Source organism: Brevundimonas sp. (assembly GCF_013823285.1).
Lineage (GTDB): Bacteria > Pseudomonadota > Alphaproteobacteria > Caulobacterales > Caulobacteraceae > Brevundimonas.
The window spans coordinates 1-56018 of the sequence record NZ_PNLV01000003.1 but is presented as its reverse complement, the minus strand read 5'-3'; the positions used below and the strand labels follow the sequence as shown (position 1 = coordinate 56018).

52 protein-coding genes and 2 tRNA genes (1 of these 54 running past the window's edge) are annotated in these 56018 nt (G+C 66.3%); 20 read left to right on the top strand and 34 right to left on the bottom strand.

The window, feature by feature from the left end; translation table 11 throughout:
- The 11 genes from nuoH to C0461_RS01105 all read right to left on the bottom strand — a co-directional run.
- A protein-coding gene (nuoH, locus tag C0461_RS01155) for an NADH-quinone oxidoreductase subunit NuoH (RefSeq protein WP_292103220.1) crosses the window boundary here: on the bottom strand, positions 1–888 show its 5' portion. It extends 192 nt beyond the left edge of the window; the window shows 888 of its 1080 coding nt (coding positions 1–888); its start codon is at positions 886–888; its stop codon lies beyond the left edge, outside the window.
- A gap of 3 nt (positions 889–891) precedes the next feature.
- On the bottom strand, positions 892–2937 hold the full coding sequence (gene nuoG / locus C0461_RS01150; protein WP_292103216.1) for an NADH-quinone oxidoreductase subunit NuoG: 2046 nt from the start codon (positions 2935–2937) through the stop codon (positions 892–894).
- Positions 2924–3280 carry a hypothetical protein gene (locus C0461_RS01145; RefSeq protein WP_292103214.1) on the bottom strand — a complete coding sequence of 119 codons (357 nt, stop codon included), beginning with the start codon at positions 3278–3280 and terminating at the stop codon, positions 2924–2926. The genes nuoG and C0461_RS01145 overlap by 14 nt, the downstream gene beginning before the upstream one ends.
- Complete coding sequence (locus C0461_RS01140) at positions 3280–3774, bottom strand: hypothetical protein (RefSeq protein ID WP_292103212.1); 495 nt, start codon at positions 3772–3774, stop codon at positions 3280–3282. Before C0461_RS01140 ends, C0461_RS01145 begins: the two co-directional genes overlap by 1 nt.
- Positions 3775–3777: 3 nt before the next feature.
- Entirely contained in the window at positions 3778–5091 is a 1314-nt protein-coding gene (gene nuoF, locus C0461_RS01135; protein WP_292103210.1) for an NADH-quinone oxidoreductase subunit NuoF, read from the bottom strand.
- 3 nt (positions 5092–5094) lie between these two features.
- Complete coding sequence (locus C0461_RS01130; RefSeq protein ID WP_292103207.1) at positions 5095–5364, bottom strand: hypothetical protein; 270 nt, start codon at positions 5362–5364, stop codon at positions 5095–5097.
- Positions 5365–5518: 154 nt separating this feature from the next.
- A complete protein-coding gene (gene nuoE / locus C0461_RS01125) occupies positions 5519–6187 on the bottom strand; it encodes an NADH-quinone oxidoreductase subunit NuoE (RefSeq protein WP_292103205.1) in 669 nt (222 codons plus the stop codon).
- A 343-nt stretch (positions 6188–6530) separates the two neighbouring features.
- Positions 6531–7706 (bottom strand): NADH-quinone oxidoreductase subunit D, encoded by a 1176-nt coding sequence (locus tag C0461_RS01120; protein ID WP_196838978.1) that lies wholly within the window; start codon positions 7704–7706, stop codon positions 6531–6533.
- A gap of 98 nt (positions 7707–7804) precedes the next feature.
- Positions 7805–8461 (bottom strand): NADH-quinone oxidoreductase subunit C, encoded by a 657-nt coding sequence (locus tag C0461_RS01115; RefSeq protein ID WP_292103203.1) that lies wholly within the window; start codon positions 8459–8461, stop codon positions 7805–7807.
- Complete coding sequence (locus C0461_RS01110; protein WP_292103201.1) at positions 8458–9069, bottom strand: NADH-quinone oxidoreductase subunit B; 612 nt, start codon at positions 9067–9069, stop codon at positions 8458–8460. The genes C0461_RS01115 and C0461_RS01110 overlap by 4 nt, the downstream gene beginning before the upstream one ends.
- Complete coding sequence (locus C0461_RS01105) at positions 9039–9416, bottom strand: NADH-quinone oxidoreductase subunit A (RefSeq protein ID WP_292103200.1); 378 nt, start codon at positions 9414–9416, stop codon at positions 9039–9041. The genes C0461_RS01110 and C0461_RS01105 overlap by 31 nt, the downstream gene beginning before the upstream one ends.
- Before the next feature lie 198 nt (positions 9417–9614).
- On the opposite strand from C0461_RS01105, the gene C0461_RS01100 reads away from it, so the two are divergent.
- Positions 9615–11207, top strand: a complete 1593-nt coding sequence (locus C0461_RS01100; protein WP_292103197.1) for an AbgT family transporter — start codon at positions 9615–9617, stop codon at positions 11205–11207.
- A gap of 89 nt (positions 11208–11296) precedes the next feature.
- Positions 11297–11373 (top strand) — tRNA-Asp (locus C0461_RS01095).
- 236 nt (positions 11374–11609) lie between these two features.
- On the opposite strand, the gene C0461_RS01090 is transcribed toward C0461_RS01095, so the two are convergent.
- The gene (locus C0461_RS01090; RefSeq protein WP_363377304.1) at positions 11610–12737 is read right to left on the bottom strand and encodes a glycosyltransferase; all 1128 of its coding nucleotides are present in this window, start codon (positions 12735–12737) and stop codon (positions 11610–11612) included.
- 357 nt (positions 12738–13094) lie between these two features.
- On the opposite strand from C0461_RS01090, the gene C0461_RS01085 reads away from it, so the two are divergent.
- Positions 13095–16277: an autotransporter domain-containing protein gene (locus tag C0461_RS01085; RefSeq protein ID WP_292103194.1), complete on the top strand. Its 3183-nt coding sequence runs from the start codon at positions 13095–13097 to the stop codon at positions 16275–16277.
- Here C0461_RS01085 and C0461_RS01080 read toward each other — a convergent pair.
- From C0461_RS01080 to C0461_RS01055, 6 genes are all read right to left on the bottom strand, one after another.
- Entirely contained in the window at positions 16254–16487 is a 234-nt protein-coding gene (locus C0461_RS01080) for a hypothetical protein (RefSeq protein ID WP_292103193.1), read from the bottom strand. The genes C0461_RS01085 and C0461_RS01080 overlap by 24 nt on opposite strands.
- Before the next feature lie 507 nt (positions 16488–16994).
- On the bottom strand, positions 16995–17297 hold the full coding sequence (locus tag C0461_RS01075; protein WP_292103191.1) for a hypothetical protein: 303 nt from the start codon (positions 17295–17297) through the stop codon (positions 16995–16997).
- Positions 17239–17712, bottom strand: coding sequence for a hypothetical protein (locus C0461_RS01070; RefSeq protein WP_292103190.1), 474 nt, complete (start codon positions 17710–17712; stop codon positions 17239–17241). Before C0461_RS01070 ends, C0461_RS01075 begins: the two co-directional genes overlap by 59 nt.
- Positions 17713–17722: 10 nt before the next feature.
- Positions 17723–18076 carry a hypothetical protein gene (locus C0461_RS01065; protein WP_292103189.1) on the bottom strand — a complete coding sequence of 118 codons (354 nt, stop codon included), beginning with the start codon at positions 18074–18076 and terminating at the stop codon, positions 17723–17725.
- Positions 18051–18587: a helix-turn-helix transcriptional regulator gene (locus tag C0461_RS01060; protein ID WP_292103187.1), complete on the bottom strand. Its 537-nt coding sequence runs from the start codon at positions 18585–18587 to the stop codon at positions 18051–18053. Before C0461_RS01060 ends, C0461_RS01065 begins: the two co-directional genes overlap by 26 nt.
- A 70-nt stretch (positions 18588–18657) precedes the next feature.
- Positions 18658–19035 carry a helix-turn-helix transcriptional regulator gene (locus C0461_RS01055; RefSeq protein WP_292103177.1) on the bottom strand — a complete coding sequence of 126 codons (378 nt, stop codon included), beginning with the start codon at positions 19033–19035 and terminating at the stop codon, positions 18658–18660.
- A 624-nt stretch (positions 19036–19659) separates the two neighbouring features.
- Between C0461_RS01055 and C0461_RS01050 the strand changes: the two genes are divergently transcribed.
- The 5 genes from C0461_RS01050 to C0461_RS01030 are packed head-to-tail and all read left to right on the top strand — an operon-like array spanning position 19660 to position 25227.
- Entirely contained in the window at positions 19660–20079 is a 420-nt protein-coding gene (locus C0461_RS01050; protein ID WP_292103173.1) for a hypothetical protein, read from the top strand.
- Position 20080: 1 nt separating this feature from the next.
- The gene (locus C0461_RS01045; RefSeq protein WP_292103168.1) at positions 20081–21547 is read left to right on the top strand and encodes a radical SAM family RiPP maturation amino acid epimerase; all 1467 of its coding nucleotides are present in this window, start codon (positions 20081–20083) and stop codon (positions 21545–21547) included.
- Entirely contained in the window at positions 21547–21783 is a 237-nt protein-coding gene (locus C0461_RS01040) for a hypothetical protein (protein ID WP_292103163.1), read from the top strand. Before C0461_RS01045 ends, C0461_RS01040 begins: the two co-directional genes overlap by 1 nt.
- Before the next feature lie 43 nt (positions 21784–21826).
- Positions 21827–23068, top strand: coding sequence for an HlyD family efflux transporter periplasmic adaptor subunit (locus tag C0461_RS01035; RefSeq protein WP_292103162.1), 1242 nt, complete (start codon positions 21827–21829; stop codon positions 23066–23068).
- Positions 23065–25227, top strand: coding sequence for a peptidase domain-containing ABC transporter (locus C0461_RS01030; protein WP_292103161.1), 2163 nt, complete (start codon positions 23065–23067; stop codon positions 25225–25227). The genes C0461_RS01035 and C0461_RS01030 overlap by 4 nt, the downstream gene beginning before the upstream one ends.
- A 61-nt stretch (positions 25228–25288) precedes the next feature.
- Here the strand turns inward: C0461_RS01030 and C0461_RS01025 are convergent, their stop codons facing one another.
- On the bottom strand, positions 25289–26389 hold the full coding sequence (locus C0461_RS01025; protein WP_292103159.1) for a hypothetical protein: 1101 nt from the start codon (positions 26387–26389) through the stop codon (positions 25289–25291).
- Between the two features lie 374 nt (positions 26390–26763).
- Here C0461_RS01025 and C0461_RS01020 point away from each other — a divergent pair, with 374 nt between their 5' ends.
- The 6 genes from C0461_RS01020 (at position 26764) to C0461_RS14440 (ending at position 33588) form a co-directional block, all read left to right on the top strand.
- Entirely contained in the window at positions 26764–27303 is a 540-nt protein-coding gene (locus tag C0461_RS01020; RefSeq protein WP_292103157.1) for a hypothetical protein, read from the top strand.
- A complete protein-coding gene (locus C0461_RS01015; protein ID WP_292103155.1) occupies positions 27303–28697 on the top strand; it encodes a radical SAM protein in 1395 nt (464 codons plus the stop codon). The genes C0461_RS01020 and C0461_RS01015 overlap by 1 nt, the downstream gene beginning before the upstream one ends.
- Positions 28697–29764 carry a radical SAM protein gene (locus C0461_RS01010; protein WP_292103154.1) on the top strand — a complete coding sequence of 356 codons (1068 nt, stop codon included), beginning with the start codon at positions 28697–28699 and terminating at the stop codon, positions 29762–29764. The genes C0461_RS01015 and C0461_RS01010 overlap by 1 nt, the downstream gene beginning before the upstream one ends.
- Before the next feature lie 94 nt (positions 29765–29858).
- Positions 29859–31031, top strand: a complete 1173-nt coding sequence (locus tag C0461_RS01005; protein WP_292103152.1) for an HlyD family efflux transporter periplasmic adaptor subunit — start codon at positions 29859–29861, stop codon at positions 31029–31031.
- A gap of 32 nt (positions 31032–31063) precedes the next feature.
- Positions 31064–33076, top strand: a complete 2013-nt coding sequence (locus C0461_RS01000) for an ABC transporter transmembrane domain-containing protein (RefSeq protein WP_292103149.1) — start codon at positions 31064–31066, stop codon at positions 33074–33076.
- Positions 33077–33339: 263 nt separating this feature from the next.
- On the top strand, positions 33340–33588 hold the full coding sequence (locus C0461_RS14440) for a pyridoxamine 5'-phosphate oxidase family protein (RefSeq protein WP_363377314.1): 249 nt from the start codon (positions 33340–33342) through the stop codon (positions 33586–33588).
- A gap of 141 nt (positions 33589–33729) precedes the next feature.
- On the opposite strand, the gene C0461_RS00995 is transcribed toward C0461_RS14440, so the two are convergent.
- From C0461_RS00995 to fabG, 12 genes are all read right to left on the bottom strand, one after another.
- Positions 33730–35253, bottom strand: coding sequence for a HAMP domain-containing sensor histidine kinase (locus C0461_RS00995; protein ID WP_292103147.1), 1524 nt, complete (start codon positions 35251–35253; stop codon positions 33730–33732).
- Between the two features lie 71 nt (positions 35254–35324).
- Positions 35325–36035, bottom strand: coding sequence for a response regulator transcription factor (locus C0461_RS00990; protein WP_292103145.1), 711 nt, complete (start codon positions 36033–36035; stop codon positions 35325–35327).
- Between the two features lie 2 nt (positions 36036–36037).
- Positions 36038–37507 carry a DUF4173 domain-containing protein gene (locus C0461_RS00985; protein ID WP_292103143.1) on the bottom strand — a complete coding sequence of 490 codons (1470 nt, stop codon included), beginning with the start codon at positions 37505–37507 and terminating at the stop codon, positions 36038–36040.
- Positions 37508–38565: 1058 nt separating this feature from the next.
- Positions 38566–38641, bottom strand: a tRNA-Val gene (locus C0461_RS00980).
- A gap of 59 nt (positions 38642–38700) precedes the next feature.
- Positions 38701–38976 carry an HU family DNA-binding protein gene (locus tag C0461_RS00975; RefSeq protein ID WP_021697832.1) on the bottom strand — a complete coding sequence of 92 codons (276 nt, stop codon included), beginning with the start codon at positions 38974–38976 and terminating at the stop codon, positions 38701–38703.
- Positions 38977–39145: 169 nt separating this feature from the next.
- Positions 39146–41542, bottom strand: a complete 2397-nt coding sequence (lon, locus tag C0461_RS00970; RefSeq protein ID WP_292103142.1) for an endopeptidase La — start codon at positions 41540–41542, stop codon at positions 39146–39148.
- Between the two features lie 212 nt (positions 41543–41754).
- Positions 41755–42396, bottom strand: a complete 642-nt coding sequence (gmk, locus tag C0461_RS00965) for a guanylate kinase (protein WP_292103140.1) — start codon at positions 42394–42396, stop codon at positions 41755–41757.
- Complete coding sequence (locus tag C0461_RS00960) at positions 42386–43309, bottom strand: YicC/YloC family endoribonuclease (RefSeq protein WP_292103139.1); 924 nt, start codon at positions 43307–43309, stop codon at positions 42386–42388. Before C0461_RS00960 ends, gmk begins: the two co-directional genes overlap by 11 nt.
- Positions 43309–44406, bottom strand: a complete 1098-nt coding sequence (mltG, locus tag C0461_RS00955; protein ID WP_292103256.1) for an endolytic transglycosylase MltG — start codon at positions 44404–44406, stop codon at positions 43309–43311. The genes C0461_RS00960 and mltG overlap by 1 nt, the downstream gene beginning before the upstream one ends.
- A gap of 7 nt (positions 44407–44413) precedes the next feature.
- Entirely contained in the window at positions 44414–45694 is a 1281-nt protein-coding gene (gene fabF / locus C0461_RS00950; protein WP_292103137.1) for a beta-ketoacyl-ACP synthase II, read from the bottom strand.
- Between the two features lie 105 nt (positions 45695–45799).
- Positions 45800–46039, bottom strand: a complete 240-nt coding sequence (locus C0461_RS00945) for an acyl carrier protein (protein ID WP_021697838.1) — start codon at positions 46037–46039, stop codon at positions 45800–45802.
- 191 nt (positions 46040–46230) lie between these two features.
- Positions 46231–46971: a 3-oxoacyl-[acyl-carrier-protein] reductase gene (gene fabG, locus C0461_RS00940; RefSeq protein WP_292103132.1), complete on the bottom strand. Its 741-nt coding sequence runs from the start codon at positions 46969–46971 to the stop codon at positions 46231–46233.
- Between the two features lie 106 nt (positions 46972–47077).
- Here fabG and C0461_RS00935 point away from each other — a divergent pair, with 106 nt between their 5' ends.
- On the top strand, positions 47078–48343 hold the full coding sequence (locus C0461_RS00935) for a serine hydrolase domain-containing protein (RefSeq protein WP_292103131.1): 1266 nt from the start codon (positions 47078–47080) through the stop codon (positions 48341–48343).
- 131 nt (positions 48344–48474) lie between these two features.
- Here the strand turns inward: C0461_RS00935 and thiS are convergent, their stop codons facing one another.
- Positions 48475–48672 (bottom strand): sulfur carrier protein ThiS, encoded by a 198-nt coding sequence (gene thiS / locus C0461_RS00930; RefSeq protein ID WP_292103130.1) that lies wholly within the window; start codon positions 48670–48672, stop codon positions 48475–48477.
- Positions 48673–48761: 89 nt separating this feature from the next.
- Here thiS and aroQ point away from each other — a divergent pair, with 89 nt between their 5' ends.
- From aroQ to aat, 4 genes are read left to right on the top strand one after another with little or no spacing between them, the layout of a single operon-like run.
- A complete protein-coding gene (aroQ, locus tag C0461_RS00925; RefSeq protein ID WP_021697843.1) occupies positions 48762–49226 on the top strand; it encodes a type II 3-dehydroquinate dehydratase in 465 nt (154 codons plus the stop codon).
- 27 nt (positions 49227–49253) lie between these two features.
- A complete protein-coding gene (gene accB / locus C0461_RS00920; protein ID WP_292103126.1) occupies positions 49254–49769 on the top strand; it encodes an acetyl-CoA carboxylase biotin carboxyl carrier protein in 516 nt (171 codons plus the stop codon).
- A 3-nt stretch (positions 49770–49772) separates the two neighbouring features.
- Positions 49773–51125: an acetyl-CoA carboxylase biotin carboxylase subunit gene (gene accC / locus C0461_RS00915; RefSeq protein ID WP_292103124.1), complete on the top strand. Its 1353-nt coding sequence runs from the start codon at positions 49773–49775 to the stop codon at positions 51123–51125.
- Positions 51126–51133: 8 nt separating this feature from the next.
- The gene (gene aat, locus C0461_RS00910; RefSeq protein WP_292103121.1) at positions 51134–51796 is read left to right on the top strand and encodes a leucyl/phenylalanyl-tRNA--protein transferase; all 663 of its coding nucleotides are present in this window, start codon (positions 51134–51136) and stop codon (positions 51794–51796) included.
- Here the strand turns inward: aat and C0461_RS00905 are convergent.
- Both C0461_RS00905 and C0461_RS00900 read right to left on the bottom strand, forming a co-directional pair.
- A complete protein-coding gene (locus C0461_RS00905; protein ID WP_292103119.1) occupies positions 51763–52470 on the bottom strand; it encodes a DUF2155 domain-containing protein in 708 nt (235 codons plus the stop codon). The genes aat and C0461_RS00905 overlap by 34 nt on opposite strands.
- Positions 52467–52862 (bottom strand): NADH:ubiquinone oxidoreductase subunit NDUFA12, encoded by a 396-nt coding sequence (locus C0461_RS00900; RefSeq protein WP_292103254.1) that lies wholly within the window; start codon positions 52860–52862, stop codon positions 52467–52469. The genes C0461_RS00905 and C0461_RS00900 overlap by 4 nt, the downstream gene beginning before the upstream one ends.
- Positions 52863–53075: 213 nt before the next feature.
- Between C0461_RS00900 and C0461_RS00895 the strand changes: the two genes are divergently transcribed.
- Positions 53076–55859, top strand: a complete 2784-nt coding sequence (locus C0461_RS00895) for a TSCPD domain-containing protein (protein ID WP_292103118.1) — start codon at positions 53076–53078, stop codon at positions 55857–55859.
- Positions 55860–56018: the final 159 nt, after the last annotated feature.

Sequence of the window (56018 nt, the reverse complement as noted above, 5' to 3'; positions counted from 1 at the left end):
GGCCAGGAACACCGGCCAGGTGTCCATGAATCCGGTCGGGAAGCCCGGGTTCCAGCCGCCCCAGAACAGCAGGGTCAGCAGCACGCACATCAGCACGATGTTGGCGTACTCGCCGATCATGAACAGCAGGTACGGGGTGGAGGAGTATTCCACCTGATACCCGGCCACCAGTTCGGACTCCGCCTCGGGCAGGTCGAACGGCGGGCGGTTCGTCTCGGCCAGGGCCGAGACGAAGAACACGATCATCATCGGGAACATGACCACCAGCAGCGGCCAGTTCTGAAGCCCGCCGCCGAAGGTGTGCCAGTTCCAGAACCAGCCGGCCTGGTTCTGCACGATGGCGGTCAGGTTCATGCTGCCCGCCAGCAGGATCACCGTGACGATGATCAGGCCCAGCGACACCTCGTAGCTGACCATCTGGGCCGCCGAGCGCAGCGAGCCCAGGAACGGATACTTCGAATTGGAGGCCCAGCCGCCCATGATGATGCCGTAGACGCCCAGCGACGACACGGCGAACAGGTACAGCACGCCCACGTTCAGGTCCGACACCACCCAGCCCGGCGCGAACGGCACCACGGCCCAGGCGATGAACGCCAGGATGAAGGTCAGCAGCGGCGCCAGCAGGAACACGATCTTGTCCGCGCCCGCCGGGACCACGATCTCCTTCAGGACGAATTTGAAGAAGTCCGCGAACGACTGCAGCAGACCGAACGGCCCCACCACATTGGGACCCTTGCGCAACTGCACGCCCGCCCAGATCTTGCGGTCGGCCAACAGCAGGAACGCAAGCGAGATCAGGATCCCGACGGTGACCAGCAGGATTCCGCCGGCAGTCATCAGGGTCCAGCCCAGCGGCGTGCTCCAGAATGAGGTCGTGGTCGCTTCCATCACTTACTCCGCCGCCATCAGCCGGGGCGCCGAACGCTGGGCCGACAGTTCGGCCATGGTCTCGGACGCGCGCGCGATCGGGTTGGTCAGATACGGGTCCTTCAGGGCCGGGGCGAACGTGACGTCGCCCAGCTCGCCCTTGCCGCCCAGCTTGTCGACGGCGAACACCCGCGCCGGAGCCAGATAGTCCACCCGGCCGAAGGTCGGATGATCGGCCATCAGCACAGCCCGCAGCTGGTTGAGGCTGTCGTACGGCAGGGTCTGACCCACGCGCTCGGACAGGGCCCGCAGGATGGCCCAGTCTTCCCTGGCCTCGCCCTTGGGGAACACCACCCGCTCGGTCATCTGCACCCGGCCCTCGGTGTTCACATACAGGCCCGACTTCTCGGTATAGGCCGCGCCCGGCAGGATCACGTCCGCCCCGTGGGCGCCCGCGTCGCCGTGGCTGCCCAGATAGATCTTGAAGGCCTTCGACTTCGAGGCGTCGATCTCGTCCGCGCCCAGCAGGAACAGCACGTCCAGCGCGCCCTTCTGAACCATCTCCACCGCCGACAGGCCGCCTTCGCCGGGCGTGAATCCCATATCCAGACCGCCGACCCGCGCCGCCGCATTGTGCAGCACGTTGAAGCCGTTCCAGCCGTCCACAACCACGCCGACCTTGGCCGCCAGCTTGCCCAGCGCGCCCAGGACCGCGGGACCGGTCTCGCCGGTCAGGGCGGCGGAGCCCACGATGATCGCCGGACGCTCGGCCCTGGTCAGCAGGTCCATGGCCGCCTTGGGCAGCTTGCCGACGGTCTTGGTCCCGGCGCCCAGATACTGATAGCCGTAGGTCAGATCGGCCTGCTCGCCGATCACCATCACCTCGGTGCGGCCCGACAGCCAGCCCTTGCGGATGCGGGCGTTCAGCAGGGGCGCCTCGACGCGCGGATTGACGCCCACCATCAGGATGGCGTCCGCGTTCTCGATGCCCGCCAGACCGCTGTTGAACAGCCAGCCCTCGCGCTCGGCCCCGCCCAGCGCCGCGCCGTCCTGACGGCAGTCGGTGTTGGCCGACCCCAGCGCCCGGAACAGGTCCAGCGTCGCCTTCATGGACTCCGCGTCCTGCAGGTCGCCGGCGATGGCGCCGATCTTCTCCGGCTTGGCCGCCTTCAGCTTGCCGGCCACGACGCCCAGCGCCTCGTCCCACGTGGCGGGGCGCAGCTTGCCGCCCTCGCGCACCCACGGGCGGTCCAGTCGGCGCTTGGTCAGCCCGTCCACCACATAGCGGCTGCGGTCCGACAGCCATTCCTCGTTGATGCCCTCGTGAACCCGCGGCAGCACGCGCATGACCTCGGCGCCCCGGCTGTCGGCGCGGATGTTGGAGCCCAGGGCGTCCATCACGTCGATGGTCTCGGTCTTCTTCAGCTCCCACGGGCGGTAGTGGTACTGCCATGGCCGGTGCGTCAGGGCGCCCACCGGGCACAGGTCGTTGACGTTGCCCGACAGCTCGGAGTCCACCGACTTTTCCAGATAGGTGGTGATCTCGGCGCTCTCGCCGCGCGAAATCATGCCGATCTCCGGCACGCCCGCCACCTCGGTGATGAACCGCACACAGCGCGTGCACTGGATGCACCGCGTCATGAAGGTCTTGATGGTCGGACCCATGTGCTTTTCTTCGACCGCGCGCTTGTTCTCGGCATAGCGCGAGGCGTCACGGCCATAGGCCATGGCCTGATCCTGAAGATCGCATTCCCCGCCCTGGTCGCAGATCGGGCAATCCAGCGGGTGATTGATCAGCAGGAACTCCATCACCCCTTTGCGGGCCTTCTCGACCATGGGGGTGTTGGTGAAGATCTCCTGCCCGTCAGCGGCCGGCAGGGCGCACGAGGCCTGCGGCTTGGGCGGCCCCGGCTTCACTTCCACCAGACACATGCGGCAGTTGCCGGCGATGGACAGCCGCTCGTGATAGCAGAAACGCGGAATCTCCTGCCCCGCCTTCTCGGCGACCTGGAGCACGGTCATGCCGGGCTCGAACTCGATCTCTACGCCGTTGACCTTAGCGACGGGCATGAGCAGCAGCTCCAAGAACAGACTTAAACGCCACCATGGCCGTTCCCTTTAGGATCAGGCCCACGACGATCGCGGGCCACGCAAGGGCCACGCAAACGACCAGCAGGTCATAAATCGCATTGGGCGCGGATAGATGACCCCACGACCCTATGGTCATGGCGCCTAGCAGATAGGCAACGATCGGCAACAGGGCTCCGGCCACCAGCACGACACCGCGCGAAAGCGACTTCACACGAACCGCGTAAAGCACCGAAACAGCCGCAGCCACCACATAAACCCACCACAGCGTAGCCAGGAAGGTTGCGGGGCCGATCCAGTAATTGCTGAGCGTCAGCCCCCCCATCAGCGGGCCTCTTCCTCAGTATTCGCAGACACTTGCGTCTGCGAGCTCGTTCCGTCCGGGAACGTCTGGATAATGGTGATCTGGCCGTTCTCGCGAACATAGCGGACGATGGGGTCGGCCAGTCCGGTGCGCCACACCTGGGCCTCGGGGTCCGGCAGGCCGGTCAGGCGCCACACCACCACGTCGCCTTCGACGCGGCACTGGGCCTGGGCGCGGCCCCCGTCCACCGGCGCGCGCCAGGACAGGTTCACCGCCTCGCCTTCGTCCAGCGTCTCGACCCCGTCCACATCGATCAGGGCCACCGGCAGTTCGTTCACTGTGGCGATGGCCGCGCGGCAGACGTCGCGCAGCCCGGCCTGATCCAGCGCCTCGGGCGAGGCCTGGGTCACGACGGCGGGCTCAGCGGCCGTCTCCGGCGCCGAGGCCGGCTCATCCGCCTGACCGCAGGCGGTCAGCAGGGCGGTCAGGGCGATGATGGAAAAGGCGTTGCGCATCCCCTACTCCGCCGCGATCGCGTGGCCGGCGAAGGCGCCGCGGGCGTTGCGATAGCTGGTGATGCGGTCCTCGATCTCGTGGCGGAAGTGCCGGATCAGGCCCTGCACCGGCCACGCCGCCGCGTCGCCGAGAGCGCAGATGGTGTGCCCTTCCACCTGACCGGCCACATCCAGCAGCAGGTCGATTTCCGACGGATCCGCATCGCCCACGGCCATGCGCTCCAGCACCCGCCACATCCAGCCCGTGCCCTCGCGGCACGGGGTGCACTGGCCGCAGCTCTCGTGCTTGTAGAAATAGCTGATGCGGGCGATGGCGCGGACCAGGTCGGTCGACTGGTCCATCACGATCACCGCCGCCGTGCCCAGGCCCGACTTCATGTCGCGCAGGCTGTCGAAATCCATCAGCGCGGCTTCGGACATCTCGCGGGTGATCAACGGAACCGACGATCCGCCGGGGATGATGGCCTTCAGATTGTCCCAGCCGCCCCGCACACCGCCGCAGTGATCCTCGATCAGCTGGCGCAGCGGAATGGACATGGCCTCTTCCACATTGCACGGGCGGTTCACGTGGCCCGAGATCGACATGATCTTGGTGCCGGTGTTGTTCGGACGACCGAAGCCCGCGAACCATTCCGCCCCGCGCCGCAGGATCGTACCCACGACCGCGATGGACTCCACATTGTTCACCGTGGTGGGGCAGCCATACAGGCCCGCGCCCGCCGGGAACGGCGGCTTCAGCCGCGGCTGACCCTTCTTGCCTTCCAGCGACTCGAGCAGGGCCGTCTCCTCGCCGCAGATATAGGCGCCGGCGCCGTGGTGGATGTAGACGTCGAAGTCCCAGCCATGGATGTTGTTCTTGCCGATAAGCCCGGCGTCATAGGCCTGCCTGACCGCCGCCTCCATGCGCTCGCGCTCAAGCACATATTCGCCGCGCAGATAGATGTAGCAGGCGTGCGCCTGCATGGCGAAGCTGGCGATCAGGCACCCTTCGATCAGCAGATGCGGATCGTGGCGCATGATCTCCCGGTCCTTGCAGGTGCCCGGTTCGGATTCGTCGGCGTTGACCACCAGATAGTGCGGGCGGTCCTTCACCTCCTTGGGCATGAAGGACCACTTCAGCCCGGTCGGGAAACCGGCGCCGCCCCGGCCGCGCAGGCCCGAGTTCTTGACGTTGGTGATGACCCAGTCGCGGCCCAGCGCCAGCATGTCCGCCGTCGCGTTCCACGCCCCGCGTTTCTTCGCCCCCTCCAGCGTCCAGTCATGGAAGCCGTACAGATTGGTGAAGATGCGGTCCTTGTCTTCGAGAATGCCGACCATGTCCTACAGTCCCTGCGCCATGCGGCGCTTGTGGTGGCGCGTCCGAAGGAACGTCGCAGTCAGAAACAGAACCCAGCCGATGGCCAGGGCGCCGTAGCCCCAGACCTGGGCGCTCTCAGTCAGACCCGCCCAGCCGCGCGTGGAGCCCCACAGCACGAAGGCGCCGATGACGATGAACACCAGGCCAGTCATGCGGTACGGCCGCGCCACCCCGTTCAGCTCATTGCGGTAGGCCTTGCGGCCCTCGGCGTTGTCCAGATCAGGGGCGCTCATACGCGATCTCCCACCCGAACAAATCCGTCACCCTCGGGCTTGTCCCGAGGGTCCATAGACTCCGACAGGGCCGGGAAAACCCGGACCGCTCCGTGCGTATGTATCCCCGGGACAAGCCCGGGGATGACGGAGTGAATGGAGGACGCAAACACCATCACGCCGGCTCCTTCGCCGGTTCGCTGTTGGGCAGCTTCTTGATCGGCTTCGCCGCCGAGCCGTCATACAGCTTCGGATCGGTCAGGGTCGTCGCCCCGCCCTCGGGCTCCGACGACGTGCGACCCACATAGGAGCCGGCCTTGGGCGCCTTGCCCGCAGCGAAGTCGTCGATGATCTGCGCCAGGATTTCCGGCGTCAGGTCTTCGAAATAGTAGTCGTTGATCTGGGCCATTGGCGCATTGGCGCACGCGCCCAGGCACTCCACTTCCTGCCAGGTGAAGCGGCCGTCGGCCGACAGCTTGTCCTTGGCCCCGATCTTCTCGCGGCAGGTGGCCATCAGTTCATTGGCGCCGCGCAGCATGCAAGGCGTGGTGCCGCACACCTGGATCAGAGCGGTCCGCCCCACGGGCTCCAGCTGGAACATGGTGTAGAAGGTCGCCACCTCCAGCACCCGGATGTAGGGCATGGCCAGCAGCTCGGCGATGGCGCGGATGGCGGGCTCGCTGACCCACCCTTCCTGCTTCTGCACCAGCCACAGGATCGGGATCACCGCCGAAGCCTTCCGCTCCGCCGGATATTTGGCGATCCACCAGTCGGCCTTCTTCTTCGTGTCCTTCGAAAAGGCGAACGAGGCCGGTTGTTCCTTGGCGAGACGACGAACGCTCATTGCGCTGAACTCATTCTTGAAGCTCGGGAACACCGCGACATTTCTCCAAGCCAACGGCGGACTGAAGGAATGGCCAGGAGAGCCAGCCAGATGATTGCACTGGCAGCGACCCCGTATGCCAGCGTCGCCCACCAACTCGCCGAGTCAGCGCGGTCGATGGCTCGAACCACAAGCAGGAACGGAATTAATGTAGCAGCTTGCACGACGACCATGCGTCGATAGACGGCCCAACCCGGCAACCTCTGTTGGCCGATGTGGCTGGAAGACGAAAAGACAGCCAGAATCAATATTACCGGGACTAGCCAGGCAAAATCCCAAACCGAGAAAATCATCGGGGGCAGGCTCATCGGTCCACCTCTCCGAACACGATGTCGAGCGAGCCCAGGATGGCGGACACGTCGGCCAGCATGTGGCCGCGGTTCATCCAGTCCATGGCCTGCAGGTGCTTGAAGCCGGGCGCCACGATCTTGCAGCGGTACGGCTTGTTGGTGCCGTCGGACACCAGATAGACGGCGAACTCGCCCTTGGGGGCCTCGACCGCCGCATAGACCTCGCCTTCCGGCGTATGGAAGCCCTCGGTGTACAGCTTGAAGTGATGGATCAGGGCTTCCATCGACCGCTTCATCTCGCCCCGACGCGGCGGGGCGACCTTGTTGTTCTCGACCATCACCGGGCCGCGGAAATTGCGCAGCTTGTGGATGCACTGCTCCATGATCCGCACCGACTGCTTCATCTCCTCGATGCGGCAGAGGTAACGATCCCAGCAGTCGCCGTTCTTGCCCACGACGATGTCGAATTCCATCTCGTCATAGCATTCGTACGGCTGGGACTTGCGCAGGTCCCACGGAATGTCCGAGCCGCGCAGCATCACGCCCGAGAAGCCCCAGGCCAGCGCTTCCTCCTTGGACACCACGCCGATGTCCACGTTGCGCTGCTTGAAGATCCGGTTCTCGGTGACCAGGCTCTCGATGTCCTTCAAGGCCTCCGGGAAGGCCTCGCACCACTTCGAGATGTCGTTGATCAGGTCGTCGGGCAGGTCCTGGTGGACGCCGCCGGGACGGAAATAGTTGGCGTGCAGGCGCGCGCCGCAGGCCCGCTCATAGAACACCATCAGCTGTTCGCGCTGCTCGAACCCCCACAGCGGCGGCGTCAGGGCGCCCACGTCCATGGCCTGGGTCGTCACATTCAGCAGGTGGCTCAGGATCCGGCCGATCTCCGAATACAGCACCCGGATCAGCTGGGCCCGGTACGGAACCTCGATGCCAACCAGCTTCTCGATGGCCAGGCAGAAGGCGTGCTCCTGGTTCATCGGCGCCACATAGTCGAGGCGGTCGAAGTACGGGATGTTCTGAAGGTAGGTCCGCGCCTCCATCAGCTTTTCCGTGCCCCGGTGCAGCAGGCCGATGTGCGGGTCCACCCGCGTCACCACCTCCCCGTCCAGGTCCAGCACCAGACGCAGCACCCCGTGCGCGGCCGGGTGCTGGGGCCCGAAATTGATGGTGAACTTGCGGTCGTCCATGTCCTTCACTGGCGCATCGAACGCGACAGCGCCGGTTTCCAGCGCGGCTTCGTCGCGGGCGTCGACCTTCAGAGCCTTGGTGTCCTGACCGTCAGCCATCACGCCTTGCCTCCGCTGGGCTTGCCGGCCGAGCCGATCGCCTTTTCGTCGCCCGGCAGGACCGGGGCGGCGTACTCGGCGCCTTCCCACGGCGACAGGAAGTCGAAATTCCGGAATTCCTGGGCCAGCTTGACGGGCTCATAGACCACCCGCTTCTGCTCCTCGTCGTAGCGGACCTCCACATAGCCGGTCATGGGGAAGTCCTTGCGCAGGGGATAGCCCTGGAAGCCGTAGTCGGTCAGCAGCCGGCGCAGGTCCGGGTGGCCCGAGAACAGCATGCCGTACATGTCGAACGCCTCGCGCTCGAACCAGTCCGCCGCCGGATAGACGCCGGTGACGCTGGGCACGGCCGCCCGCTCGTCCGTCATCACCCGCACGCGGACGCGCAGGTTCTTGGTCAGCGACAGCAGGTGATAGACCACGTCGAACCGCTCGGCCCGCTCGGGATAATCCACGCCCGCCAGATCGGTCAGCTGCTGGAACTCGAACTGGTCCCGCAGCTTCGTCAGCACCGCCACGATGTCGTCGCGGCGCACATCGATGCTCAACTCGCCGAACGCCACGCTCCAGCCGGTCACGGCCTTGCCGCCCGCCTTCTGGATGGCGCGCCCCAGCGTGCCCAGCGACTTTTCAGCCTTGGTCATCACATCGGTCATCGGTCGATCGTCCCGGTGCGGCGGATCTTCTTCTGCAGCTGCAGCAGCCCGTACAGCAGCGCCTCCGCCGTCGGCGGGCACCCCGGCACATAGACGTCCACAGGCACAACGCGGTCACAACCGCGAACAACACTGTAACTATAGTGGTAGTACCCGCCGCCGTTGGCGCAGGAACCCATGGACAGCACGTAACGCGGGTCCGGCATCTGGTCGTAGACCTTGCGCAGAGCCGGAGCCATCTTGTTGGTCAGGGTTCCGGCCACGATCATCAGGTCCGACTGGCGCGGGCTGGCGCGCGGGGCCATGCCGAAGCGCTCCATGTCGTAGCGCGGCATGGACGCCTGCATCATCTCCACCGCACAGCACGCCAGACCGAAGGTCATCCACATCAGGCTGCCGGTGCGGGCCCAGGTGATGACGTCGTCCAGCGGTGCGGTGATGAAGCCGCGCTGGTCCAGCTCATCGCTGACCTGCTCGAAGAAGCGGTCGTGCTTGGCGGGATCATACCCCTCGACCGTCGAGCGCGCGCCGGCGCCGTATGCAGGCGGCACAACCAGACCCGAGGCCGTCTTGGCGGTCACTGCCATTCCAGGGCCCCCTTCTTCCATTCGTAAAGGAACCCGATGGTCAGCACGCCAAGGAAAACCATCATCGACCAGAAGGCGAACACCATGTGCTCGCCCGGCATGCCCATCATCGCCACCGCCCACGGGAACAGGAAAGCGATTTCCAGATCGAAGATGATGAACAGGATCGACACCAGATAGAACCGGACGTCGAACTTCATCCGCGCATCGTCGAAGGCGTTGAAGCCGCACTCATAGGCGGACAATTTTTCGGTGTCGGGATTCTTGGGCGCCAGCACCCAGGCGGCGAGCATGAAGCCGAGGCCAAGCACCGTCGCGATCCCGAAGAAGACCACGATCGGCAGATATTCCAGAAGAAATTCGTTCATCGAGACCACGCCTGGTTCGCCGGGGGAGGCGGCGGATTCGCGCGTCTTCTAGACCCAAGACGCGAGCGGTTCAAACCCATGTCGCATAAGGATTTTATTGAGAATGGTTCGCAACCATGAGGGTTGATTTTTCAGCTTAACGCCCCTCCCTTTGGATCGCATAGGGCCGGAGGGGCCGAGGATCAGGAAAACAGACGCATGGGCATCGGCAACTGGCTGCTGAACGGCATCGAGAAGGCGGGCAACAAGCTGCCCGACCCCGTGTTCATCTTCGTCTGGCTGATCGCCATTCTGATGGGTGTCAGTGTCTTCGCCGCCTACGCGGGCTGGGCGGCGGTGAACCCCATCACGGCCGAACCCATCATCGCCGAAAACCTGTTGTCATCGGACAACCTCCGCCGGCTGCTGGTGGAGATGCCGCGCACCCTGACCGGCTTCGCACCCCTCGGCTATGTGCTGGTGGTCATGCTGGGCGCCGGGGTGGCCGAGCGAACGGGTCTCTTCTCCGCCGCCATGCGGGCGGGCGTCCGCCGGGCGCCGACGGCCCTGCTGACCCCCATCGTCATCTTCATCGCCATTCTCAGCAGTCACGCGGTGGACGCCGGCTATGTGGTGCTGGTGCCCCTGGCCGGCGTGCTCTACGCGGCGGCGGGGCGTCACCCTATCGTCGGCATTTCCGCCGCTTTCGCGGGGGTTTCCGCCGCCTTCTCCTCCAACATCGTTCCGGGGCAGCTGGATGTGCTGCTGCTGGGCATCACCGAGACAGCGGCTCACCTGATCGATCCGTCCTGGCAGATGAACCCGGCCGGAAACTGGTTCTTCATCGTGGCCATGACCTTCCTGTTCGTCCCGCTGGGCTGGTGGGTGACAGACAAGATCATTGAACCGCGGCTGGGCAAGTGGACGCCCTCCGCCGACGCGCCCATCAAGCTTGAGGACGGCGAACTGGGCCCGCGCGAGCGCAAGGGCCTGATCTGGGCCGGCCTGGTCCTGTTGCTGGTCATCGCCGCCTGGGCCGCCATGCTGCTGGCCCCGGGCGCGCCCCTCTATGATCCTGACGGAGCAGATCCCGCGGCGCGCATGGCGCCCTTCTTCAACTCCCTCGTGGCGGCCTTCTTCACCCTGTTCATCGCCACAGGGGCGGCCTACGGCGTCGTTGCGGGCACGGTGAAGACGCACCGCGACATCGTGCGGATGACCTCCCAGGCCATGGCCGATATGGCCCCCTATGTGGTGCTGGCCTTCGTGGCGGCGCACTTCGTGGCCATGTTCAACTGGTCGAACCTCGGAGCCATCATGGCTATCGGCGGCGCCGAGGCCATCAGCCAATCCGGCCTGAACACCTTCGGCCTGCTGGTGGCCCTGGTTCTGGTCAGCGGACTCATCAATCTGTTCGTGGGGTCGGCGGCCGCCAAGTGGGCCATGCTGGCCCCGGTGCTGGTGCCCATGCTGATGCTGCTGGGAATCAGCCCCGAGATGACGACCGCTGCTTACCGCATGGGCGATTCGGTCACCAACATCGTCACGCCACTGATGGTCTACTTCCCGCTGGTCCTGGCCTTCTGCCAGCGCTGGGACAAGGACTTCGGACTGGGCAGCCTGATGGCGCTCATGGTGCCCTACTCCCTCGCCTTCATGATCTTCGGCACCCTGATGACCGGCGCCTGGGCCGCCCTCGCCCTGCCGCTGGGCCCCGGGGTGGGCGTCCACTATGACATCCCGAGCCCGGTCGAGGCGTCCGAGGTCGTCAATCCGGTGGGTCCGGCGGCGCCGGAATCCGAAGTGCGATAATTTCGTCGCTCATGCCGCTTGACGGCGCGAGGGGCGCCGCCTAAACGACGCCCCTCGCTGCGACGCACTGCTTCGCGCCGAGGGAATACGCGGGTGTAGCTCAGTTGGTTAGAGTGCCGGCCTGTCACGCCGGAGGTCGCGGGTTCGAGCCCCGTCACTCGCGCCATTCCTTCTTTCGAGGGAATGGCGCTTTTCATTTCCCTCGCCGCCAGCCGAAAATCCCGCATTGCTGCGAGCCGATGCCTTGTACGGCAAGGCGTCGCCATCATTTTTCAGCTTTCTGCGCTCCCCCTTCGCTCACGCGCTTGGATTGCAGGCGTTACGCCGGCCGACGTGAAAGAGACAAAGCGAGCCCCCTGATCCGATGAGGCTCCAGGTTTCACTGTCTTCGGGCCGACGGTCTCAGTGGACCCGATAGGCCTCGCCCGGCTGGACGAAGGCGGCCTGGCCGCTGACTTCGCCATAGACCATGCACAGGTCCTCGAAAACGCGACCCCATGAGAACCGCTCGACCGCTCGTACCCGCGCGGCCTGGCCGATCGCCTCCACGTCACGCTCGAACAGGGCCTCGATGGCGGCGGCGAATGCGGTGGGCTCGGCGGCCATGGCCAGTTCGCCGACCTCGCGGTCCACGGTTTCCGCCACCCCGCCGGCGTTCACCCCCACCACGGCTCGTCCGCAGGCCATGGCCTCCAGCACGATCAGGCCGAAGGGCTCACGGTCGTTGGCGTGCACAAAGGCGTCACAGCTGGCTACGATCCGGGCCACAGCACGAGGATCCGTTTCATAGGGAAGCGAAATAACCCGGTCCTCCCGGGGCAGGCCCATGCCCGCGCCCACCAGCACCAGATGATAGGGCGGGCCCAGCTTCTGGACCGCCCGGATCAGGACATCGATGTTCTTCTCGCGCGCCGGACGCCCGGCGAACACCAGCAGCCGCGCATCGGACCGCAGGCCCAGTTGCTTCAGCAGACCGGCCCGGTCGGCCCGGTCCGGTCGGAAGGTGTCCACCTCCACGCCAAGGGGCTGGACCACGATATTGGGCACCCTCGCTTCTTCCAGACGTCGGGCGATGTAGCGGCTGGGTGAAACCACCCGGTCGAACTGGCAGAACAGCTTCGACCAGCGCTTCTCCACCGGCTTTTTGGCCCATTCCCCGAAATGCAGCGCCGCCAGCGCAGCCGGATCCGAATGACAGAAGCCTATGACCGGACACCCTGCCCGCTGCCCTGCCTCCAGCGCCCCCTGCCCCGGCGTGTACGGGTCGCCGGCCTCGATCAGGTGGGGATGGGTCGCCGCGACCCAGGCGCTCCAGCGCTTGATGGACGTGGGCCAGCGGTATCCGTCGCCGAAGGGCAGCTTCGGCGCCTGCAGCGTCAGCAGGCCTGGCCGCGAATGGTAGCGCGCGCCCGGCACGACCAGTGTGTGGGCGATCTCCGGACGGTTCGCCTCCAGCCAGGCCTTCTTGGCCAGCAGATAGCGCTTCACGCCGCCGGACCGGGGCGCATAAAGCATGGTGGTGTCGACCATCCGGGTTCTCGGGTCCGCTGAAGCGCCCTTCACGCTGCTGAAAGTGTTCGCAACCTTCTCATCCCGACCGGGAATCAGCTGAACTTCGCTTTCCTGAACGTCGATCATTCCTCACTCCGCCTTTCTGACAAGGCTGCAACGCACAAGCGCTGGCGTTGGATGCGTGCGCTCCGTGACAGTAGTGGTCAAGCTTTCTAATGCCACAGAGGTTCATGGCTTTGCACGGCAGCTTCATCACGGCTATGAGGGGGACGGCCTTGCAATCGCCTCAAATTCGAGAAACTTGGGGCGTGCCGTTCGGTCCCGGAGTCGGGGCCAGACTGTATCGGGCGCGCGTCACCAAGGGGTTCTTAATCCATGCGTAAACTGCTCGCGGCCGCCGTCGCGCTCGCACCTCTCGCTATCGCCGCCGGGGCCGCCCACGCCGACACCGAGATTTCGAACACGCGCACCACGCCGATTCTGACCGCGAACGCCAATAACGGCGCGGCGGACAATGTGGTGATCGCCAATGGCGGCACTCTCCGGATCCTCACCGGTGTCGCGGCGACCCTGAACTCCGACAACGACATCACGATCGCCAACGGCGGCCTGATCCAGATGGAGGACGCCGACGACGGCGCCACCGCGATTCTGGCGGAAGGCGGCAATTCCGGTTCGATCGAGGTCAACGGCCTGATCAGCATCACCGAGGACTACACAGCCAAAGACGAGGATGAGGACGGCGATCTGGACGGCCCCTTCGCGATCGGATCGGATCGCTACGGCATTCGGGTCGTGGGCGCCGAGGCGCTGGACGGCGACATCCTGGTCGGCCGCCAGGGGGCCATTACGGTCGAGGGCAACAATTCCTACGGCATCTTCAATGAGGCGGGACTGACGGGCGACCTGGTGATGCGCGGCAGCGTCACCATGACCGGCGACGGATCCTATGCGATCCGCAGCACGGGAGACGTCGCCGGCGACGTCTGGGTCGGCGGCGCCATTACGGCCCGTGGCGAGAATGCGGTCGGCGTATCGCTTGAGGGCGATATCGGCGGATCCCTGCGCATCGACGGCAACATCACCGTGACCGGTTTCCGCTATACTGGCCGCTCCGCCAACCAGGAGGCGGTGGACGCCCTGGACGAGGACGACCTCCTGATCGGCGGCCCTGCCGTCCGCATCAGCGGCAACGTCGCCGGAGGCGTTCTGCTGGCCACCACGGCTCCCCCCGCTGACGACGATGATGACGAAGACAACCCCGACAGGGACGGCGACGGCGTTCCGGACTCCGAACAGACAACCGCCGCCATCACCTCGTTCGGCTCCGCGCCCGCCATCGAGATCGGTTCAGAAACCCGGGACATCACCCTGGGTCTCGTGGGGACGGGTGAACTCGCATACGGCTTCATCAACCGCGGGGGCGTGACGGCCTCGGGCGTCTATGACGGCGTCGAGGCGACCGGCATCCAGGTCGGCGTCGCAGGCGGCAACGCGGTCACCATTGAAGGCGGCTTCAAAAACGAAGGTGGCGTTGAAGCGCGGTCGAGAGAGGCCGCCGCGACGGCGGTCCGGTTCGGCGACGGCGTCACGACTCCCATCCTCCGCAACTCGGGCACGATCCTCGGCGGCGCGGTGACCGACGGCGATCATGACGCCACGGCGATTCTTGTCGAAGCCGGCGCCAGCCTGCCCTCCCTGTACAATTCCGGCCGCCTGCAATCGGTGCTCACGGGACCTATTGGCGACGCCGTGACAATTCGCGACCTCAGCGGCACGCTCACCCAGATCGACAACATCGGCGTCATCCAGGCGACGACGGTCACGACCCGGGATGAGAACGGTGAGGTCATTCCCACCGAAGGACAGCGCATCGCCATCGACGTCAGCGCCAACACGACCGGCGTCACCCTGACCCAGCTCCTTCTGGAGACGGATCCCGAGAACCCGCCCGCCAACGGCATCACCTCGCCGGTGATCAGCGGCGACATTCTGCTCGGCTCAGGGGCCGACATCGTGGATATCCGCGACGGGTTCGTTTTCGGAAACATCGACTTCGGTTCCGGCGCGGACAGCCTTCTGATCAGCGGCGACGCCGAGGTGCGCGGCGCCCTGTCGGCCACCGGAGGCCTGTTGTCCATTGACGTCTCGAGCGGGCTCCTGGACGCCCAGCAGACCACCTCTCTGGACATCAGCAGCCTGTCCGTCGGCGCCGACGGCAATCTGATCCTCACCATCGACCCGGCGTCGGGAACGTCCGGCGGGTTCAACGTCTCGGGAACCGCCAGCTTCGCGGACGGCGCCGGTCTTGGCGCCCGGTTCGTCTCTCTCGTGAATGATCCGACCCGTTATGTCGTCATCGAGGCGGGCGTGCTGGAATTCGGCGATATCGACGAGACGTCGCTTATAGAAAACTCGCCATTCCTGTTCGTGGTCGAGGCCGGAGCGGATGAAGCCGCCGGCCAGGTCTACCTGGACGTGCGTCGCCGCACCGCCGACGAGATCGGCATGATCCAGTCGGAATCGGCCGCCTTTGATGCGGTCTACAACGCCCTGAACTCCGACGAGGAGCTGCGCAACGCGTTCCTCACCCAGAACGGGCGAGACGGCCTGATGGCGGTGTACGAGCAGATGCTGCCGGATCACTCCGGCGGCGCCCTGATCTCCCTGGCATCGGGCGTGGATGCGGTGACCCGGGCCCTCGCGGGCCGCAACAATAGCGCCGCGCGCGGCGAGACCAGCGCATGGCTGCAGGAAATCAATTTCTACGCCGACAAGGAGACCGACAACGCCTACGGCTTCAAGTCGGAGGGCTTCGGATTCGCCGGCGGCGTGGAGCGGGGAACGGCCTTCGGCGCCATCGGCGTGTCCACCGCCTTCACCTCCTCGGATCTCGAAGAGCCGGGCGCGGCCGCTGAAGAGCGGCTGTCGGCCAATCTGATCGAGCTGGGCCTCTACTGGCGCGCCCAGGGCGGCGCCTGGACCACCTGGGCCCGTGCGGCCGGCGGCTACGCCAGCTTTGAATCGGTGCGCCAATTTGTGGGCGAAGGCATCCTTCGGCGCGCTGAAGCCGACTGGAACGGCTACACGGTCACGGTTGCAGCCGGCGCCTCCTATGAACGCAGCTTCGGCCGCTACAGCCTGCGGCCGGAAGTCCTGGCCGAATATTTCGCCCTGAGCGAAGACGGTTTCGAGGAAACCGGCGGCGGCGACGGCTTCAATCTGGCGGTCGAGGACCGTGACGGCCACATCTTCTCGACCACGGCGGCCCTGAACTTCGGCATGGGCTTCGGCGAGAACCAGTGGTTGCGTCCCGAACTCCGGGTTGGCTGGCGTCAGATCATCTCGCACGACGGCGGGGTGACCACGGCACGCTTCCTCAGCGGCGGTCCCGGTTTCGATCTCATGGCCGACAGCCTCGAAGGAGGCGGCCCGATCATCGGTCTGCGTCTGAACGTGGGCAACGAGCTCGGCATGCTGGCCGTCGAGGCCGATGCGGAGTTCCTGGACGACTACGTCCGCTACGCCCTTCTGCTACGGGCAAGCTTCCGGTTCTGATGGCTGCGGAACGCCGCCGGCCAGCAGCCAGGCGGCTTCCACCTTGCCCGCGTAGAGGGCGCGACGCACATCAGGGCTTCCGCGCGGCGGCGTCTTAGGCGCCGTCACAGCGGCGTAGCCTTGACGCGGCGCAGGCCAGAGGCCCTGCCCGCCCCAGTCGGCGTGGACGGGCTGGGCGAGAATCGTGGAAATCAACAGAAGGGTCAGCATCTGCCAGCCTATGCCCCTGCGCGGGGGCCAGGCTCAAGCCACGAAAGCTGACGGATTGGTGGGCGGCGACGGGTTCGAACCGCCGACCCTCTCGGTGCAAAACGCATCGAATGCAGTTTCTCTACATTTCAGAGTTTTCCACGTAATCAGTAAGCGGCGAAGAATAGGCAGTATTCCTGTTTCACCGTTTTTCAGGCGTTTTCAGAGAAACTCGCACCGATTGCCCCACTACTGCGCCAGAGATTAGGGTTCCTCGGTCTGATTTGTTTCGACAGGCGCCCTCATGGCTGTCCCGCCTCTCACCACGGATCGTCAGCTCGCGACCCTGAGGCCGCAGGCCAGGCCCTACGAACGTCGCGTGTCCGGCGCACGCCGGTTCGGCATCCGTGTCTTTCCCTCAGGCGCGAAACACTTCGAGCTGCGCTACGCCCTGAAGGGAGGGCCATCCAACGCCAGCGCCTGAGAGCCGATGCCGTCTCGACAGGGAGCCGCCGCAGACTCTGGCGGTCACTCGGCCAGACCAGTCCTTGTCGCCCTGGCAAGATCGCCGTCATCGGCCAGGCCGGCGAGCCAGGTTCTCAGAGAAGCTACAGCCCTGATATCGAGCTCGTCTGAACGCTGGCCTGATCTCAGGTTGTCCAGCAGGACCTGGCAGACAAGGACCGCGTCGTCGTGGGTGGTGATCTCACGACTAAGGATGACCTCCTCGCAGGCAAGATACAGATCGTCTTCACGGGCGGTCTCCGCCTGATCACCGGCGCTCAGACGTGGCCAGTGCAGCGCGGCTTCTTCGAAAGTTGGTTGGGTCATTGGTCGCCTCCCTGGCGAACCGCTGGGCTGCCCAGGCTTCCCAGGCGCCGATAAAGAGGGTGATGGACAGCAGGAGCCACACGCCGATTCGGAGGGTGACGCCGGTCCAGATGAAATAGGCTCCCGGCTGAAACCACGGGATGACGAAGGTGATGACGGCGATCAGCTGAAAGCCCGCGGCCATCACCAGCCACCAGCGGTCGTATCGCTCCGCGAGGGTCCAGAAGCCGATGAGCATCAGGGCATCCACGCAGGCCGCACCGGCTTTCCAGCTCCCCCATAGGATGTGATCCACGAACGGGGTGATGATCAGCGCCCCGGTGAACACCACGGCGCCCAGGCGGTCTTGCCTGCCTCCGAAACGCAGCAGCAGGGCGAGGGCGATGAGGTTCGCGGGAAGCAGAAAAGCCGTCATCAATCGCTATTCATGTCAGGGTCGCGGTTCGCGTGGGTCGGTCCGGAACTGTGGAGCCGTCTTTGTCTTCCAGGGGGGCGAAGAGACTCCAGTTCATGCCCATCGCCCTGGCGTCTCGCTCCAGATAACGGTGGGCGTCCACCACGTGGCCGCGGACAGTGAGGAGGCCCTGCAGCGCTGCAGCGAGCCTTTCGGCCCCCTTCTGGCCTATGGCCGCCGCCAGGTTGGCGCTGGTGCGTCCGGCCGAAAGCGTAATGAGCACCTGCCCGCCGCTGGCGATGGCCTGGTCGAGGATCTGTTCGAACGTCTGCAGTTCAGCGGCCGTCACTGATGCGAAATCATCGGCCTTGGGGTTGCGGTTCATTGTTCACGCCTTCAGCGGTTGATCGAAAGGCGTCGTCCGCGAACCGGTCGATGGACCCGAAGGCGGTGAGGACTCCGAAACCGGCGATGATCAGCATCAGACCGAACAGGGTCCAGATGAGGATCAGGCCGGTCCGCGAGCCCACCCAGCGGGGCGGAACCCGCGAAGCGCCGAGCGCGACATAGGCCCCATAAAGGGGATTGCCGGCCCGTCCACCGTCTTCGCCCCGATCATCCCGGCCGGCGGCGACGACCGGATCAGGCCCGCCCGCGTCCGCTTCGGGTATAGGTATAGGTGGAACTGGGTAATTCCGGGCGACCATGGCGGCGGCGGCGTCCCGGCTCCGCGTTCCGAGTTTCTGATAGGCGCTGTGAAGATGATTGCTGACGGTCTTCGGGGACATGCCCCGTCCGCCGGGGCGAAGTCGCTGGGCGATTTCCTTATCCGTATACCCCTTGCCCGCCAGCACGACACACTGCACTTCGCGCTGCGTCAGGCGATTTCCCCGCATTGTCCCTCCCCCGTCCGTCCGCCAAGTTAGGGGGGGAAAGCGGCGATAGTCCAGAGGGTTAACGCAGACGTCAGACTGGCGGCTTCGAAGCCGCCAGGGTCTGTGCGAGGTTGAGCACCGCGACCTGGTCGCGCGCGTCCAGCCGTTCCCACGCCACCAGAAGCTTCTGGGAAGACGCATCAACGCCCCTGAGGTCGCTCCCGCCGGGAGCGCCCTCCTCGCCCATCAGCCAGGCGCAGCTTACGCCAAGAACCTTCGACATCTCGAAAAGACGCGACGCCGAGATGCGATTGGCGCCGCGTTCGTATTTCTGGACCTGCTGGAAGGTTATCCCTACGGCCTGACCCAAGTCCGTCTGACTGAGCCCCATGGCCCGCCTCCGGATGGCGACGCGGGCGCCGACTTCAATATCAAAGGGATGGGGCTGGGTGAGGGCGATGCGCGGCATGCTTCACTATAGGGCTGCGTTGGGCGCTCTCCAAGCTGCGGAGCGTGCTCTCCATATAGTTGGCGAAAGCGACCGGCTTCCGCCCGGACTTCCCGCGCTCAGTCAGGACGCCTCTGGACGCCCTCCTTCTTACCGCCCCTGGCCCTCCTCCGAACGGGTCGGGCAAATCCTGCGTCTTCACAGACCCGGTCTTCGGCTGAACGGCGCGCATGGCCGCCTGGCCATGAGGCAAAGCCGCGGAGCCGCGCAAGCCTGCGGAGTTTGATTGGTACGTGACTCAAGCGGTCCCTGGCCCGCCTTGGCGCCGGGGCCTCCACACCGGTTCGAGAGCCCCCCGCGTGTCGGTGCGCGCCCGCTGGGAGCCCTCGCGGGGTCGCCAGCGGGGTGTCAGCTCCACCGGACTCTCGCATTTGTCTTCACTCGGGCATTCGGCAGCCAGCGCGACGTAATGACGGAGGCTGTCGGGTAGCGGTGCGAAGCCGGTGCCGGTGACGTGCTGCTGACGGGGGCACTACCTGAGATAATGGCCGGACTGATTTATACGCATCTAAGGTTTGACAAGACGCATCAACCGCTGCAACTCTCAGGTGTAATTCATGCCATGCTGCTATTCAGGAGGAGACTATGCATACCGAGATTGAGCGTTTCCGAGCCGCCGCAATGTCGAACCCGGCGGTGCTGGAAGCCTGTCTGAGCGAGAGTTTTGATATCGGCGCCCTGGCCAAGGGGGCGCAGAGCCTAGGTTACGACTTCTCGGAAGAGGATGCATCCCAGCAGGTGATCGAGAACGTCGCGGCGATGGGACCTCCAAAGGCTCCGAAGCTGAAGATGTACGACGATCAGACCGGCGAAATGCGCGAACTCACCGAAGATGAGATCAAGTGGGTCGGCGGCGCCGGCACGTCGACCTTCGTTGAAGGCAATGCGGTCGTCCTGACCGAAGCCTTCGCCGTTGTCGTCGTGGCGGTGGCGGCGGCGGCGGTGGCTGTGGCGCTCGCCTTCCTGCTGGCCACTGAGCCCTCGGTTACAAGGGCGGCTTCGTAACATGCCGGAAGCAGGCAGCCTGGCCGCGCAGCCGGTCGCCCACGAGGATGTCTTTTCAGCGTTCCGGGAGGCGTTTTCACGCCCTCCGGAACAGCTGAGACAGATTGCGCATATCAAGCGCTTTCTGGAGAGATTCCAGGGGGACGATGTTTACCGGGGGGCTGTCCTCGCAGGTGTTATGAGCCTTGAGGAAGCCGCCGCCGCGTGCGGGTGCGAACTCGACCTCACGAGTCTGCAGCCTGTGTTCAACATCGAGTTCAGCGCTCACAGGTCCAGCGCAACCGCAGACGACTGGCCCCTGACCGCCCTTTGGGATGAACATCTCCATGGGCTCCTGGGCCTTCGGGACAAGATCCGGGAGATCGGAGACACCGCAGGCGCCGATCCGGCGTTTGATCAGTGGCGGCGACGCCAGATCAACCGGACCGCCTTCGAGCTCGGGGCGCACTCACAGGGCATCGTGCACCCTCCCGTCACGTTCGAACTCTCCAGCGGATGCTCGGTGGGATGCTGGTTCTGCGGGATTTCGGCCGCGAAATTCGGGGGCAATTTCTCTGTTCAGGGCGCCGGTCGGGACGAGTGGGAGCAAACCTTGCGCGCGGTCCAAAGCGTACTTGGCCCCGGTCTCAAAACGGGCTTCTGTTACTGGGCGACCGAACCTCTGGACAATCCGGAGTACGCGGACTTCCTCGATGTCTATGAAGAGGTGGTTGGCGTGCTGCCCCAGACGACCTCGGCGATCCCACTGCGAAACAAGGAGCTCACCCGGGCCGTCCTGGCGCGCTGGGAACGCTCGAAGTCCTTCCCCAACCGCTTTTCCGTGCTCACGACCAAGATCCTGCTTCAGATCCACCAGGAGTTCACACCGGAGGAGTTGCTGGGCGTGGAGCTGGTGCTTCAGAACAAGGGGAGTCCTGCGCCCAAGTCCGGCGCCGGGCGCGCCTATCAGGGTCGCTCCGTGCAGGCCGAAGGCCCCGTCCAGCACAAGAACGGCACCATAGTGAACGGCACGATCGCCTGCGTCACGGGTTTCCTCATCAACATCGTCGAGCGAAGAGTCCGTCTCATCAGTCCGACGGCGCCCTGCGATGAATGGCCGGACGGATACATCGTCTTCGACGATGCCCGGTACGACCGACCGGAGAATCTCGCGGCGACCATGAAGGAGATGATCGCGCGGAACATGGGATCGAAGATTGATCCGCACGCTCCCATCCGTTTCGGCCAACATATTGACTTCTTCGACGACGAGCGCGGCGTCGGGGTCGAAAGCGCTCACGTGAAGGTCGAGACCGGGCTCCTCGACGTTATCGGCAGGATGATCAACGACGGGGACAAGTCGCCCTTGCAGATTGTGCAGCTCGCTTCGCGAGAAGGCGTCGACCCGTTCCAGGTTGTGGGTGTCATTACGGACGCGCGTCGGGCTGGACTGATCGAGTCCGTACCCCTGCAGGGAGAGAAAACCTGATGCCCCGGTCGAAGGCCTGGTTCGCAGCCAAGCGATACGGCTACGGCTCCTCCCTGCCCATCGCCTGGCAGGGGTGGGTGCTCTTTGTAGCGTTCATTGTACTTTTTGTCGCCGCCGCTGGCGGCCTTCAGGGTGTCTTGCGCTGGGTGGCCATGGCCGGCCTGCTTATCGGCTTCTTCGTGATCGCAGCCCTGAAAACGGAAGGCGGCTGGCGTTGGCGATGGCCGCGGCGCTGAGCGCCTGTTGCGCCGCACGGCCTGACGTCACGCCGGGACACGAATGAAACTGTTCAGACCAGAAAGCGTCTCACACGCTATTCGACGGCTGGATGGCGAAGTCACTCTGGACCTGGGCTTCAACTGGATTTCGGTGGGGATCGCCCTGGTCGTCGTCGTGGCCAGCGCCATTGTGTTCGCGTCGGTGTCCACCTACGCGAGGAAGGAGGCGGCCGTCGGCTGGCTCGTCCCCAGCGGCGGCATCATCCGCGCCACGGCGCGCGAAGGCGGACTGGTCGAGACAGTATTCATCCAGGAAGGCGATATCGTACCCTTGGGCGCAGATCTGGCCGAGATCCGTCGATCACTCGACACGGTCTCCGGCGATGACGGCGATCGGCTTGAGGCCCTTTCGGCGGCGCAGATCAGAGCCACCAGCGCAAGCATGGAAGCGGAAGTCGCGCGGCTCGGACTGACTCTGGACAGTCTCAGGGCGAGACGATCCGCCCTTGAGGGCGAACATGCCGAATCCCTTCTTGGCGCAGAACTTCTCGGACAGCAGCAGGCGCTTGAAGCCGCCGCCGTGGAACGGGCCCGCGATCTGCACGCCAGAGGCTATCTTTCCAACCGTGATCTTGAACGCGCCGAGGCCCAGTGGCTCGCCGCGAGACAGGCGGTTTCGACGGCCCGGAGTGTGTCCCTGGCGCTGCGGCGCGAGATCGTCGAGACCGACAACCAGATCAGGACGATGCCCGTCGCGATCGAACAGACGCGTGAGCAGGGACTGGCCGCGACGTCAGAGCTGGAACAGCGGCGCACCCAGCTGACGTCCGCGGCCCGCTACAGGCTGACCGCGCCGGTGGCCGGGCGCGTTCTCGCCCTCCCCGCTCAACAGGGCCAATCGGTCCCTGCCGGAGCGACGCTCGCGATCCTGGCCGGGACGAGTCAGAGGGTGGTGGCGGAAATCTTCGTTCCGTCGCGGGCGGCCGGCTTCGTGCGCGAAGGGCACACCGTCAGCATTCAGTACCAGTCCTATCCCTACCAGAAGTTCGGCTCTGGCCGGGGACGTGTGGACAGCGTCTCGAGCACGGTCCTGGCACCTTCCGAAGTAGCTATCGCCGGCCTGGGGCTGCAGGAACCGGTCTTCAAGGTCCGGGTCGAACTCGAGCGTGACTTTGTTTCGGCCTATGGCGAGCGGATCGCGCTCCAGCCCGGGATGATCCTGACCGCCAATATTATCGTCGATCGTCGCAGTCTTCTGGAGTGGCTCCTCGATCCGCTCTACGCGGTGGGACGCCGGACGTGATCTCCGATATTGATCTGCGGTTTCCACGCAAGCCCGCAATGCCCGTTATCCTGTCGGCGGAAGCGGCGGAGTGCGGTCTCGTCTCCATGACCATGATTGCGCGCTATCATGGCCATGATGTTGATCTGAATGGTCTTAGACAGCGCTTTCCGGTCTCCATCGCCGGCGCCACCCTGCGAAGCCTGACCGAACTTGCGGACAGGATGGGTTTCTCGACAAGGACCCTGAGACTGGAGCTTTCCGCCGTGCCGAAGCTGGCGCTTCCGGCCATCGTGCACTGGGACCTGAACCACTTCGTCGTCCTGGTCTCCGCCCGGCGCGGTTCGATGGTCATCCACGACCCCGTGCGCGGACGTCTTTGCATGCCCGTGGAAGAGTTCTCGAAACATTTCACCGGCGTGGCCCTGGAGCTGCATCCATCGGCCAGCTTCGAACCCATCGTAGCGAGAGCGCCGGTCTCGATTCGCAGCCTTTGGAGCAATGCGCGCGGCGTCTATAGGCATGCGGCCTTCGTCATAGGCCTTTCTCTCGCGCTGCAGGCCGCGACGTTCGCGATCCCGTTTCAGCTTCAGATCGTTATCGACCAGGTCATAGCCAACAATGACCTCGATCTGCTGACCGTCATATCGCTGGGCTTCGGCGCGGTCGTCCTCCTCCAGGTACTTACGCAGGCGGTCCGTGACTGGAGTCTTCAGCTGCTCGGCAACCAGATGATGTTTCAGATGGTCGGAAACCTCGTCCGTCACCTGATCCGCCTTCCGGCCACCTATTTCGAGAAAAGACACGTCGGCGATATCCTGTCGAGGGTCGGCTCCACGCGGCAGATCCAGGACGCCCTCACCTCCGGCATACTCTCGGCGCTGATCGACGGAGCGATGTCGCTGGTCGCCCTGATCATCCTGTTCGCCTATTCGGCGAAGCTCACCCTCATCGTCCTCGCCTCGGTCATCATTGTCCTGCTGGTCGGCCTAGCGTTCTACCCGGCTACCCGCAGCCGCACCGAAGAGGCGATAGCCACGTCTGCGCGCGAACAGTCCCACCTGATGGAGACGATCCGCGCCGCCACGACGATCAAGCTCATGGGGCGTGAAGCGGAACGCGAGGGGTCCTGGCGGAATCTCTACTCCAGACAGTTCAATGCGACCGTCTCACTGGGCCGCCTGCAGACGAGTCAGCTGTTCCTGCAGAACCTGGCGACCGGGCTCCAGGTCGTTCTGATCGTCAATATCGGTGCAACCGAAGTCCTTACAGCCGGCGGCCTGTCCATCGGCATGATCATCGCCTTTCTCGCCTTCCGTCAGACCTTCACGGACCGAACGGTTGCGCTGATATCCCGCGCGCTGCAGTTCAGGGCGTTGAGCATCCATATCGACCGCATCGGCGACATCATCTCGGCTCAGCCGGACAGCCAGCAGACGGCCCCGACGCGAGAGGTGCTTGGCGGACTGGAGCTTCGGGACGTCTCGTTCCGCTACGGAATGGCCGACAGCTGGATTTTTCAGAAGGTGAATCTGAAAATCAGCGCGGGAGACTATATTGCTGTCGTGGGGCCGTCCGGCTCAGGAAAATCGACCTTCCTCAAACTGATCTTGGGGCTGGCCGCGCCGACGGAGGGTCAGATCCTGATCGACGGCCAGCCTGCGGACAGCGCCCTCTGGCAGTCCTGGAGAGCGAACCTGGGTGTCGTGTCACAGGACGATCGACTGCTGTCCGGGACCCTGGCCGACAACATTGCGTTCTTCGACCCCGACCTGAACCTGAATCGCGTTCACATGGCCGCCATGGCGGCGCAGATCCACGGGGAAATCGTCGCCATGCCGATGAACTACCTCACCCTCGTCGGAGATATGGGGTCGAGTCTCTCCGCCGGGCAGAAGCAGCGCATCCTGCTCGCCCGCGCCCTTTACCGACGCCCGAAGATTCTCGTGCTCGACGAGGGCACGGCCAACCTCGACCGCGAAAATGAGGAGTCGATCGTGCACCTGGTGGAGCAGCTTTCGCTAACCCGCATCGTGGTGGCGCACCGCTCGCCCCTCGTCGAGGCGGCCGGACGGATCCTGACCGTGGGCGCCGGCCGGATCGACGAGCTGGGCACGGAAGACGCTTCAACGGAACGCTTCGCGCCAGAGTCCGCTCGGGCTGCCGCCGATCAGGTCTGACGCCCCCGGGCGGGAGTTCTCCGCCCGCGTTCACGCCACGGGATCCGTCTCCGGGACCGGTTCACCCTCCGCAGGCCCTCGAGGCGTCACGAGCGATTTCATCAGCAATGGCTTCGTCCATCGGCCCCATGAGCTGATGCGGGCCGAGCGAATGTCCTCTTCCCGGGTGCAAGACGATCCGGACCTGATGATCGGGCAGATACGCCTCGGCCGCGGGGCGCTGGCGCGCCTCGCGAACCTGGGAATCAAGGGATCCGTAGTGGAGGATCATCGGCGTTGACCAGGTGGAGAATAGCCTCGCTAGGGGGCGATCGTCAGTGAACCAGCTTTTCCACCATCCCTGGCTGAAGACAGGCGTGAGGGCGTCAGGATAGGGATCTTCGTCCGGAAGCCCCAGAGCGGCCTCACGGGTTTGCTCAAACAGGGCGCGCTGGTTTCGCCTCAGCGTTTCGATTTCCGCCGCGGTCCAGCCGCCGTCGGGCTGCAGAAAGGGCTCGGCGCGTCCAAAAACGCCTGACGGCGTCGTCCCGATGTTCGCCTCCACCTCCTCGTTGGTGATGACCCCGTCCCCGTCGCGATCCATCATTTCGAGAGATTCGGCGTCCCTCAGGGTCAGTTGCCACTGCAGGACAGCGGCCTTGCTTTCCAGCGGCGCGCCGATCCCGATCAGCAAATCCGGAGAGGGGACCTCGCCTCGGGCCGCCATTCCCGCTGCATGCGCCGCGCCCTCTGACTGCACCAGAACCACGACGCACCGCGCGCCGAGCCCGTTGGACGACCTGGTCCATGCATAGACGGCCTCGAGATCCCGGCTCAGGTTGTCGGCTGTGACGCCTGGATAGGCTTCCCGGTCGAGCGCTTCGAGGGCGGAAACCCCGTGACGGACGCCCCGCCGGTCATAGCGCACGACATCCAAGCCGTTCGACGTCATGCGACCCGCCAGATCCGCGAAGATCGCGTCGCGGTCCGTGCCGCTTCGGCCGAAGCGCATGTCCCTGTCGAAGGCTCCCGAGCCGGCGACCATCACCACCGCGCCCCGGGCCGGACCGTTCGCGCGATCCACCTGCCCATGAATGACATGCTGATCGACGGACTCGACGGTGAAGGGGGTTGATACAGGCTGGACAGACAATGCGACGAAACCGACCCATGCGGCGATCATGTCTCTCTCCTAAAGCAGACCCGAAAACGCCTGGCTAGGCGGTCTTCAGCCCGAGGTGATCACAACTGACGCTTAGGGTGCGCCATCTCTGGCGTCCACCCCGATGGATCTGTTCGGGCCAGGCGACGGGGCCTGACCTGCGCAGTCACTGTCCGCGCCTCGGAAGTCCGTGCAGACGTTCAGATCAGTACACCTATTTGGCGATATTCGGCGAAAGAACACAACCCCTATAGACGGGAAAACCTATGTAAGATACAACCGTGGATAGGTCCCACCGTGTTGGTGCGGCGAGCGTCCTTCCTGTCCGCCTGGACGGGCGACGGGCGGGAAACTTTGGCGACGAACTGACTTTCCGGGCGAGGGAGCCGGGCATCATGCAGAACCCATCAGTTGAAAATTCCGTAGGCGGCCTTGTTGGAACCTTGCGCTCGGATGAAGGCTTCAGGCGCCATTTCCTGGCCGCTCCCGCCGAAGCGCTGCAGCAAAGAGGATACGATCCCGACACCATCGAGCTGCCAGAGTCCGCCGACATGATGGCGCTCGAGGCGCGGCTGCGTCTTCTCACTCCGGCTGGGTCCGATGGAGATATCTGGGAGGGATTGAAGGAACTCCTGGCCGACCCCGGCGCCGATCCGCAATTCCCGCAGGTTATCCTCGGGCCGGACGAACCCCCCAGCACGGTCGCCATTGCAATCGCGATTTACGGCGTTGCGATCGCTGTGGGCCCTGGTGACCCCGGCGATGACCAGCAGCAACTGCGCGGGAACAACACCGCCGCCGATCTGAAGGTCCTGCGCGCCCTGGCCCGGTCGGAGCCCGATGCGCTCACATTCAGCGTTCACGGGGCTGACGGCCTCACCGCCAGCGCCCTCACCCGGGATGTTCTGGATTCCTTTCTCGCCCGGCTGAACTGATGGGGGCCGCCCGGCGGGCGGCCGCTGTCTTCGACGGGGATATATCCCGGGTCGTCAGGCAATGGCGCGCCGGCGCGCCTCCGGCCTTCGTAGTCTGGGAGATCACCCTCAAGTGCGACCTCGCCTGCCGGCACTGCGGGTCGCGGGCCGGGGCGGAGCGCACCGATGAACTCTCAACCGCCGAGTCGCTGGACGTCGTCCGCCAGCTGGCGGAGCTAGGCGTCAGGGAAGTGACCCTGATCGGGGGCGAGGCCTATCTGAGGGAGGACTGGGTCGACATAGCCGCCGCGGTGACCCAGAGCGGCATGACCTGTTCGATGGTCACGGGAGGACGGGGCCTGGACGCCTGGAGGCTCGCCGAGGCCGCGGCCGCAGGCGTGAGCCAGATCGGTGTCTCCATCGACGGAATCGGCCTGACGCACGACAAGCTTCGCGGTGCGCCCGGGAGCTACGAAGCTGCAGTCGACTGCGCCCGGCGGATCGCCGAGACGCCGGGCATCGGGCTGGGAGTCAATACGCAGATAAACCGACTTTCCGCGCCGGAGCTCCCGGCGTTGGCTGATGTCCTCGTCGATATCGGCGTCAACGCGTGGCAGGTGCAGCTCACGGTGCCGCTGGGCCGTGCGGCGGATCGACCGGAGCTGATCCTGCAGCCCTATGACCTGCTCGAAGTGATGCCGATCCTGAACTGGATCAAGACGCGCAAGCTGAAGGGAACCACTGTCAACCTGGTGCCTGGAAACAACGTGGGCTACTTCGGTCCATACGAGCGCGCCCTGCGTATCGGCGGCGAAGCCGGCCATCTCTGGAGGGGCTGCCTGGCGGGACAGGCCAGCCTGGGTCTCGAGGCCGATGGCAAGGTCAAGGGATGTCCTTCCCTGCCGAGCGGGGCCTACACCGGCGGGAACGTTCGCAAAGAGTCGATCGAGACGATCTGGCGGTCAAAATCCGAAGTGACCGGGCTCGGTAAGCGCACGCGCGAGGATCTCTGGGGATTCTGCCATGGCTGCGAGCATGCGGACGCCTGCCTCGGGGGCTGCACCTGGACCTCGCATGCGCTATTCGGGCGCCCCGGCAACAATCCCTACTGCCACCACAGGGCCCTTGAGCTGCACTCCAGAGGCAAGCGCGAGCGCCTTGAACTCATAGCCGCCGCACCAGGGCTGCCGTTCGATCATGGCCGCTTCTCGCTGACGGTGGAGGATGACGACGGGCCTTCCGAAGGTGGCGACCTGCGGCTCGGCGCCATGCTCAGCGCCATCCTTCCCGCCGATGCCGACGGGCGCCCCTCGGGACGCCGTTCTCCCTCGTCCATGAACCGGATGATCGCGAAACGGAAACCTTCGCCTGCGGATCCGGAGATCACCCCTATCAGTGATGGAGCCGCGACCTGATGCCCGCCATAAATGAACTGGGAATCATGTATTCCCATACGTGCAACATCGAGTGCCGACACTGCGGGATCAACTCCGGCCCCAAAAACCGCGACCGCATGTCACTGGAGCTGGCGGAGCGGATCATCGACGAGGCCGCGCTGATCAAACCGGCGATCCGAACCATCGTGTTCACGGGCGGCGAGGCTCTGGTTCATCCTGAAGACATCGAAACACTGGTGGAACGCGCATCCGATCTCGATTTCGAGACACGCATCGTGACCAACGGCTTCTGGGGAAAACACCCGGAAAAAGGGCGGCGCCTTCTCCGCCGCCTTCGCTTCGCCGGGCTGACGTCGCTGAACTTCAGCGCCGACAAATACCATCTGGAGTTTCAGCCCGCATCAACCCTGCACAGCGCCATCGCGATAGCCCGGGAGATGGGGTATCCCATCACCGTAAGCTTTACGCACAACGGACCGGAAGACATCTGCGACGTCTTCGCCGAACTCTATGGCGTGGACCGCGACCAGCTGGTGCGCTTTGAGCCGTCCAGCCCGGCCTCGCTCCAGGATTTCCAAGCCCAGGGCTCGTCCAGGATTCTCGTTTCGGGGGGGCGTCTCGTGGGGATGGGCCGCGCGGCCGAGTATCCTGAGGAGCATTATCTCACCTCGCTGGACACCTTCAGCTACGGCGGATGCCAGGAAGTCGGCCAGCGGCCGGTGGTCTACCCCGACGGGACCCTCCAGGCGTGCTGCTGCGCCGGAGGGAAACTGTCGACGTTCGCGGCGGGGAACGTTCATCGCGAACCGCTCGCTGATATCTGCGCCCGCATGACGGGCCGAACGCACTTCCGGTTCATCAACACCATGGGCCCCCGGCGATTGTATGAAGTGATGGCCGAGGCCCGGGGATTCGACGTCGCTGCCCCTCACCCGTCCCTCTGCGACCTCTGTGTGAAAGCCACGACGGGCGTTGCGCCGCGCACGGTGGACGGCATCCTGGAAGACTGGGCCGCGACCCAGCTTCTTTCCGGAAAGGTCAAGCCACCGGCCGACCGGACACCGTCTGGCGGCCTGCAGGGCTGAAATTGACTGCGTCCAGCCGCGCCGGGAGCGAGGCGTCGTCCGTCGACGCCATGGAGATCTGCGCGAAAGCCCGCAGGCGCCTGGCCCCGTCAGGATGAGCCGTCCCGGGTTCCTTCGCGTCCCGGAGACGCCGCTGCTTCGTCGCACGGTTCTGGCCGCTGCGATCGCCCTGGCGCTGACGCTGGTCTTCGTCCAGTACGAAAGACGCGAAACCGCCGCCGGTCATGCGGCGCCCCCGGCTGGCGTGGTAACCTTGGCCGCTCCCCGTGCCGGCGTGATCCAGAGCCTTTCGGTCTCGTCAGGCGAGCGGATCGCCGCCGGCGCAGAGGTTGCTCGCCTCTCCGTCTCGGACGCCGTGAGCCAGGGCAGCGCTGCAGGTCTGCGCCTTTCCTACATCGACGAAGAGACGACGCTGGCTGCCCGGGAGACGGAGGCGCGGCAGAGGGAGCTTGACGCAAGGACACGGCAACTTCGGGCGACAGCAGGCAGTCTTCGTACGGAGAGGGACCTGGTGCGGGCGCAGCGCCAGGTCTCAGAGGAGCGGCTGGCCATAACCGAGGACGCCCTGGCGGATGCGGAGCAGGTCGCCGTACAGGGGTTCATCTCCCGGCGGGAAATGGACAGCCGACGCCTGTCGGCCCTGGCGGGCCGCCAGGAGATCGGCGCGCTCAATGTCAGGCTGGAGGCTCTTGAACGGGAAATATCGGACACTGAGGAAGCGGGCCGCATCGTCGCCCTGGAGAGAGAACGCCTTGAGCTCGACAGTTCGCGCGCGGCGGCCTCTCTGGGCGCGCGCCGGGTTCAGGAGCAGGCGGCCGACCAGATCATGGTGACCAGCGGCGTCGCCGGCACCGTCGCCGTCCTGTTCAGGGACGCGGGCAGTTCGGTCTCCCAGGGTGACCTCATAGCCGCCATCCTGCCCCCGGGTGAAACACTCGAGGTCCGGCTCTACGCGTCTGGCGCGGCGGTCGCCCGCCTGAGAACCGGCGATGCCGTGCGCCTGAAGTTCGACGCCTATCCCTTTCGCCAGTACGGCGCCGGATCCGGAAGGGTATCGTACATATCGTCGACCACGCTGCCGCCGCAGGAGATCGCCCGTCTGGGGCTCCCGCCAGGCCCGGCGCTGTATCTCGTCACCGTTGAGGACGTGACGCCTCCCCCGCGCGTCGAGGGGCGTCTGCGTTCGGGCATGGGCGTCACTGCGGACTTCGTGACCCATCGCCGACGGCTCGTTCACTGGTTCTGGACGCGGACCCTCGGGCGATGAGCAGGGGCCCGTCTGGTTCTCGCCTTCCACCGGTGACGCTCACCTGCCTCCTCGAAGCGGCGCGGAGAATCCATCTGGATGCGAGCGCCGTGACGGCGCTGCGCGCGGACTGGTCCAGATCGGGCGGAGTGGCGCTGGAGGATCTGCCCGAGTTCTGTCGCTCGGCCGGGATCGCCGCGCGTCTGCCGCCTCCCTCCGGTCTCCATGCAGACGTCTACTCCTATCCAATGATCCGGCTTGACGGAGAAGCCGGCCTTCTTCTTCTTGGCGATCAGGCGGCGGGCCGGCATCTCGTCTGGGACCCGGCCACCGGGGCCGTGGCGAACATCCATCTGCCCGCGTCCGACAGCGTTCAGCTCATAGAAATTTCCAGGGGCGTGAGGTTCGCGGCCTCCGGGCGTCGGTTCGGTTTCGGCGACATCGCTCGCGCGATCGACCGCTTCTGGCCGAACACGCTCAATGTTCTGATCCTGTCGGTGCTGCTGCAGGTCTGCGCGTTTCTGGCGCCCCTGTTTGTGCAGTTCGTCGTGGATGACGTTATTCCCACCTTCGACACCCACCTGCTGGGGGTGCTGCTCGCCGGATTCATACTGATCTCGGTCCTTCAGCATCTGACCGACGCGCTGCGCACGGCGACCGTCGTACAGTTCGGGTCCGCTGCGGTGTACCAGCTGATGGGAGGGGTGATCTCGCACCTCTTCCGCCTGCCTTCCGGCTATTTTGAGAACCGCGCACCGGGCGACGTGCTGATGCGCATCTCCGCCATGGTGAGTCTGCAGGATTTCATTTCCCGTGGAGTGGTCACCGCTGCGGTGGACGGAGTCATGGCCCTGTTCGCTGCAGCCATTCTCCTCGCCTACTCCTGGAAACTGACCGCCATCGTCGTGACCGGCGTGGTCATCCATTCCGTGGTGACGGCCCTCATACAGCCGCACGCCCGCAGGCTCGTGGAGCGTCAGATGGAGCTGTCCGGGGCCGAGCAGAGCCATCTGATCGAGACGCTCGGTGCGATCGCCTCGGTGAAGACCGCCGGCGCGGAAAGCGTGCGCGAAGACGGCTGGCTGACCATCCAGCGCCGCGTCACACGGGTCGGCATTTCGCAGATTCGGCTTCAGCTTCTGTCAGGCTTTTCGCAGAAACTGACCAGTTCCCTGCAGCATCTCCTGGTTCTGTATTTCGGAGCCCTGGCCGTGATGGACTCGACGCTTACACTGGGCATGCTTTTCGCCTTTCTGGCGTTCAGGAGCCTGTTCACCGAACGCGTGACGTCGCTGATCAGCCAGGTGGCGGCCTATCGCCTGATGGGCGCCAACTTCTCCAAGGTGTCCGACATCGTCGATCGTGAGGAGGAAACGCCGAGAGTCTGGACATCCGGCGCCTCCAGCTTGGCGAGCCTCGAGATCAGGGATGTCGCCCACGCTTACGGTGATGTTCAGGTTCTGTCCGGCGTCTGCCTGAGCGTTGCGCCCGGCGAGCTGGTGGGGCTCACAGGGCCCTCCGGCAGCGGCAAGACCACCCTTGTCAAGCTCATCGCCGGCCTCCTTGAGGCCCAGACTGGATCAATCAGGACCGGGGACGTGCCGATCGGTCCCGAGACGGTCAGGCAGGGGCGTGCCGCCATGGCGACTGTCCTGCAGGAGGAACATCTCTTTGAGGGCACCATTCTGGAGAACGTCTCTTTTTTTCGCAGGGACCCGGATCGCGTGGCTGCGCAGAACGCCCTTCGCACCGCCTGCCTGTGGAGCGAGGTTGCCCGGCTGCAGGACGGACTGGACCATCGCCTCGGGCCGGGCGGGTCAGGGCTGTCGGGCGGCCAGCGCCAGCGGCTCGCCATCGCCAGGGCCCTGTATTCAGGCCACCGGATACTCATCCTCGACGAGGCCACCTCAAGTCTGGACGCGAACACGGCAAGAGCCGTCGTCGGAAACCTCAGGTCCGAAGGCGTTTCCGCGCTGGTGATCACCCACCAGAGCTGTTTCACGGATCTTCTGGACAGGATTTATGTGCTGAAGGATGGAACGACGGTCGAAGCGCCCCGGATGTAGCTTCCCGAAGCTCACGTGCCTCCGCAGCTCACACCAGGCCCGGGCCGGACTGTTCGCCCGGCCGGCCGCTGAAGCCCATCCTCAGACAGCCCGAGTGCGCCAAGAGCGGGCGCTGGCGTGGCTCCCGAGATGCGACATTCGACGAGCGCGCGCACTACCACGACACGGATCCGCCTGCACCGAGGCAACGGCCAGGCGGGCTTGGCGTTGGAGTGGAGTTCAACAAGAGGAGACACCCGTGAAAGAGACAACGGCGACTACAAATACGTACTGATCGGCGGACGGCGGTACTGACGAATGACCGCGCCAAGATCGCTGAACTCTTCACCAAGTCCGATGAAGCCTGGTGGGAGGACAAGGACGATCCGACGATACGTCTCCTTACCGTCACACCCGAGCGCGGGGAACTGTGGGATAGCCCTGGCAAGGCGGTCGCGCTCGTCAAGATGGTCAAGGCGGTCGTGACAGGCGACGCACCCAAGATGGGCGACAACGCAAAGGTCGACCTGTAAGCGCCGGTTCTGGCTAGCTGTTACGGCCTCCCGGCTGGTCGTCGGGCGGCTCCGCGCCATATGCGGCCATTTTATCGCCTCCGCAGAGCAGACAGTTATCTGCATTTGCGGAGTTTGCCTCAACGCTCGGGAAGGGTGGACTCAAGAGCTGCTCGAGGCAGGAAGATCCAGGGTGAATGTCGCTCCGCCTTGCGATCGAACCAAAGCCATCTCAGCTCTATTCGCCCGCAGAAGCGCTTGGGCGATGGACAACCCCATTCCCGTACCACCCTCTTTGCGCCGCGTGGTGAAGAACGGCTCGAAGATGCGCTGGATGTCGCGAGGGGCGACCCCTGGCCCGTTGTCGGTCACGGTGAGACACACCCGCTGATTTTCCACCCGTCCCGTCAACGCAATCCGAGTGGCGCCGAGCTGGCGACTGTTGTCCAGCAGCACAGACAGAACCATCTCAAGACTTGCCGCTGGAACTGCTATGAGAGGCAAGCTGGCGGGAAGATCGATATCGATCTGCATCGGGCCGTTCCATGCATCGGCGATCCTGACCGCCACGTCACGCAGATCGACGGCCACTCCTGTTTCCGGCCGCGCCATGTCGGCGCGCGCCAGGTCCAGCAGCCGTGCGACCAGCACAGAGAGCCGGCGGCTGTCGGCGGCGATGTTGTCGAGGAAGCGGCGACGTTGGTCTGGCCGCATTTCGTCGGCGTGATCCTGAAGCAGCTCGACGGCGCCTTGAATGCCGGCCAGCGGCGTCTTGAACTCGTGGCTGACGGCGGCGGCGAAGTCGCGGAGATAGCGTGAGCGCCGCTCTACCGCCTCGGCCATGCGGCCGAAGTCCTCATAGAGTTCCCGGATCTCCACCGCCGCCGTCGCGGGCGGGGGCGGCACGGCGCCCTCGCCATGGGTGACGTCGCGCGCCGCCCGGCGCAGGACTTCGATGGGCCTGGCGATCCCGCGTGAGACCAGCACCGCCAACACGCTGAGCAGCCCGAGGACGCCAATGACCCCGAACAGGATCTTGCCGCGGTCCTGATAGATGCCCTTGAACAGGGCCCGCGGCGAACGCGATGCGAGGATGACGCCCTCGACGCGTCCATTCACCACTACGGGACGGGTGTGGTGAATGCGCAGGCCTGAAGCCCGGCTCAGCCACTCCATCGAGTAGCGCGGCGTGTAGCCGGCGTCGCGGCGCAGGACGGTTTCGGCGCGCCCCCCAAGGGCGGCCCCAACCTCGGGCAGGTCGCGCCAGCTTCCGGCTTCGCCCAGCCCCCGCACCACCACTCCCTGACGATCCAGAAGCACGATGGACGCCAGCGTCGTCTGACTGGTCCGGTCCATCATCGGCCCGAGAGTCTCGGCCACGGCCACCATGTCAGGATCCGCCGATCGGGCTGTGGTCCGTGCTGGCGGACGGGGCTCCAGCACGGGGTCGGAGCGAAGATCGATCATCGCCGGCTCGGGCTGGAAGTATCCCGGCGCCCGCCTCTCGGCCGGATCGACGGGAGCGATCCGCTCCCCGGGCCACATCACCTCCGCAGCCGCGGCCAGAGCCGCTGTCTGGGCGATCAACTCAGCCTCTGTCTGGCGCACCAGCGTGTTCTCATAGACCCGCAGGAAAATGGCGCTGGCGCCCGGCAGGACCGCTGCGAACAGCAGAACGGACAGCAAGATGGTGCGAAGCCGGAGGGCCGGCCAGTGAGCCCGTACAACCGACCTCAGGCGCTGGATCGCAGTTTCCGTCACGCCTCGCCGCCGAGACATGGTCCCATCTGGTAGCCGACCCCGGCGCGGGTTTCGATCACGTCAGAGCCGCCGACGGTCGTGAACTTGGCCCGAAGGTTGCGGACGTGACTGTCTATGGTTCGATCGGTCAGTGCGAAGCCTGGCCCGTGAATGCGATCAATGATCGCGTCCCGCGTGAAGACCTTTTGCGGGGCCGCTGCCAGCGCCTTGATGATGCTGAACTCGGTCAGGGTCAGCGAAACCTCGCCTTCGTCCCAACGGGCGCGCCAGCCGTCTGTATCCAGCGAAAGCCGTCCGATCTGCGCCGCGCCCGGGGGCGGCGGCGGCGGAGACAGGTTCACCCGCCGCAGGATGGCGGCGACGCGGGCCACCACCTCGCGCGGACTGAAGGGTTTCACCACGTAGTCGTCGGCGCCCAGTTCGATGCCCAGGATGCGGTCGATCTCGTCGTCACGGGACGACAGGAACAGCACCGGCAAGTCGCCCTGCGCCCGAATGCGGCGGCACACTTCGATGCCGTCCATGCGGGGCATGTTGATGTCCAGAATGACCAGGTCCGGCGTTTGGTCGGCGATGGCGGACAAGGCCGCCTCCCCGTCGCCCGCCTCACGGGTCGCCAGCCCGGCCTTGCCGAGGGCGAAGGTCAGGAGATCGCGGATATGCGGGTCATCATCGACCACCAGAACCGAACGCTGCATGATCGCCATGTTCAGTCTCCAGCCGTGGAGGTCAACGGGACAGTGAAGAGAACGGCCGGGTCTGGCGCCGCAGCAGCAGGACGGGGCGGCGGTTTCAGATGTCCGTCGCAGTCCCTGCCGCCTGGGACCGGGCCCACCAAAGGGTGGTCCGCTGTCATGCCCGCCACGCGGTCGAGCCGCCTCTGGTCGCGCCAGCGCCAGCCTCGCCAGTCGGACTGACGTGCCTGCATCGCGTTCATCTGGCGAACCCGCACGGCGGCGACGCGATCCCTCAGCGCGGAGTCCAGGGTGCGCTGCTCCAGTTGGACGAGCGCCGTAAGGGCGGCGCCGTTCAAAGTGTCCAGATAGCAGAGGTCGAGCCGGGCCCCCTGTCGGTCGGGGTCCAACGCCTGACGAATGTTCCAGTGCGCCGCGAGCGGTCCCAGATCCACCACACTGGCCACCATCAGCACGGCGAGCACCACGCAGGCGTTGGCGTTGAGCAGCCAGGCGGCGCTCCGGTTCCTGAGCAGGCGCCAGCAGATCAGGCCCAGCCCGATCCCGACGAGCACCATCCAGATCATGGCGGCGATGCGGAACCGCGTCAGGGAATAGGCCTCGATGTAGTCTGCGGTGCGCAGCAGACTGGAGGCCACCAGCAGCAGGTTCTGGCCGACCCAGATCACCACAAGCCATCTCACGAGCGGCCGGACGGCGGTTTCTGACCCCGGACGAAGGAACACGAGGACGAAGAGCGCGGCCAGCAGGGCTGTGATGATCAACGGATAGGCGCCCCGGTGCGCATACTGCGCCAGGGTCATCCCGTCCGGTAGCGGCGCGCCGCTCCAGAGAATGGCCAGGTCCAGCCCGTTCTGGACGGCGAACAGCAGGTTGAACACGACCAGCGACAGGGTGACCGACGCCGCCGTGACGCCAGAGAGTCTTTGACCACCCAGCGATGGCAAAGGCAGGAGCCGTGACCGCCATCGGGGACGAAGAATGCCCCCGACCAAAACGACGCAGAGAATCCAGAACACCACGCGCACCACCGCCTCACCGGATAGCGGCGGCAGTCGGAGCCGACCGATCAGTTCCCCGAGCACCGGGTTGGCGCTGGCGAACAGCGCGATGAATACGGCCCCGCCCAGAACCGGCAAGACGAGAAGCCGCACCAACCCGGGCAGATTCGAGGCCCGGCGGCGACGGGTCACCCGATGCACCCGCATCAGATCAAGCCATGGCCCTATGACGGCGATGGCGGCATGGACCACCAGTCGCTGCGCCCAACGCCACGCGTCCTCGTTTTTCCCGACACGGGCGGACAGCATCGCCATCGTCAGGGCGAGCCCGAACAGCAGCCAAGCCAGAGCACTCGGGCGATCAATCAGGACCAAAGTCATGCCTGCTGCAACGCCAGCGGCCGCGAAGCCTCTCGAGTCCGCAGCCCAGCCTCTGCGAACCACCGCCGCCGCCGCCAGCAGAAGGACAGCGAACAGGCCCACGGCTATTCCAAGCGGTCTCAAGAAGAGCAGCCAGTCAGCAGCTGCGACAAGGAGAAGCCCCAGAACAATTTTCAGGGCGAAGGATGATCGGATGGATGAAGTGAACACGACTGGTCGGCGCCTCCCGGTGAGGCCGGCTTTGTCACCTGCTCTTTTCGATCCCTGATGTTCCAGCGGTGGCGTTTCGAACCACAGCTCGTGCAGAAGCGATGCAGATGACGTCGGACGGTCCCCTGAGCGCCGGGAGCAGAGCTTTCAAACTGCCGCTTCGCGGGACCCCCCGCTTACGCATGCTTCTGGCGCTTTGGCGACATGCGGAAACGGCTTCAAAGAGGTCATCCAAACTCTCAGGCGCTGCGGACGGAATGTCGGCAATGGTTCGTGAGCACGGGAATCACAGACGTGGATGACCGGCCAGATCGGCGAAAGGAACGACCGGACCAAGCTGCTCGCGCCAGGCTCCAATCAGGTCAGCGCGCTGGCGGCCCCCTCCCCCGCTCTGCATAGGCCGGCTCAGCCGCCGCCGCTTCAATGTGAAGCCCGCGCTCCTTGCACTTTTGGCACGGCGTTGCCGCGCTCCCGTTCGGTATCCTACAGAAGTGGTCGGCGGCTGAAGCTGCGCTGTGCTCCTGTCGGTCCGGTGAAGAACACCGGCGTCCTGACCTGAACTTGCGGGAGCGAGACCAGTTCGCTGCGGAGGCGGGCGGTTGGATCAGCGGCACCTGACAGGCCGCGCCTGCCGGGCATGCAAATCATCAGGATTCGGGCCTGCTTCGGTGGACGAAATCGGCCCGACTCAGGGCGAGGCCCGTCGTGCGTGACGGCAACAGCACCGCAGCGCGCCGAACGGTCTGCAGAACCGACTTCAGGCAGCCCTGATCCCCAACGAGATCAGCGACCAGTTCGAGCCCCGCCTTGTTCATCGCATCGCAGGGTCAGTCAGGGAATTTCGTCGAATTTGCCCCACTACTGCCCCAACGAGCCGATTTCCAACCAAACACGGATGATCTGTATCCTCAGATTACCAGCACAACGATCTGATTATATGAGGCTAATTTTGGTAGGCGGCGACGGGTTCGAACCGCCGACCCTCTCGGTGTAAACGAGATGCTCTTCCAGCTGAGCTAGCCGCCCTCAATTGAACAGGGCGCGGACCGCACGGCCCGCGCCCTGATCGACAACGCATAAACGGTTTAGCCGTTCAGGGCGCTCTTCAGACCTTCGCCGACGCGGAAGCGCGCGGTCTTGGAGGCCGGGCGTTGAACGGTCTCGCCGGTGCGCGGGTTGCGCGCCAGACCAGCCTTGCGCTCGGTCGCCACGAAGCTGCCGAAACCGACCAGACGCACGTCCTCGCCGGACTTCAGCGCCTTGGTCACGCTTTCGGTGAACACGTCCAGGGACTTCTTGGCCTGGTCGCGGGTGATCCCGGCGCCATCGGAGATGGCGGCGATGAGTTCAGCTTTCGTCATTACAATTTTCTCCAGCCCTATATGGGCGCAGCTGCCGTCTGAAAGACGACTCGGCCTAAGCCCTACCTCCCGACTAAAGGCCAGCTTTTCCCTCGCGTCAAAAGGGAAACCGTCCGGAATCCCTTTAAATTGGGGGTTTCTGGCCCTTTTTCCGGGATTCTATGCCCGATCAGTGGCTGATGACGGTCTCCGCGCCGGTCCCCGCAGGCGGGGCAGGCGGAAGGGGTTCAGTCTCCTCGTCCCACTCCACCGGCGTCAGGTTGCCCGTCAGAGCCCACTTCAGCGCCTCATCGGCGGTGGACACCGGCACGATCTCCAGCGCCGCCTTGACGTTGTCCGGCACCTCGGCGAGGTCCTTCTCGTTCTCCTGCGGGATCAGCACCGTCTTCACGCCTGAACGCAGGGCCGCCAGCAGCTTCTCCTTCAGGCCGCCGATGGCCGTGACCCGGCCCCGCAGCGTGATCTCGCCGGTCATGGCGATGTCCTTGCGGATCGGGATGCCGGTCAGCACCGAGACCATGGCCACGGTCATGGCCACGCCCGCCGAGGGGCCGTCCTTGGGCGTCGCGCCGTCGGGCACGTGCACGTGGATGTCGGTCTTCTCGAATACGGGCGGCTTGACGCCGAAGGCCAGGGCCCGGGCGCGCACATAGCTGGCGGCGGCCGAGATGGACTCCTTCATCACGTCCTTCAGGTTGCCGGTCACGGTCATGCGGCCGCGGCCCGGCATCTTGATGGCCTCGATGGTCAGGATGTCGCCGCCGAACTCGGTCCAGGCCAGACCGGTGACGATGCCGACCTGATCCTCCTCGTCCGTCTCGCCGTGGCGGTATCGACGGACACCGGCGTATTCGGCCAGCTTGGCGTCATCCACGGTGATCGACAGGACGTCACCGCGCGCCATCTCGCGCACGGCCTTGCGGGCCAGCCCGCCCAGGGCCCGCTCCAGCGAACGCACGCCGGCCTCGCGGGTGTAGTAGCGGATGGTGTCGCGGATGGTCTCGTCCGGCACGATCCACTCGCCCTCCTTCAGGCCGTGGTCCCTGGCCAGCTTGGGCAACAGGTGGCGCTTGGCGATCTCGACCTTCTCGTCCTCGGTGTAGCCGGCGACGCGGATGATCTCCATCCGGTCCATCAGCGGCTGGGGCATGTTGAGGCTGTTGGCCGTTGTCACGAACATGACGTTCGACAGGTCGTAGTCCACCTCCAGATAGTGGTCGCCGAAGGTCGAATTCTGCGCCGGGTCCAGCACCTCAAGCAAGGCAGAGGACGGGTCCCCGCGCCAGTCGGCGCCCAGCTTGTCGATCTCGTCCAGAAGCACGAAGGCGTTGGTGGTCTTGGCCTTCTTCATGGACTGGATGATCTTGCCGGGCATGGAGCCGATGTAGGTGCGGCGGTGGCCGCGGATCTCGGCCTCGTCCCGCACGCCGCCCAGCGACATGCGCACGTACTCACGCCCCGTCGCCTTGGCGATGGAGGCGGCCAGCGACGTCTTGCCGACGCCGGGAGGGCCCACCAGGCACAGGATCGGCCCCTTCAGGCTGTTCGTGCGCGCCTGAACGGCCAGATACTCGATGATCCGCTCCTTGACCTTCTCCAGACCATAGTGGTCCTCCTCGAGAATGGTCTCGGCCTTCGCCAGGTCGATGGGCTTGGTGCGCGCCTTGCCCCACGGGATCGACAGCAGCCAGTCCAGATAATTCCGAACCACGGTGGATTCGGCGGACATGGGCGACATGTTGCGCAGCTTCTTGACCTCGGCCTCGGCCTTGGCGCGCGCTTCCTTGGACAGCTTGGTCTTGCGGATGCGCGTCTCGATCTCGAGGATTTCGTCGCGCTGATCGTCGGTCTCGCCCAGTTCGCGCTGGATCGCCTTCATCTGCTCGTTCAGATAATATTCCCGCTGGGTCTTCTCCATCTGGCGCTTCACGCGCGAGCGGATCTTCTTCTCCACCTGCAGGACGCTGATCTCGCCCTCCATCAGGCCGTAGACCTTCTCCAGCCGGCGCGGCACGCTGATGGTGTCCAGCAGACTCTGCTTGTCGGAAATCTTGACGGACAGATGCGCGGCCACCGAGTCCGCCAGCTTGGACGGGTCGGTGATCTGCGGAATGGAGCTGAGCGCCTCGGGCGGGATCTTCTTGTTCAGCTTCACATAGCTGTCGAACTGCTCCACCACGGCGCGGATCAGGGCCTCGGCCTCCTCGGCGTCGCCGTCCTCGTCATCGATCTCGACCGCGCTGGCCTCGTAGAACTCCTCCCGCTCCGTGAAGGACGTCAGGCGCGCCCGCGACTTGCCCTCGACCAGCACCTTCACGGTGCCGTCGGGCAGCTTCAGCAGCTGCAGCACGGTGGCCAGCACGCCGATCGGATAGATGGCGCCGGGCGCCGGATCGTCGTCCACCGAATTCTTCTGGGTGGCCAGCAGGATCTGCTTTTCACCCTTCATGATCTCGTCCAGGGCGCGCACGGATTTCTCGCGGCCCACGAACAGGGGCACGACCATGTGCGGGAAGACGACGATGTCGCGAAGCGGCAGGACGGGGAGAATCTTGGACTCGGACATGATGCTCACTGCTTTCAGGGCCCTCGATCATCTCGGACCCACGGCCCGGACATTCGGGCCGCCCGCCGATTCCGACGGTGTTCGAATGAGTATGTGGCGTCAAATGCGGGCGGTTCAAGCGTGACGGAAATTCGGCCACAGAACCGTGATGGCGCCCGCGCCCGCCGGGCGTGGCCGAACGACGGCCTGCTTTCGGCCTCCCATGGAAGGAATCACACCACTTCGCGCAGCAGGGCGGCCTTGTAGTCGGCGACCCACAGGTTGCGGAAACGGCGGCTGCGTTCGGCGTGATAGATGTGCGCCAGCTCGGCGTAGGAGCGGTCGAAATCGTCGTTGACGAAGACGTAGTCGAAGACGTCGCAGTGCTCGATCTCGCCCTTGGCGTTCTTGATGCGGCGCTCGATGACTTCGGGCGCGTCCTGCGACCGGGTGACGAGCCGGCGACGCAGCTCCTCGAGGCTGGGTGGCAGGATGAAGACGCGCACCGCGTCCTCGGGGCATTTCTCGGCGACCTGGGCCGCGCCCTGCCAGTCGATGTCGAACAGCACGTCCCGGCCCTCGGCCAGGGCCCGGTCGATGGGGCCGCGCGGCGAACCGTAGCGCTGGCCGTGCACGTCAGCCCATTCCAGGAACGCGTCCTGATCCACCAGCCGCTGGAATTCCTCGTGGCTGACGAAATTGTAGTCGCGTCCGTGCACCTCGCCGGGGCGGATGGGACGGGTGGTCATGGAGATGGACAGCTCCAGCCCGCCGTGGTCGGCCATCAGCCGGCGGCACAGCGAAGTCTTGCCGGCGCCCGAGGGGCTGGCGACGATGAGCAGGACGCCACGGCGCGGGGTTTGGTTATTCGACATTCTGGACCTGCTCACGCAACTGTTCGATGGCGGCCTTGAGGTCAAGGCCCACGGCGGTCAGCCGCGTTGTGGCGGACTTGGAGCACAGGGTGTTCGCCTCGCGCATGAACTCCTGCATCAGGAAGTCCAGCTTGCGGCCTACTCCTCCCCCATTGGGGGAGGGGGACCGCGAAGCGGTGGAGGGGGCCGCGCCGCCGCACAGGCTGCGGGCCGAATCGATGTGGGCGGTCAGCCGGTCCAGTTCCTCGCGCACGTCGGCCCGGGCGGCCAGGGCGGCGGCCTCCAGCACGATGCGGTCGGCCAGATCCGGCGCATCGGGCGCCAGCTCGTTCATGCGGCGGGTGAACCGTTCACGGATGGCGTCCGTCTGGGCCGCGGCTTCCGCTTCGGCCTGGCCGACCAGGACCTCGATGTGTTCGATCAGGCCAGTGATGACCGGGGCCAGACGCTCGCCCTCGGCGGCGCGCGAGGCGGCCAGCGCGTCCAGCGCCTGCTCGATGCTGACGGTCATGGCCGCTTCGAGGGCGGCGCGGGTCTCGGCGTCTGCGTCCTCCTGCGGCGTCTCCATGACCCCGCGCAGGGCCAGAAGGCCGTCGGCCGAGGCCGGAGCGAAGCCCCGCCCCGCCAGACGTTCGGCCATGGCCGTGTATTGCTCCAGCACCGCCTCGTTCAGGACCAGCGCCTGATCGCTCTCGGCCCGGCGGGCCTGGACCCCCAGGGTGATCTGGCCGCGCTGGAACCGCGCCTGCGCCGCCTCGCGGGTCGCGCGCTCAAGCCCGTCGAAGCCCGGCGGGCCGCGAAAGCGGACCTCCAGATTGCGGCCGTTGACCGAGCGCGCCTCCACCGCCCAGGTCCAGCCCTGAAGCGCGCCCTCGGCCCGGCCGAAGCCGGTCATGCTGGTCAGTTGCGCCATCAGGGTTCGCCGTCCCCCGCCGCGTCCGCGCGCGCATCCTCCAGCACCGCCTCGGGCGGCGCCGTCTCGGCCGGCTCACCCGCCCGCTGGGCCTCAATGGCGCGCCAGCGGGCCACATTGCGCAGGTGTTCGTCATAGGTGCGGGCGAAGGCGTGGCCGCCCGTGCCGTCGGCGACGAAGAACAGATACTCGGTCTCCGGCGGGTTCAGCACGGCGGCCAGGGCCTCGCGGCCCGGATTGGCGATGGGCGTCGGCGGCAGACCGTCGATCAGATAGGTGTTGTAGGGCGTCTGGCGCTGCAGCTCGGAGCGGCGGATGCCGCGGCCCAGCGGACGGCCGCCGTTGACGCCGTAGACGATGGTGGGATCGCTCTCCAGCCGCATGCCGCGACGCAGCCGGCTGATGAACACCGCCGCCACCTGGGGCCGCTCCTCGGCGAGGCCGGTCTCCTTCTCGACAATGGAGGCCAGGGTCACCGCCTCTTCGGGGGTACTGATAGGCAGGTTCGGCGCCCGCCCGGCCCACAACTCGGCCAGCAGTTCATCGTGGGCCTGCTGCATGCGCTCCACGACCGCGGCGCGGGTTTCGCCGCGGGTGACCTCATAGGTCTCCGGCAGCAGGGAGCCTTCGGGGGGAATGGGAATCTCGCCGGTCAGGATGTCGCTGGCGTTCAGGATATCCCAGGCTTGGGTGGAGGACCGGCCCTCGGGAAGGGTCACGAAATGGCGCACCACCTGGCCGGACACCAGCTTGTCGATGACCCCCGACAGGGACAGGCGCGATTCGATCTCGTACTCGCCCGCGCGCAGGCGGCGGTCGGCGCCGGTGAGGCTGACGGCGGCGCGGAACATGTCGGGAGAACGGATGACGCCGGCTTCGTGCAGGGCCCCGCCGATTTCCGAGACCCCTGCGCCGGAGCGCAGGATCACGGTGGTGGTTTCACCGGCGTCCGCACGCGGCCCCGGCCCCCAGTAGACGCTCCAGACCCAGACCAGCCCGGCGATGGCCACCAGGCTGAGCGTGGCCGTGGCGCCGATCAGGCCGGCGACCAGGCCGCCCTTCTTGTGTTCCGGCGTTTCCCCCCGCCGACGGAACAGGGCCACCTCAGGACACCGACTTGAGGATCAGACAGGCGTTGGTGCCGCCGAAGCCGAAGCTGTTGGATACGGCCACAGCGATCTTCCGCGCCTTGCCCTTGTCCCTGACCATGTCGATGGCCGTCTCGTGCTCGGGATCATCCAGATTGATGGTGGGCGGCGCGGTCTGGTCGCGGATGGCCAGGGCGCAGAACGCCGCCTCCACCGCCCCGGCGGCGCCGAGCAGGTGGCCGATCATGGACTTGGTCGAGGACAGGGAGACGTTCTTCGCATGGTCGCCCAGCACCCGCTCGATGGCCTTCAGCTCGATCCAGTCGGCCATGGTCGAGGTGCCGTGGGTGTTGACGTAGTCGATGTCCGACGCCTGCATCCCGGCCCGCTTCAGCGCCATCTGCATGGCGCGGTAGCCGCCCTCCCCGTCCTCGGACGGGGCGGTGATGTGATAGGCGTCGCCGCTCATGCCGTAACCGGCCACCTCGGCGTAGATCTTCGCGCCGCGCGCCTTGGCGTGCTCGTACTCCTCCAGCACCAGAATGCCCGCGCCCTCGCCCATGACGAAGCCGTCGTGGTCCCGGTCATAGGGACGGCTGGCCTTTTCCGGCGTGTCGTTGAAGCTGGTGGTGAGGGCGCGGCAGGCCAGGAACCCGGCGATGCCCACCGGCACGATGGCGCTTTCCGCGCCGCCGGCCACCATCACGTCCGCGTCGCCAAGGGCGATCATGCGCGCCGCATCGCCGATGGCGTGGGCGCCCGTGGCGCAGGCGGTGACGACAGAGTGGTTCGGGCCCTTGAGGCCGTGACGGATCGACACCTGGCCGGACGCCAGATTGATCAGGGCCGAAGGGATGAAGAACGGGCTGACCCGGCGCGGACCCTGCTCCTTCAGCACGATGGCGGTGTCGGCGATGGGGCCGAGACCGCCGATGCCGGAGCCGATCATAACGCCGGTGGCTTCCTGGTCCTCGGTCGATTCAGGCTTCCAGTTCGCGTCGGCCAGGGCCTCGTCGGCGGCGGCGATGGCGAACAGGATGAAGTCGTCGACCCGCTTGCGGTCCTTGGCGGACATGATCTGATCGGGGTCGAAGCTGCCGGGCGTGTCCGGCCCGCCGCCGCCCCGTCCGTCAACGGAGGGCACCTCGCAGGCGATGGTGCAGCCGTAGCCTTCTGTGTCGAAGACCGTGATCTGGCCGGCCCCGGACTTGCCGTCCAGGATGTTTCGCCAGCTGTGCTCGACACCCCAACCCAGGGGGGTGACGAGGCCGATGCCCGTGATGACGACGCGGCGCATGGTCAGCTCCTCAAGAACCCAAGCCTTAAACAGTAACGGCCGCCGGTCGGTCCCGCAAAGGAACAGGCCGGCGGCCGCCGAATTACCGTTGATCGTGAGCCGAAATCAGCCCGCGGTCTTCTCGTCGATGAACTTCACCGCGTCGCCGACCGTCTGGATGTGCTCGGCCGCGTCGTCGGGAATCTCGATGTCGAATTCTTCTTCAAAGGCCATCACCAGCTCGACGTTGTCGAGCGAGTCGGCGCCCAGGTCGTCGATGAAGCTGGCCTTTTCGGTCACCTTGTCCGGATCGGCGTCCAGGTGGTCGATGACGATCTTGCGGACGCGTTCGAGAGTATCGGACATGAATCTAATGCCTTCCTAGATACGCCTTAGTGGCGGTCTTTCTGGTCGCGCTCCGTTGTCACGAAGCCGCTGGTTTCGCAAGTCCCATAGCCCACGGAACCGGTGGCTGGTAGCGCGAATTGATGTTTAGCACGCCTGAAACGGGAGGAAACAGCCCGTCATGACAGGAATGTGAGGGAACCGGTCCCGGCTCAGATCATCGCCATGCCGCCGTTCACGTTCAGGGTCTGGCCGGTGACATAGGCGCCCTCGTCCGAGGCCAGATAGACGGCCGCCGCCGCGATCTCGTCGCCTGTGCCGAGGCGCCCGGCCGGGATGCGGGTCAGGATGGCGTCGCGCTGCTGGTCATTCAGGGCGTCGGTCATGGGACTGGCGATGAAGCCCGGCGCGATGCAGTTCACCGTGATCCCGCGCGAGCCCACTTCCTGGGCCAGGGCCTTGGAGAAGCCGATCATGCCCGCCTTGGACGCCGCATAGTTGGTCTGGCCGGGGTTGCCGGTGACGCCGACCACGGAGGCCATGCCGATGATGCGGCCCGAGCGGCGCTTCATCATGCCCTTCACGGCCGCGCGGGCCAGACGGAAATAGCTTTCCAGATTGACCTTGATGACGGCGTCCCACTCCTCGTCCTTCATGCGCATCAGCAGGCCGTCCTTCGTGATGCCCGCGTTGGCCACGAGGATGTCCAGCGGCGCGCCAGCCGCCTCTTCCGCCCGCGCCACCAGACCATCGACGGATTCGGGGTCGGACAGGTTGGCGGCGGCGGCGAAGGCGCGCTCGCCCAGTTCGCCCGCCCGATCGGCCAGCACCGACTCGCGCGTGCCGGACAGCACCACGCTGGCGCCCTGGGCATGCAGCGCCCGGGCCACCGCCCCGCCGATGCCGCCCGTCGCGCCCGTCACCAGCGCCGTCTTGCCCGAAAGATTGAACATGTGGTGTCTCCTGGGAATCCTGTGGCCGCCGTCCTAGCCCGATGCGCTCGACATCGCCAGTTTTCCGGTGGAAGGTCCGGCCGGTAGCGATAACGGGGGACTCGCCATGACCATTCATCTGAACCGGCGCCATCTGTTGCTGTCCGGGGCGGGCCTGACGCTGGCGGGCTGCGCGAACGGCATCACGCCCGCCGAGGCGGCGAGGCTGCTCCCATCGACCCAGGCCGCCATGGACCGGCATGTGGCGGCCGGCCACGTCCCGGGAATCAGCATCGGCGTGCGCCTGCCCGACGGTCAGGATGTGTTCCTCGAGGCCGGATCGCTGGACTTCGACGGCGCGACTCGGGCGGATGAGGACACCCTGTGGCGCATCTACTCCATGACCAAGCCTGTCACCGGGGCGGCGGCCGCCCTGCTGATCGAGGACGGAATCCTGACCCTGGATACGCCCGTCGCCGAATTCATCCCCGAGTTCGCGAACATGACGGTCGTGGTCGACAGGACCAGCGGCCTTGAGGCCCGTCCGGCGACCCGCACCATGACGGTCCGGCACCTGCTCACCCACACGGCGGGCTTCACCTATCACTTCTTCGGCGATCAGCCGGTGGCCAACGCCTACAGCCGCGCGGGGATCTTCCCGGTCACCGGCTACAACCTGTCGCCGCGCGACATCGACGGGCCCAAGGTGCGCGATCTGGACGAAATGGCCCGGGCCCTGGCCGACATCCCCCTGATGTACGAGCCGGGGACCGAATACCTCTATTCCATTTCGCTGGATGTGCTGGGACTGGTGATCCAGCGGGCCTCTGGCATGAGCTTCCCTGACTTCGTGCAGCGCCGCCTGTTCGATCCCGTCGGCATGGACGACACCGTCTGGCGCCTGCGCGGCGCCGCCGATCGTCGCAGGTTCGCGGCCCTCTACAACTACGCCGACGGCGGCCGGCAGGTGGTCGATCCGGTCGCGGAGACCGCCTACGCCGAGCCGGTCACCCTGTTCGCGGGCGGCGCAGGACTGGTGTCCTCCACCCGCGATTATCTGGCCTTCCTGACCACCATCCTTGATGGCGGACGCGCGGGCAGGGTCCGGGTCATGACGCCGGAGACCGCCCGGATGATCCGCTCCGACATCCTGCCCGAGGGGGTGAACCCCGAGAACGGCGCCTTCCGCTTCGGATTCGGCGGCGGAGTCGGCCTGCCCGACGGCGACACGGCCGGCGAGTTCGGCTGGGGCGGCGCTGCGGGCACCCAGGGCTGGCTGGACCCCGTGCGCCGCACGGCCGGAACCATCATGCTGCAGCAGTTCGGCCAGTCCGCGCCCGTGGGGGGTGACGTGCGCGCGGCCATCGCGGCGGACATTGCCGCGTCTTCGTGAAGCGCCCAGACCGAAATCGGTTCAGTTGGACGCAGTCCAACTGGGCTCAGATTTCGGTCCAGTTTAAAGCGAGAGCCTGATTCACGGCATCGGTGAAATCGCAAAGCGATTCCACCTCAACCGATCAGGCTCTAGCCGCCGCCGACCAGCTGGACGATCTCGATCCGGTCGCCGTCCGCCAGCGCCGTCTCTGCGTGCAGCGACCGGGGCACGATCTCCAGATTGCGCTCCACCGCCACCTTCTTCGGGTTCAGGCCCAGGGTCTCGACCAGATCCAGAATGGTGCCCGCCTCAACCTCGCGGGGTTCGCCGTTGACTTCGATACGCATGACGCTAGGTCAACCTCTTCTGCGGCGAGCCTTTGACCCGCGCGCGCGTTCAGTTAAAAGGCCGCCCGGAATCGCGAGCGGCGGAGCCCATGGCCCGATCTGACATCATCTATGTGCTGAACGGGCCCAACCTCAACCTGCTGGGGCAGCGCGAGCCGGAAATCTATGGTCGCCAGACCCTTTCCGACATCGAGGCCCTGTGCCGCGCCGCCGCGCCCGACGCCGAGATCGTCTTCCGCCAGTCCAATCACGAGGGCGAACTGGTGGACTGGATTCACGAGGCGCGCGGCAAGGCCTCGGCCCTGGTCATCAACCCGGCGGCCTTCACCCACACCTCCGTGGCCCTGCTGGATGCGCTCAAGACCTTGGACATTCCGGTCATTGAGTGCCATCTGAGCAATCCTGCGGCGCGGGAGGAGTTCCGGCGCCATTCCTATGTTTCGCTGGCCGCGACCGGCGTCATTTCGGGCCTCGGCCCGCACGGCTACGAGCTGGCGGTCAGGGCCGCCCTGCGGCTGGCGCAGGAACGCGCCGGCGGTTCGGCTCGTTCATAAAGACTCACACGAAGGCTCATCGACCTCATGGCTGACAGCAAGACCGACAAGAAATTGCCGAACGATCCGGCGGGCGAGATCGACACCGCGCTGGTTCGCCAGCTGGCCGACATCCTCAATGACACCGAGCTGACCGAGATCGAGGTGGAGCGCGGCGATCTGAAGATCCGCGTGGCTCGCGAGCTGACCGTGGCCGCCGCGCCGGTGCAGTACGCCGCCGCCCCGGCCCAGGCCGCTCCCGCCCCCGCCCCCGCCGCGGCCCCCGTCTCCATGCCCTCGGACCCGGCCACCATCGTCTCGCGCAAGGGCGAAGAGGTGAAGTCGCCCATGGTCGGCACCGCCTATCTGAAGCCGTCGCCGGAAGCGCCGCCCTTCGTGCAGGCGGGCGACAAGGTCAAGAAGGGCCAGACCCTGCTGATCGTCGAGGCCATGAAGACCATGAACCCCATCGCGGCGCCCCGCGACGGCGTGGTGGTCGACATCATGGTGGGCGACGCCCAGCCGGTGGAATTCGGCGAAGCCCTCGTCCTGCTCGAGGACTAGGCCATGTTCACCAAGGTCCTGATCGCGAACCGGGGCGAGATCGCCCTGCGCATCCATCGCGCCTGCAAGGAGATGGGAATCTCCACCGTGGCGGTGCACTCCGAGGCCGACCGGGGCGCCATGTGGGTGCGCCTGGCCGACGAGAGCGTCTGCATCGGCCCGGCCCCCGCGGCCAGGTCCTATCTGAACATCCCGTCGATCATCGCCGCAGCCGAGATCACCGGCGCCCAGGCCATCCACCCGGGCTACGGCTTCCTCTCGGAAAACGCCCGCTTCGCCGAGATCGTCGAGGCCCACGGCATGACCTTCATCGGGCCGAAGCCCGAGCACATCCGGGTCATGGGCGACAAGATCACCGCCAAACAGACGGTGCTGGAGGCGGGCATCCCCTGCGTGCCCGGCTCCGACGGCGAAGTGGAGACCATCGAGGCCGCCATCGAGGCGTCCAGGGCCATCGGCTTCCCCCTGATCGTCAAGGCGGCGGCGGGCGGCGGCGGACGCGGCATGAAGGTGGCCCTGACCGCCGACGATCTGGTCGAGGCCGTCCAGACCGCCCAGTCCGAGGCCCTGGCCGCCTTCGGCAACGGCGCGGTCTACATGGAGCGCTACCTCCAGAAGCCCCGGCACATCGAGATCCAGGTCATCGCCGACAGCCACGGCAATGTGGTGCACCTGGGCGAGCGCGACTGCTCGCTGCAGCGCCGCCACCAGAAGGTGCTGGAGGAGGCCCCCTCCCCGGCCCTCACGGCGAAGGAGCGCGCCGCCATCGGCGAGACGGTCAACAAGGCCATCGGCAAGATCGGCTATCTGGGCGTCGGCACCATCGAGTTCCTGTGGGAGGACGGCGAGTTCTTCTTCATCGAGATGAACACCCGCCTGCAAGTCGAGCATCCGGTTACGGAAATGATCACCGGCGTCGATCTGGTGCGCGAGCAGATCCGCATCGCCGCCGGCTTGCCGCTCAGCTTCACCCAGGACGACGTGACCTTCGACGGCCACGCCATCGAGGTCCGGATCAACGCCGAGAATTCCGAGACCTTCACCCCCTCGCCGGGTCTGGTGAACGACTTCCACGCGCCGGGCGGTCTGGGTGTGCGGCTGGATAGCGCCCTTTACGCCGGCTATACGATCCCGCCCTATTACGACAGCCTGATCGGCAAGCTGATCGTGCATGGCCGGGACCGCGCCGAGTGCGTCGCCCGCCTCAAGCGCAGCCTGAACGAGATGGTCGTGGGCGGCATCGACACCACCATTCCCCTGTTCCAGAAGCTGTTGAACGAGCCCGACATCCTGTCCGGCGACTACGACATCCACTGGCTGGAGAACTGGGCCAAACGCCAGAAGGGCGAGGGCTGATCGGGGCCATGCCCCCGTTCGGGCCGGACGAACTGCTGGCCGCCTATGCCGCGGGCGTCTTTCCCATGGCGGACAGCCGGGACGACCCGGAAATCTATCTGGTCGAACCGGCGGTGCGGGCCGTCCTGCCGCTGGACCATTTTCGCCTGTCTTCGCGGCTGGCCCGCACAGTGCGGCAGGACCGCTTCACCGTCAGCGTCAGCACCGATTTCGAGGCGGTTCTGGACGCCTGCGCCGAACCCGCGCCGGGCCGCGAGGACACCTGGATCAATGCCGCGATCCGCGAGCTCTATCTGGCCCTCCACGCCCGCGGCGCGGCCCACAGCGTCGAATGTCGTCAGGGCGGCGAACTGGTGGGCGGCCTCTATGGGGTGACCCTGGGCGGGGCCTTCTTCGGCGAAAGCATGTTCAGCCGGGCGACCGACGCCTCAAAGGTCGCCCTGGTCCATCTGGTGGCGCGGATGAGGAAAGGCGGCTGGCGCCTGCTGGACGCCCAGTTCATGACCGGCCATCTGTCGCAGTTCGGCTTCGTCGAGACGCCCCAGGCCGCCTATCTGCGCGCGCTGAAGGACATTCTGGACCTGACGCCCGACCTCGCCGCCTTCATGGGGCCCATGACCGGCGCCCAGGCTGTGGATTACGCCCGGCAGCCCACGACCCAGGCGTCATAGTTCGGGTGCTCCAGCGGATTGACCGCCGGGGCCGAGGCGAACATCCAGCCCCTGAACACCTGACGCGCCTGCGTCGGCTGATTGGTGCCGCTGGGCTGGGAGCGGATCTCCAGATAGGCCGCGGCCTCTTCCTGCGGATCGTCCTGGGCGTTCACCTCGCAGGCCCGCGCCGTGAAGATCAGGCTGTTGCGGAAGCGGACCGGCGGACCGCCCACCCGCACCTCGAAGCGCATGGTCTCGGCCGTGGTCTTGTCCAGGGCCTGGATGATGGCCACCGGCCGACGCTCGCGGGCCGGCGGCTCCCCGGGCTCCTCCAGCGTCGTCGGGCCCGCGCTGGCGTCCGCCTCGGCAGACTGGGCTGGCTCCGCGTCTTCCTCGACCTGGGGCCTCTCGACCCGTTCGAGCGGTTCGGCGGGACGGGGCTGGGCCTGGATCAGGGCGCCCGGCGGGGCGCGGTTCAGAGCCTCGGTGGCGCGCCGGGCGGCGTCCTGCTCCTGCTGTTGCCGGATCAGGATGTCGGCGACGGGGTCGGAGGACACCGGCTGCTGCGGTTGAGACTGCTCGGAAACCGGCTGGGCGTCCTGCGGATCCTGCTCGGTCTGGGCCACGCCAATGCCGGCGGCCGCCAGTCCGATGGCCACCACGCCCGTCAGCAGTCTGCCGCGGCGGGTCATCCCTCGGGCGTCCAGGCCTGATAGTCGCCGGTGGCGGCCGGACGACGGCCTTCGGCGGCCAGCGAGCCCTGGGGACGCCAGGCCATGGGCGTGCCGGTCAGGTTGGGCAGGTGGGGCAACTCCCAGGATCGGCGCGCCATGCCGCCCTCTGACGGCGGCTCGTCAAAGGTGTAGCGCAGCCAGCCGTGCCAGTCGGGCGCCACCTTTGTGGCTTCCGCATAGCCGTCGTAGATCACCCAGCGGCGCTTGCGCCCGTCATAGCTGCTGGTGTCCCGCGACTGGTAATAGCGGTTGCCGAACTCATCCGAGCCCACCAGTTCTCCGCGCTTGGCGATGGTGAACAGGGTGCCGATGGTGGCCCCGTTCCACCAGGTGAAGATCTTGGCCAGCAGGTTCAGCACTTGGGACGCTTTCGTGATGGGAATCAGGGCGCCGACGCGCCCCTTGAACGGCCGCGAATATAGAAACCGCGCTGCCCCGCGTCCAGCATTCCGATGGCCGCCAATATTCGCAATATCTTGTGGGTAAGCAGCCGCATACAACCACATCTATTGTCGCAGCCGCCGTGATGGCCTTAGTCTCGCGCCATGGCCGCGGAGACATCGATGCGCTTTTCATCCCGGTTCACCGATTCCGCCGCCGCCGTGGCCCTTGAGCCCCGCGCCGTGGAGCGACCGGACCGCATCCAGACCGTCCTCGCGCCCGCCGGCTGGCCCTCCGCCCGCATCGAAGCCTGGCTGGACTGGGCTGATGATCTGCCGGGCGACCTGCCCAACCTCGCCCCCGAAGCCCTGACCGCGCCCCTGCAGCCCGAACTGCTCGACGGCGGGCCCGGACGCTGGGCCGTCCGTCTGGCCGCCTGGGGGCATGCGCTGGGCCTGTTCGAGAGCGTCGCCGTCGCACGCGCCTTCGCCGAAGAACTGATCGGCGCCGTGCTGCTGGGGCTCGCCGCTCCGGGCGCGGCCGCCGCCGGGGGCCATCGCATCCATCCGATCGCAGATGACGAAGGCCAGGAGACGCCGGACCGCGACGTGATCGATCTGGCCGATCCCGCCGCTCCCGCGCGTCTGCGGCGCCATGCCGGTGAGGCCCGGACGAGACGGCTCAGCCAGGATGCGATGGACGCCCTGCGTCAGAAGCTCGGCGCGGTCGCCGACGCAGTGGATCGCTGCGAGGGTCCTGACACCGACTGCGCCGACCCCCGGCGCAATCCCGCCCTGGCCCGCGCCGCCCACGCCGCCCGCGCGGCCGGCGCGCGGGACGCCGACATCCTTCTGGCGGCGCGCGGGCGCCTGCCGGAGATCGGCCTCGTCGAGGCCCCTGCCCTGCGGCCGGTCGTCGCCCTGTCCGACCGCGCCCTCGCCGCGTCCGGCGCACCCGAGACGCGGCCGGCGGTCGATGCGGCCCTGGCCGCCGGCCGCGTCACCCTGGCGTTCAATCCCCGCGACGCCGCGGCGCTCGACGGGGCTGTTGCGGCGCCAACGGCCGCGATCAACCTTGCGGCCTCAGACGACCTCGAGGCGCTGGAGAGTCTGTCGCGCCTCATGACCACGGCGCTGGAGATCGAGGCCGCCTGCGGCTTTTCCGGCACGGCCGGCGACGCAGCCTGGCGCTTCGGCGTCCGTCAGATCACCCTGGCCCTGGGCGGTGTCGGTGAAGCCGTCATGGCGCGGGGCCTGGCGACCGGCAGCGAAGCCGGTCAGGCCTGGATCGCCGGGCGCGCGGCCCTGATCCACGCCTCGGCCACGGCCGCATCGGCGGACATGGCGGCCCGCATCCGGGCCTGCCCCGCCTGGTCCGATCATGCCGAGGAGACGCTCGCCGTCACCACGGCGCGCGCCGAAGCCGCCGCCGCCCTGGGCGTCGAAGGCGAACCGGCCGGGACGCTGTACGATCACGCCCTGAAGATCGGGCGTAAGCAGGGCCTGCGCCACGCGCTCATCGGCCTGTTCTGCGACGACGCGGAACTGGCGCTGCGACTGGGCGCGCGTCTCGACAGCGCGGCGGCGCACCGCATCCTGATCGAGACCGCGGAGGGCGAGACGGCCCCCGCGCTCTCGCCCCATGCGGTTACGGCCATTGCGCTTCTGGACGGCGACGTGGAGGCGGCCGAGCGTCACCTGCTGGGCCGCCGCACCCTGGTCGAGGCGCCGGGGCTGGACCACGGCGCCCTGAGGGCGCTCGGCTTCACCGATGTGGAGCTTCAGGCCGTCGAAACGGCCCTGGCGACCATCCAGCGGCTGGAGGACGCCTTCCTTCCGGTGCTGGACGCCGGCTTCCTGCATGACGTGCTGGGGGTGACCGCCAGCGATCGCGCGAACCCCGGCTTCGATTTGCTCACCCACCTGGGCGTGAGCGACGACGACCGGACCCGGGCGACCCGCTACGCCTTCGGTCATCCGGATCTGAACGACTGGAACGAGGGGTCGCCCGAGTTGCGCGCCGTCCTCGGTGTTGATCCGGCGGGCGCCGCCGCCGCCGTGGCCCCTTTCAGCGACCTGGCTGACATCACACCGGAGCGCCTGGACTGGGACGCGACCAGCGAACAGGCCATGCGGGCCGTGTCCCGCCGGGCGCTTGCCGGCGCGCGCGCCATCCGGCTCCTTGCGGACCCCGCCCCGCTCGGCGAGCTGCTGGATCTGCCTCCGGCCGAAGCATCCGGGCGGGCGCCGTCCTCATCTGAAGCCGCGGAGCGTCCTGTTTCAGAACGGGTGGTCGAGAAGGTGGTGGAGCGGGACCGCACCCGCCGCAAGCTGCCCGATCGCCGCAAGGGCTACATCCAGAAAGCCGCCGTGGGCGGCCACAAGGTCTACATCCACACCGGCGAATATGACGACGGCGAACTGGGCGAAATCTTCATCGACATGCACAAGGAAGGCGCCGCCTTCCGCAGCCTGATGAACAATTTCGCCATCTCCATCTCCATCGGCCTGCAATACGGCGTGCCGCTGGATGAGTTCGTGGACGCCTTCGTCTTTACCCGCTTCGAGCCGGCGGGTCGCGTGACGGGCAACGACTCCATCAAGTCCGCCACCTCGATCCTGGACTACATCTTCCGCGAACTGGCGGTCAGCTATCTGGATCGCTCCGAACTGGCCAACGCCGATCCCGACGCCCTGAACGCCGACGGCCTGGGCGGCGGAGAAGGGGGGGACGCCGAAGCCGTGCCCGCCGCTCGCTTCATCTCCAAGGGCTTCGCCCGGGGCGCCGCGCCGGACAATCTGGTGGTTCTGCCGTTCGGTCAGAAACGGGACGCCGAGGCGCCGCCCACCGTTCCCGCCCAGCCCATGGCCGCCGCCTGCCCGGCCTGCGGTGATTTCGCCCTGCAAAGGAAGGGCGCGGGCTTCGAATGCGATTCCTGCGGCGCCGCGCCCCAGATGAACGGCTGAAACTCCACGTTAGGCCCTTATCCTGCATGATCCGGATCGCTTTCCGCGGAGTCCCGTCATGAGAATCGTCCTGGCCGTCGTGGCCGTCCTCTCCCTCGCCGCCCCGGCCATGGCCCAGAACGCCGGCCAGGTCGCCCGCGCGGTGTCCGGCTCCAGTTG

Bases quoted from the DNA above. Each gene is read 5' to 3' on its own strand.
- C0461_RS01105 (WP_292103200.1), bottom strand. From the start codon at position 9,416: ATGAACGAATTTCTTCTGGAATATCTGCCGATCGTGGTCTTCTTCGGG.
- C0461_RS00990 (WP_292103145.1), bottom strand. From the start codon at position 36,035: ATGGCGATCATGCAGCGTTCGGTTCTGGTGGTCGATGATGACCCGCAT.
- C0461_RS00895 (WP_292103118.1), top strand. From the start codon at position 53,076: ATGCGCTTTTCATCCCGGTTCACCGATTCCGCCGCCGCCGTGGCCCTT.
- C0461_RS00975 (WP_021697832.1), bottom strand. From the start codon at position 38,976: ATGACGAAAGCTGAACTCATCGCCGCCATCTCCGATGGCGCCGGGATC.
- accC (WP_292103124.1), top strand. From the start codon at position 49,773: ATGTTCACCAAGGTCCTGATCGCGAACCGGGGCGAGATCGCCCTGCGC.
- C0461_RS01035 (WP_292103162.1), top strand. From the start codon at position 21,827: ATGAAACTGTTCAGACCAGAAAGCGTCTCACACGCTATTCGACGGCTG.
- C0461_RS01050 (WP_292103173.1), top strand. From the start codon at position 19,660: ATGCATACCGAGATTGAGCGTTTCCGAGCCGCCGCAATGTCGAACCCG.
- C0461_RS01115 (WP_292103203.1), bottom strand. From the start codon at position 8,461: ATGACCGATGTGATGACCAAGGCTGAAAAGTCGCTGGGCACGCTGGGG.
- C0461_RS00905 (WP_292103119.1), bottom strand. From the start codon at position 52,470: ATGACCCGCCGCGGCAGACTGCTGACGGGCGTGGTGGCCATCGGACTG.
- aat (WP_292103121.1), top strand. From the start codon at position 51,134: ATGCCCCCGTTCGGGCCGGACGAACTGCTGGCCGCCTATGCCGCGGGC.
- thiS (WP_292103130.1), bottom strand. From the start codon at position 48,672: ATGCGTATCGAAGTCAACGGCGAACCCCGCGAGGTTGAGGCGGGCACC.
- nuoG (WP_292103216.1), bottom strand. From the start codon at position 2,937: ATGCCCGTCGCTAAGGTCAACGGCGTAGAGATCGAGTTCGAGCCCGGC.
- C0461_RS01080 (WP_292103193.1), bottom strand. From the start codon at position 16,487: ATGCTGACCCTTCTGTTGATTTCCACGATTCTCGCCCAGCCCGTCCAC.
- C0461_RS01055 (WP_292103177.1), bottom strand. From the start codon at position 19,035: ATGCCGCGCATCGCCCTCACCCAGCCCCATCCCTTTGATATTGAAGTC.
- lon (WP_292103142.1), bottom strand. From the start codon at position 41,542: ATGTCCGAGTCCAAGATTCTCCCCGTCCTGCCGCTTCGCGACATCGTC.
- accB (WP_292103126.1), top strand. From the start codon at position 49,254: ATGGCTGACAGCAAGACCGACAAGAAATTGCCGAACGATCCGGCGGGC.
- nuoF (WP_292103210.1), bottom strand. From the start codon at position 5,091: ATGGTCGGCATTCTCGAAGACAAGGACCGCATCTTCACCAATCTGTAC.
- nuoE (WP_292103205.1), bottom strand. From the start codon at position 6,187: ATGAGCGTTCGTCGTCTCGCCAAGGAACAACCGGCCTCGTTCGCCTTT.
- C0461_RS01060 (WP_292103187.1), bottom strand. From the start codon at position 18,587: ATGCGGGGAAATCGCCTGACGCAGCGCGAAGTGCAGTGTGTCGTGCTG.
- C0461_RS00945 (WP_021697838.1), bottom strand. From the start codon at position 46,039: ATGTCCGATACTCTCGAACGCGTCCGCAAGATCGTCATCGACCACCTG.
- C0461_RS01065 (WP_292103189.1), bottom strand. From the start codon at position 18,076: ATGAACCGCAACCCCAAGGCCGATGATTTCGCATCAGTGACGGCCGCT.
- aroQ (WP_021697843.1), top strand. From the start codon at position 48,762: ATGGCCCGATCTGACATCATCTATGTGCTGAACGGGCCCAACCTCAAC.
- C0461_RS01110 (WP_292103201.1), bottom strand. From the start codon at position 9,069: ATGGAAGAAGGGGGCCCTGGAATGGCAGTGACCGCCAAGACGGCCTCG.
- C0461_RS00960 (WP_292103139.1), bottom strand. From the start codon at position 43,309: ATGGCGCAACTGACCAGCATGACCGGCTTCGGCCGGGCCGAGGGCGCG.
- C0461_RS01040 (WP_292103163.1), top strand. From the start codon at position 21,547: ATGCCCCGGTCGAAGGCCTGGTTCGCAGCCAAGCGATACGGCTACGGC.
- C0461_RS01020 (WP_292103157.1), top strand. From the start codon at position 26,764: ATGCAGAACCCATCAGTTGAAAATTCCGTAGGCGGCCTTGTTGGAACC.
- C0461_RS00935 (WP_292103131.1), top strand. From the start codon at position 47,078: ATGACCATTCATCTGAACCGGCGCCATCTGTTGCTGTCCGGGGCGGGC.
- C0461_RS01100 (WP_292103197.1), top strand. From the start codon at position 9,615: ATGGGCATCGGCAACTGGCTGCTGAACGGCATCGAGAAGGCGGGCAAC.
- C0461_RS01015 (WP_292103155.1), top strand. From the start codon at position 27,303: ATGGGGGCCGCCCGGCGGGCGGCCGCTGTCTTCGACGGGGATATATCC.
- C0461_RS01025 (WP_292103159.1), bottom strand. From the start codon at position 26,389: ATGATCGCCGCATGGGTCGGTTTCGTCGCATTGTCTGTCCAGCCTGTA.
- C0461_RS01140 (WP_292103212.1), bottom strand. From the start codon at position 3,774: ATGCGCAACGCCTTTTCCATCATCGCCCTGACCGCCCTGCTGACCGCC.
- fabF (WP_292103137.1), bottom strand. From the start codon at position 45,694: ATGCGCCGCGTCGTCATCACGGGCATCGGCCTCGTCACCCCCCTGGGT.
- C0461_RS01005 (WP_292103152.1), top strand. From the start codon at position 29,859: ATGAGCCGTCCCGGGTTCCTTCGCGTCCCGGAGACGCCGCTGCTTCGT.
- gmk (WP_292103140.1), bottom strand. From the start codon at position 42,396: ATGTCGAATAACCAAACCCCGCGCCGTGGCGTCCTGCTCATCGTCGCC.
- C0461_RS01090 (WP_363377304.1), bottom strand. From the start codon at position 12,737: ATGGTCGACACCACCATGCTTTATGCGCCCCGGTCCGGCGGCGTGAAG.
- C0461_RS01010 (WP_292103154.1), top strand. From the start codon at position 28,697: ATGCCCGCCATAAATGAACTGGGAATCATGTATTCCCATACGTGCAAC.
- fabG (WP_292103132.1), bottom strand. From the start codon at position 46,971: ATGTTCAATCTTTCGGGCAAGACGGCGCTGGTGACGGGCGCGACGGGC.
- C0461_RS01070 (WP_292103190.1), bottom strand. From the start codon at position 17,712: ATGACGGCTTTTCTGCTTCCCGCGAACCTCATCGCCCTCGCCCTGCTG.
- C0461_RS01120 (WP_196838978.1), bottom strand. From the start codon at position 7,706: ATGGACGACCGCAAGTTCACCATCAATTTCGGGCCCCAGCACCCGGCC.
- C0461_RS01045 (WP_292103168.1), top strand. From the start codon at position 20,081: ATGCCGGAAGCAGGCAGCCTGGCCGCGCAGCCGGTCGCCCACGAGGAT.
- C0461_RS01085 (WP_292103194.1), top strand. From the start codon at position 13,095: ATGCGTAAACTGCTCGCGGCCGCCGTCGCGCTCGCACCTCTCGCTATC.
- C0461_RS01130 (WP_292103207.1), bottom strand. From the start codon at position 5,364: ATGAGCGCCCCTGATCTGGACAACGCCGAGGGCCGCAAGGCCTACCGC.
- C0461_RS01145 (WP_292103214.1), bottom strand. From the start codon at position 3,280: ATGGGGGGGCTGACGCTCAGCAATTACTGGATCGGCCCCGCAACCTTC.
- C0461_RS01075 (WP_292103191.1), bottom strand. From the start codon at position 17,297: ATGACCCAACCAACTTTCGAAGAAGCCGCGCTGCACTGGCCACGTCTG.